Below are 56,440 nucleotides of genomic sequence, written 5' to 3'. Positions count from 1 at the left end.
AGGACGGCCGCGGTCGCCGACCATGCCAAGTGCGATGCCGAACAGAACCGAGAAGAACAGCACCTGCAGGATATCACCCTGTGCGAAGGCGCCGACGATCGTGTCCGGGATGATGTTCATCAGAAAGCCGGTGATCGTCGCGTCATGGGCCTTCGCCGTATAGGTCGCCACTGCCTTGGCGTCGAGCGTGGCCGGATCTATGTGCATGCCGGCGCCGGGCTGGACGACATTCGAGACGAGGAGGCCAACGGCGAGCGCAAGCGTCGAAAAGGCCAAAAAGTAGATCATCGCCTTGCCCGCGACACGCCCGACCTTCTGCAGGTCGGCCATGCCGGCGATACCGGTTGCCACCGTCAGGAAGATCACCGGCGCGATGATCATCTTCACCAGCTTGATGAAGGCATCGCCGAGCGGCTTCAGCGACGCGCCGACATCCGGGTAGAAATGACCGAGCAGGATGCCGGCGGCAATTGCCACGAGAACCTGAAAATAAAGGTGGCGGTAGAAAGGAAGTTTGTCGTGCGTTGGCACATCGGAGATCGTTGCGTTCATCATGTCCTCCATGGCGCCCCAACCAATTGGCCTCCCGGGGCGGCGGCGTTACTGTTGCTGCAGGTGTGCTGCTGGTTTTGCTGGAGCAACAGGCATGCCAGAGCGGCGGCTGATGCCTAACCCATTGATTTTCCATGTTCGGACTGAACGACGGAAGTGGTTCCTGAAATCCCGCCGTGCGGATTTCCGCCATTGGCCTTTGCTTTTTATGCGGATTTATGCACACATCCGGCGATGCTTGAGCAGCGCCGTCGAGAGAAATCGGTCAAGGATCCCGCCTTCGCGTGGACACCATGGCCTGTCTTTGCCTTCGCAGCGGCCGCGATCCTGATATCCGCTCTTTATGCCGCTGGTCTTTACGGTCGCAGTTCCGCAATCGGAGCGCTCCTCGACCAGGGCCGCGCCGATGCCAACCTCAAGGTTGCGCTGCTGCGTGCGGTGCTGGAAAGACCGCGAGCGCTTCCCCTGCTTCTGGCCGAGGATCAACAGGTGGTCGGGGCGCTGGCGTCGAGAAACACACAGACCGTCGGTGCCCTGGACCGGAAGTTGGAAGGGCTCGTGGCGGGCACCCATGCCTCCGTTCTCTACGTCACGGGCAGGGATGGCATTGCGGTCGCATCCAGCAACTGGCGCGAACCCTTGAGCTTCGTCGGCAACGACTATTCCTTCCGGGAATATTTCCAGCGGGCGATGGAGAACGGAACGGCAGAGCACTTCGCCTTGGGCAGCGTCAGCAAGCGTCCTGGACTGTACATCTCCCGGCGCGCCGAAAATCAGGCCGGCGCGCTCGGCGTCGTTGTGGTGAAGATGGAATTCGACCAGCTCGAAGGCGATTGGCACGACGCCAACCGTCCCGTCTATGTTACCGACGCCGATGGTGTCGTCTTGATCACCAGCATTCCGTCCTGGCGCTTCATGACCGCCGCGCCGCTGCCTGCGGAACGGCTTGGCGCCATCCGCCAAAGTCTGCAATTCGGCAACGCGCCATTGGCGCCTCTTCCGATCGTTCGGCAGGAGCCACTTTCGGAGGGGACATCGATCGTTTCGGCGGTTTTGCCCGGAACAAGCGCAGGAGAGTATCTTCGCCTTCTGACGCCGGTTCCTTCGACATCGTGGCGCCTTGAATATCTCGTGCCGACTGAACCTTCGGTCGCAGCTGCGGTCCGCGAAGCGCGGCTGCTTGCACTTGCGGTGCTCGTTCCGATCCTGACACTGATCGCATTCCTTTTGAGGCGGCGGCAGATGATCACCAATCGCATCGCCGCGGAGAAAAACCTGCGCGTGGAACTGGAGCGCCGTGTCGCGGAAAGGACCGTGGATTTGAGCCGCGCGAGGGACCTCCTGCAGGAAGAGATCGCCGACCATCGCAGTACCGAGTCGAAGCTGCAGGTCGTGCAGCAGGAGCTCGTGCAGGCAAATCGCCTTGCGATCCTTGGTCAGGTTGCGGCCGGGGTTGCCCATGAAATCAACCAGCCGGTCGCAACAATCCGCGCCTATGCCGACAATGCACGTGTCTTCCTGCAACGGAACCGGAAAGCTTCGGCGGAGGAAAATCTCGGCGAGATCGCCGCCCTGACCGAGCGGATCGGCATGATCACCGAGGAACTGAAGGCCTTCGGACGCAAGGGACGAACGCCGCCCGAAGCCGTCGATCTGCGGGGCGCTATCGAAGGCGCGGTGGTGCTTTTGAGGAGCCGCTTCGCTGGTCGGCTCGACATACTCCAGATCGATCTGCCACCACCCGGCCTTGCCGTCACCGGCAATCGCGTCCGCCTCGAACAGGTGCTGATCAATCTGTTCCAGAATGCCTTGGAAGCGCTGGAGGGCAGAACCGAGGCAAGTGTGAATGTCTCGGTGGAGACACTGGCGGATGAGATCGTGATCCGGGTCTCCGACAATGGTCCCGGTATTGATCCATCGGTTAGAAGTTCGCTCTTTTCGCCCTTCAACACGTCCAAGGAAAAGGGCCTCGGTCTCGGGCTGGTCATCTCGAAGGACATCGTTGCGGACTATGGCGGTCGCATCGAGGTGGAAAGCGGCGAAACCGGCACGACTTTCATTGTCTATCTGCGCAAGGCGGTATCATGAGCAATTCAACACCTGTCGTTCTGGTTGACGACGATGCCGACCTTCTCAAGGCTACCGCCCAGACGATCGAGCTTGCGGGCTTTGCGGTCTCCCGATTTTCGAGGGCGTCCGATGCGCTCGTCCGGATCGACGATGGTTTCGCTGGCGTCGTCGTTTCCGACATCCGCATGCCCGAGATCGACGGGCTGCAGCTCTTCGACCGCGTCCGCAAGCTCGATCCGGACCTTCCCGTCATCCTGATGACCGGTCATGGCGACATACCGATGGCCGTCAAGGCGATGCAGGATGGGGCTTACGACTTCATCACCAAACCTTTCGCCGCGGACCGCCTAGTGCAGGCCATTCGCCGGGCTGCCGAAAAACGGCGGCTGATACTGGAGAACAGGACACTCCGCGATGTGGCCGAACAGGCACGCGACGACCTGCCGCTCATCGGTCAGACCGCAGCCATGGAGCGGCTGCGCAGAACGCTTCGCCAGATTGCTGATACCGACGTCGACGTTCTGGTGACCGGAGAGACCGGCAGCGGCAAGGAGGTTGTTGCCAACCTGATCCATCGATGGAGCCGGCGCTCCAAGGGCAGTTTCGTCGCGCTCAATTGCGGCGCGCTTCCCGAAACCATCATCGAAAGCGAACTGTTCGGCCACGAGCCCGGCGCCTTTACCGGCGCGCAGAAAAAGCGTGTCGGCAGGATCGAATATTCGAGTGGCGGCACGCTCTTCCTCGATGAAATCGAAAGCATGCCGCCCGCCACGCAGATCCATATGCTGCGCGTCCTGGAGGCGCGTGAAGTGGCACCTCTCGGCACCAACGAGACACGGCCGATCGACCTGAGGGTCGTGGCGGCCGCCAAGGTCGATCTTGGCGATCCCTCGCAACGCGGCGCATTTCGCGAAGACCTCTATTACCGGCTCAACGTCGTCACCATCTCCATTCCGCCGCTGCGTGAACGGCGTGACGACATCCTCCTCCTCTTCGGATTCTTTTGCGAACGGGCCGCCAAGCGGTTCAATCGCCAAACGCCCGCCCTGTCATCTTCTGCCCGTCATCACCTCGAAACCCATCATTGGCCCGGCAACGTCCGCGAACTGTCCCACTTTGCAGAGCGTTTCGTCCTCGGGCTTGCAGGGGAGGAGGACGGGGCGTTGGTGCCGCCGGAGGCAGTCACCCTGACGCTACCCCAGCGTCTCAACCAGCATGAAGCGAAAATCCTCCGGGAGACGCTGGCCAGCAACGGAGGCGATGTCCGCCGTACGATCGAGGCGCTCGGAATTCCGCGAAAGACCTTTTACGACAAGCTCCAACGGCACGGGATCGAGCGCGCCTCCTTCGACCAGGGTGTCAAGCCGGCCAGATAGAGCTTCAAGGCCGCAAGCAGGTGATACCGAGGCAAAGACCACGTCAAAGTCAGCGTCCGGTTTCGGCATCTGCATGGTGGCAAGCGTGGCGCATCGCGACTTTGGCCGCTCGCCGCGATGGCCCGCTCCAAGGCCTTTCAGAGAGTTTTGAGGCGTAGGATCAACGTCCTTGAGCGGCGGACTGCGGTGAGGGCTGCGCCGAGCGCGATGATGCCGAGACCAATCGTCAGGACCTGATTGTAGCGGCCCCACAACGGCTCAAGCATGGATATCAATCCTGCTGCGGTGATCGTTGCCATCCGGTGCTGCTTGGCCATCGGGCCGGAGAAATCACTCGGATTGCCGGTGGCCCGGCCGAGTTCCCTGACATAAGCCGTCAATACGGCAAAAGCGCCGGCGGCCCAGCCGAGGCCGGGCATGCCGATCCCATATCCAACGCCCGCGAAGACCAGAAGATCGGCGATGCGGTCCGGGAATTCGTTCCAGAACGGTCCGTCAGGCTCTCCCTTTCCGCCTTCGACGGCGACCATGCCGTCGAACAGATTGCAAAGCAGCCGGCCCTGGCAGCAAAGCACGGCCACGAGCAGGCAGGCAATGCGCGACCAACCGACCGTCTGTCCCGCCATGTAGAAGGCGCCACCGGCAAGTGCTGCGGCGACCATGCTCGCCTGCGATATCTGGTTGGGGGTGATGCTTTTCGACGCCATCCATCGCGCGGTCGAGCCTGCCCAGCGGGTGTTGCGGCTTGCCAGCGGCCGCCTGTCGCCTGTTTCGGTCATGTCCCGGCACCTCGTCCTGCGGAGATCGAATAATTGTAGATCGCGGCGTAGCTCGTCGATACCAGAAGCGGAACCGCGACGGTCTTGAGGATTTCCGGTGTGCCGCTCGCCGCATGGATCGCGACGAGAACCACAGTCGAGCCGAGGCAGGCAATGAGCGGCGGCGCCCATAACCGGGTCAGGCCGTCAAAGCGCTTCGAAAGTCCGTCGACTACCGATTTCAGGAAGAGTGTCAGGCAGGCGGACATCACGCCCTGCACCAGACCGGAATAAAGCGGTCTTGGCATTGCATAGGCGCGATTGGCAAAGACGGCCCAGCCGCCCATGGCAAGAAACGCGAACAGCACATGCACCGTCCCGTTGCGTGCAAGCCGTTTCAGCGCATCCGGCATCACAGCGACCACCAGTAGCGCACGATATGGAAGAAGATCGGGGCCGAGAATACGACGGAATCCAGCCTGTCGATCAGACCGCCATGACCTTCGATGAGATTGCCCCAGTCCTTGATGCCGCGGTCCCTTTTGATCGCCGACATCACCAATCCGCCGAAGAAGCCCATCAGCGTGATGATGAAGGCGAGGAGCCCTGCCTGAACAGGTGTGAACGGGGTTATCCACCAGAGGGCAGCACCGATCAGAGTGGCGCTGATCACGCCGCCGACAAAGCCTTCGACGGTCTTGGATGGCGACAGTTTCGGTGCGATCTTGGTCCGCCCGAACAGCTTGCCCCAGACATATTGCAGCACGTCGCTCAGCTGGACGACGATCACCAGGAAGGCGATCAGCAGTACGTTGCGGCCGTCGTAGCCCGGTATGTTCAAGGTCAGCAGCGCCGGGACGTGCGAGGCGCAGAAGACGCAGATCATCAATGCCCACTGCACCTCCGCAATGCGGATCAGAAAACGCTCCGTATCGCCCCTGAGCACCGAGATGATCGGCATCAGCAGGAACGCATAGACCGGAATGAAGATCGAGAAGATGCCGTATTGTTCAGCCCAGAGCAGATAATACTGAACCGGCACCACGACGAAGAAGGCGGCTGCCAGTGCCCAGTGGTCGGCCCTGCGGGTGTTGATGAGGGTCACAAATTCCCGGAGCGCGGCAAAAGAGCAAAAACCGAATAGAACGAGAACCCCGATACGGCCCGCCACGAAAGCAATGCCGATCAGGATAACCATGATCCACCAGGCCTTGATCCGGGCGTTGAGGTTTTCGATCGCCGCGTTCGAACCGTTTGGCGAGAGGCGCTGCTGCAGCACGTAACCAATGGCCGATGCGAGAATAAGCACGCCGAAGATACCGGCCACCAGCGTCAAGAGATCGGAACTCGCGGCACTCATTCACCACTCCCTGCAGGTTTGGGGGACAGAGCTAGAAGAGCCGTCTGCATGCGTTCAAGGAAAGTGTCCTTGGCCTCATCCGGTGCCAAGCGCAGGGCGCTGCCGAAGGTGACGGTGCAGATCAGCGGTATCGGGACGATCTCTCCCTTTGGCATGACCCGGTTGAGATTGTTGATCCAGACCGGGACCAGATCTATGTCGGGGCGTGCCGCCGCCAGATGAAAAATGCCGCTCTTGAGCGGAAGGAGAGGGGCATCGGACTGGTTGCGCGTGCCTTCCGGAAAGAGGATCAGGGACGAACCAGCGTCGATCGCCGCGGCCATCTGGGTGACGGGATCCTCGGTCCTCTGGTCTCGCTCCCTGGCGATCAGAACCGCATTGAAAACGTCACGGCCGATAAAGCGGTTAAGCCGCGATTTCAGCCAGTATTCAGCACCGGCAACCGGACGAGCCTGACGACGCAGCCTTGGCGGCAACACCGTCCAGACCAGAACGAAGTCACCATGGCTGGAATGGTTGGCGAAATAAACGCAAGGGCGGGAGGGCAGGCCTTCCTCGGGCCAGATGGCGCGAACCGCCGTGACCGCACGGGCAAATACGACGATCGCCGCCGCTGCGGCCCTTGTTATAAAAGCCTTCATTCGTCCCCCGGTCGACGTGAGCGATAGCGCTGATCAAAACTCTAGCATTGTCACAGTGGGAAGAAAGGGACTTTGGAACATTCCAACGAAAAACAGCACCAATGCCGTCGCGCGCTTTCCCATTGAACCGCCTCGGTGATCCGGCCCCTGGAAATCCACCCGGATTTGTCATCAGCCGGCCCGGGGAAGCGCAGGCTCGGCGCCAACGTTCGGCGGGAAGAACGGCGCTAGATATGTGTCGTCTGCGCCGCGTTGATCGATGAGATGAAGCTCTTCGTGCGTTCCTGTCTCGGATCACCAAAGATCGCTTGCGCTCTGCCGGACTCGACCACTTTTCCGCTCTCGAGGAAAACCACGTGATTGGCAATCCGCGAGGCAAGGCGCAGATCGTGCGTCGCCATCACCATCGTCGTTCCTTCGGCCGCGAGCCGTCCGAGCACGTCGATGACCTCGGCGGAAAGTTCGGGATCGAGAGCCGAGGTCGGTTCGTCGCAGAGGAGAACCCGAGGCGAAGGTGCGAGCGCCCGGGCGATCGCCACCCTTTGCTGTTGCCCGCCGGAAAGCTCTGACGGCCAGGCATCGGTCTTATGCGCCATTCCCACCTTGGTGAGCAGTTCGCTGGCGCGGTTATGGGCCTTTTCGCGCGGCCATTTGAGAACCGTCGTCAGCCCTTCCATGACATTCTCGATCGCTGTGCGATGCGGAAAGAGCTGGAAGTTCTGGAAGACCATGCCGGTCTGGCGGCGGATTTTCTGGATCGACTTCCAGCCGATCTTCATGCCGGGCTCGAAATCGAGCTTTTCATCGCCGATGCGGACGGAGCCGGCGGTCGGGATCTCCAGGAGGTTGATGCAGCGCAGCAGCGTGCTCTTGCCGCCGCCCGAGGGTCCGATGAGCGCAGTGACGCTTCCTTCGGGGATGCCGAGGCTGATGTCCTTCAGGATGACCGCGTCGCCGAACCGCTTTTCGATGTTGGAAAGCTCGATCATCGGTTTGACTCCATCATGCCGCCATAACGGGCGAAACGCTTTTCAAGCCTGTTCTGCAAGGACGACAACACCGAGCTCAGAGCCAGATAGATCAAAGCCGCCTCGATATAGAGGATCAGCGGCTCATAGGTCGTCGCGACGATCCGCTGCGCTGCCTGGAAAAGCTCCGGCACGGTGATCGCCGCGGCAAGCGAGGTATCCTTGACCAGCGAGATGAAGGTATTCGAAAGCGGCGGCACGGCGACGCGCGCCGCCTGCGGCAGAATGGTGCGGCTCATCGCCTGGCGCCACGACATGCCGATCGAATAGGCCGCTTCCCACTGCCCCTTCGGGACCGACGAGATGACGGCGCGAATAATCTCGGAACTATAGGCGCCGATATTCAGGGTAAAGCCGATCAGCGCTGCCGGGAATGCATCGAGCAGGATGCCGATGCTCGGCAGGCCGTAGAAGATCACGAAAAGCTGCACAAGAAGCGGTGTGCCGCGGATCACCCAGACGTAAAACCGGGCGATCAGCGCAAGCGGTGCCGGGCCGAAGAGCCGCGTAACCGCCGTGATCAGGCCGAGGACGAGCCCGAACAGGAACGACAGCAATGTCAGCGGAACCGTAAAGCGGATGCCCGCCCATAGGAGGGTCGGAAGTGAATCCGACATCAATTGAAGCCAGTGCGGCACGATGTGATCCTCAAAAAAATGACGCGTCCGGCGCAGGCGCCGGACGCTGGATTCATGCATTCAGGAACGACCTGGCAGCCTATTTCGAGACGTCCTGCCCGAAATACTTGTCCGAGATCTTCTGATAGGTGCCGTCGGCCTTGATGTCCGCCAGGGCCTTGTTGATCGCGCTAAGCAGTTCCGGTTCGCCCTTGCGGATGATGATGCCGGAATAATCGGCATTGTCCTGCTGTGCTGCGATCTTCACCGGCGCGTCGGGTTTCTGCTTCTTGAAATCGAGGAAGGAGAGGCTGTCATTGATCGTCGCGTCGGCGCGGCGTGTCAGCACGAGCTGGATCGACTGGTCGAAACCATCCGTGCCCACAAGTTCGGCGCCCGACTGCTGGGCGATCTTGCCGAAATTGCTGGTCAGCGACTGGGCCGATTTCTTGCCCTTGAGATCGGCAAAGCCCTTGATGTCACTATTGTCCTGGCGAACGATCAGCACCGCCTTGGAAGCGATGTAAGGCTCGGAAAAGTCGTATTTCTGCTTGCGGGCTTCGGTGATGCCGACCTGGTTGATGACGGCATCGTAGCGCTTGGCATCGATGCCCGCGATGAGGCCGTCCCACTTGCCTTCGAGGAACTCGGCCTTGACGCCGATTTTCGCGGCAACGGCTTGCCCGATCTCCACGTCGAAACCGACGAGCTTGCCGCTTGCGTCATGGAAGGTGAATGGCGCGTAGGTCCCCTCCGTGCCGATCTTGAAGATACCGGAGGATTTGATGGCAGCGAGATTTTCGCCGGCGAAAGACGGCGTAAGGGCTGCCGCGTGAATAAGGGCCGCCGCGATAATGGTTTTCAGCCGGAACATTTAGGTCATCCTTTCAGCAGTGCTTGCTGGCGACTAGATGACAGAAAATAGGACGCGGCGATTGAAAGAAAACCGCAAATAAAGCCGGCAAATGCGAATATTTTGCTCACGTACGGAGCGCCCCTATCCCTTATCCCAACGATAGCGAAGGTTGGCAGCCAACCGGCAGCCACGGCTTCCGGCCTCGCACGTAGATACACGTTACGGCTGTGGATATAGGTCGCTCGGCCGCGTCGATGCCTGTGGCGCACTGAATTCAACGCAAAAAATTCCAAACACCCTGAACACCTTAGCGATGAACGTGCCGTTTTTCGCTCACACTCGCCTCCGACGCGATTGACATAAATCAATGACAGCCAGATTATATTCAACATGGATACGACATATTCAAATAGAATACAAGAGGAAAGCGGCGGTGTCCGCCCACTCTCCACGGTCCTGAAGACCATGGCGGTGCTCGACGTGCTGGCCTCCAGCGCTCGCGGCATGAAACTGCCGGAGATCGCGTCGGCCATGTCGTTGTCGCGACCAACCGCCTACCAGCGGCTGCTCACGCTGATCGAAGCCGGCTGGGTCGAGCAGGATCAGGAGATGCGCTATCGGCTCTCGATGCACGCCTGCCGGCTTGCCGCGGCCGCCATGGAGCAGGCCAATCTCGGAACGCGAATTCAGCCGGTCATCGAAATGCTGGTTCATCGGGTGAAGGAGACAGCTTCCTTGGCGGTGCTCGATCGCGGACTGCCTTGCATCGTCTCGCGCGTCGAATCCCAAAGCGTGCTGCGTGCGGAACAGAAGATCGGCACGACCATGTCGCTCGAGGGTTCCGCATCCGGCCGCATCCTGACCGCTTTCGCGGACGAACTGACACTGGCCCGCCTGACGGAAAGCGGCGAGCCGCTCGCTTCGGAGGAACTCCTGGGCGAGGCGCGCGCGAACGGTTACGCCTTGTCGAGCGGCTATACCCACAGCGGCGTCGTCGCCATCGCCGCGCCGATCTTCGATCTCCACGGCAAATGCACGTCGACGATCTCGCTGGTCATGCCGGAGATGCGCTTCGACCTCGAAAGCTTCCGCGAACCGCTTCTCGAAACCGCCCGCACCATCACGAAAATGCAGCAGGGAGAACGTTGACGGTCATGACCGCGACTTCCAAACAGGTGGCAACGCCCCGACCGCGCCCGAGCCATGAGGTGATGAAGACCTCACGGCTGGCGGCAATCCAGCCGAGCCGGCTCAGCGGCACCCGCGCCTTCATGAACAAGATGATTCGCGAGCGCTGGGACATCTCCAATGTCCTTTTCGACGTGGATGAAAACGCCGAAGGAACCGTCGTTTATTCCATCAAGGCGCCGGACCAGGAATTCTCCTTTATCGGCTTTTCCCGCCCGCCGAGCCGGACGGCTCGTACCGGCCGTATCATCGGCCAGGCCTGGGACATGATGGGCGCGTTGATCGAAGGGCCGGCGACCGAAGTCGAGATCGAAACGGCGCGGCGGGAAATCCCCAAGCTCTATACCGGCCGGGCGACCGCAGGAACGCTCATCTGGTGCCGCTCGAACCGGTCGATGCGGGTCTTCGACCAGACGCTCGAAGCGCTTGCCGAAGGCCGTCAGCCCTCCGTCGCCGATCTTTCCAAGGTCTGTTACCTGATGCGCAATACCGGCCTCGACGGCAACGGCACGTTCGGGACGCGCTCCTTTCCGTCGCTCGGTGCCCGTCATGCGCTCGGTGGTGTCCTGCAGGCGCAGTTGCTGACTGCCTATCTGATGCGGGAATTCTCCTGCGACCTCGTCGAGCATCTGGCGGCCAAGAAATCGGAGACCGCCGTGCGCCTCGACCCGCAGCTTCGCCGCTATATCGGCGTCGGCAACGGTTCGGCACTCGGCCTTATCTTCTTCGTCCACAAACATCCGCGCCTGATCGACGGGCTCCTGTCCGCACGCGAAACCGCGATCGCGATGGCCCGCGCGCTGCAGCTCGATGCGTCGGATCCCCGCATCGCCAGGCTGCTCGGACTTCTCCGCCAGGCAATCCTGTTCCGCAAACAGGACCGGATGGTCTACGAGACATTTGCCTCCAGCGCCGAAGTGGCAGCCGACCTCGAAAAGGTCGTGGCAGCACTCGAAGAATTCCGCCGCAGCGGAACGGTGTTTGGTCGTGCCACGGATTTCCCGCTTGACGTGCTTGCCGCTGAATTCGAAACAGACCTCATCCCCGAAGCCTTCGAAACGGTTTTGTCGTTGCTGATCGAACTGGTGCCGGAAGAAGCCGACCGGCTATTGGCAGCCATTGATGCTCCCGACGAATTCAGCATCTCGCCGGCCGAGACGGTCGAACAGCTGATGGCGCTTGTCGGGGATGAATATCGGTGGGCGCTCGACACCGCCATGGCCGGCCCAGAGGCTTACAAATATGTCTGGTACAAGTCGGAGACGGCGGAGGAGCCGCGCCGCGGCGCCCGCGAGGAAGTCCCCGATGCGCTTGACCTCGGCGTCGATGTCTGCGGCGGCATCCAATCCCTGTTTGCCGATCTCGGCAGGGCCCAAGGTTCGCTCAGCATCGCCCGTTTCCTGATGAAACATCCTGAACACCGCTACATGGTGGCGCGCATTCAGAGCCTGCGCGGGCGGGACTATCACACGCCCCGCGCCAACATCAATGCGGAGGCTTTTGTGCCGATCGATCTCGTGCGGCTGATGAATGTCGGCATCCACGGCATCGACAAGACCCGTGACTTCCTGAATCGCAACCTGCGCGGCGTGCTCTATCACGGCGCACCGACTCCCGACGATCTTCGCGCCGGCTATACCGGCACCTGGTATTACCCGGCGGAGCCTGTTCTATGATATCCTCGCATTCATCACCTTCCATGCGCGTCATGCCCCGCGAAATGCGGCTGATGTCGGAGCGGATCCTTTCGCTGAGCAGCCTGCCCAAAGGCTTCTTCCTGACAGTCGGCGACATTCCGATGTATTCGCAAAAGCTCGGCCTTGGCGGTTTCAAACTGCTCGAGCAGCGGTTCGAGAGCTTCAAGTCGGCGGCTCCCGCCCGTATCGCGATTGCTTCCGAAGCCGGCAACCGCATGACGCTCGATGCTTGCGGCGAACACGCATGGTTCGTGCTGCCGACGGCGATCGATCTTCTCGGTGAGCTGACAACCCGGTTCGGGTCGGTGGAGCTGGCCGTCACAGGGGCCACGGATGCCGAGGAACTTGCGCTTGCCGCGCGTTTCGGCGGTCGATCAGGGCTTTCGATCTCCGTATTCGGCAATGTCCTAACGGCGGTTGCGGCAGCGGTCACCGGCGACGTACGAAAAGACGATCCTCTTCTCTGGTCGCTTCTGGAAAACGGCGCCGAGATCGAGAGCGATATCTGGTGGCGCATCTATCACCTGGCAAAGCAGGCGCTTGCGACCGATAGCGTCGTCTCGCGCCGCCATGCCGGTCCGATGATCGTCAACGAGGACGGCACCGTCATCGGCCGCAAGGACAATGACGACGAGACGGACGTCTCCTTCCTGTCGTCCAGCATTTCCGAACGTATGAAAGAGGGCGCGAGATCATGATCATCGACGGTTTGCAATGTGGGCATTTCGATCGCGCCGCCTTTGAATCCCTGACGGCAGGGGATGTCGGCGGGGTCGTCAATACCTGCGGCTTCTGGGAGGGCACCGTTGAATCGATGGATTCCATCGGCCGCTGGCGCGACCTGGTGCGCGAAAACTCCGATCTCGCCGAGATCGCCCTTACCGCAGGCGACATCACGCGCATTTCCAGCGCGGGCAAGGTCGCGGTCATTATGGGTTTCCAGAATGCCAACCTTTTCGAAGGGCGGATCCGCTTCGTCGAGATGTTTGCCGAACTCGGCGTGCGCGTCGTGCAACTCACCTACAACAACCAGAACGAACTCGGTGGCTCCTGCTACGAGGCCGAGGATTCGGGCCTTGCCCGCTTCGGCAAGGAAGTGGTGCGCGAGATGAACGCCGCCGGCATTCTGGTCGACTGCAGCCATGTCGGCGACCGAACGACGCTCGATGCGATCAAGGTTTCCGAAAAGCCGATCGCCGTCACCCATGCCAACGCCCAGTCGCTGTTCTTCCACAAGCGCAACAAGTCGGACGACGTCATCCGGGCGCTGAAGGAGACCGGCGGGGTGATCGGCTGTGCTGCCTATCGCAACATCACCGGCGACGATTTCTGCGCTTCGATCGAAGCATGGTGCACGATGGTTGCCCGCACGGTGGATCTTGCCGGCATCGACTCCGTCGCCATCGGCACCGACAAGAGCCACAATTTCACCGCTCCCGATTATGCGTGGATGCGCAAGGGGCGCTGGACCCGTGGCGAGGACTATGGCGCCAGCGCCCCCGGCAAGCCGCTCAAGGCCGCGCCGCCGGAATGGTTCCAGAAGGTCGAGGACATCAGGGTAATCCCGGACGGCCTGCGCGCCGTGGGCTTCTCGAAAGAAGAGATCGCGAAGATCACCCACCAGAACTGGCTGCGGCTCTACGAAGCCACCTTCAGAAAATCATAAAGAGGAGAACTGCAATGACTGGAATGAAGACATTTCTCATGCCTGACCGCCGCCGTTTCCTGAAGACGGCCGGCGCTGCGGTCACCGCCTCGCTTGCCGCTCCCTATCTCGCTCGCGCGCAGGAAAAGATCCTCTACGTGAACACCTGGGGCGGTCCCTGGGAGGCTGCGGCAAAGGCGCATCTCATCGATCCCTTCACCGTAGAAACCGGCATTCAGGTCAAGACGGTTTCCCCGGTCTCGTTCGCCAAGCTCGCCCAGCAGGTGAAGACCGGCACCTACGAATTCGACGTCACCACGCTCGGCGGCGGCGAGCTGGTGCGCGCCAACCAGGCCGGCATCATCGAAAAACTGACGGAACCCTACAAAGGCGGCCTCTTCGAAAACGGCGTCGCTTCACATGCGTTCGCAACCGTCATGGCCTGGCGCAAGGATAAATATAAGGACACTCCGAAGACCTGGGCCGATTTCTGGAACGTCGAGAAATTCCCCGGCGGACGGTCGCTGCAGCGTTATGCGTCGCGCGTCATCCCGATCGCGCTTCTCGCCGACGGCGTCGCGGTCAAGGACCTCTATCCGCTCGATGTGGACCGGGCCTTCAAGTCGCTCGACAAGATCAAGCCGCATATCCGCGTCTGGTGGACTGCCGGCGCCCAGTCGACGCAGATCCTGCGTGACGGGGAGATCGACATGATCGGCATCTGGCACGGCCGTTATTTCGAGGCCGAGAAGGCTGGCGCTCCGGTTGCCATGACCTGGAACCAGGGCGAGATCGAACGGGCCTATTGGGTTGTCGCCAAAAAGACCCCCAACCTCGAGAACGCCAGGAAATTCGTCGAGTTCGCGACCAGTGCCAAGCCGCTCGCCGGCTTCTCCAAGGCTGCGGACTACGGCGCGCTGAACCCGGCCTCCAACCAGTTCGTGGATCCGGCGGATGCCAAGCGCATGCCGACCTCGCCGGACAACTACAAGCTGACCTTCGAGCAGGACATGGCGAATCTGGGCATAGACCCGGCGGAGCTCGCCGAACGTTTCGAGGAGTGGGTCGCGAGCTGATCCGCTCTCTTGGATCAACTTGACCCGCTGGCCGGCATCGCGCGGGAACGACCGCGCGATGCCGCAACGACCCTGCCTGCCATAAAAAGGGAACGGCAATGGGCATCAGCCTTTCAAAACTGACGGAAAAGACGAATATCTGGCCCTGGCTGCTGCTGGCGCCGCTCGGTACCTACATGCTCATCTTCTTCGCCGTGCCGCTTGCCGAAGTGGCGATCATGAGCTTCACCGAACCGAAGGTCTCGCTTGCGAACTACCAGAAGGTCGTCACCGGTGCGCTTTACCAGCGCGTCTTCCTGAACACGTTCATGACGGCCGCCTTCGTCACGCTCTGCTGCCTTCTGGTCGGCTATCCGCTGGCCTATCTGATGGCACATTCCAAGTCGCGCACGGCAATGCTGATCCTGCTGCTCGTTACCATGAGCTTCTGGACGAGCTTCCTCGTCCGCACCTATTCGTGGATGGTTCTGCTCGGCAATAACGGTCCGCTGATCGCCTTCCTGCAGATGATCGGCGTCGATAAACCGCCGCAGCTTCTCTTCACGCGTTTTTCCTCGACGCTCGCCATGGTGCATATCCTGGCGCCCTACATGATCATGAACATCTATTCGGTGATGAAGAAGATCGACCCGGCGCTGATCCGCTCGGCGGAAAGCCTCGGCGCCAAAGGCTGGTCGCTGTTTAGGCATGTCTACCTGCCGCTGACGGCACCGGGTATCGCCAATGGTTCCGTCCTGGTCTTCGTCATCTGCCTCGGTTTCTACGTGACGCCGGTTCTGCTCGGCAGCCCGCGCGAGCAGATGGTCGCCGGTCTGATCGGCCACCAGATCGAGGAGTTTCTCGCCTTCGGTTTGGGCTCCGCCATGGCGATGATCCTGCTCGTGGTAACACTCATCATCCTCACCATCTATCATCGCCGCTTCGGCCTCGACAAACTCTGGGGGTGACCGAACATGAACACGTTCATGCGCTGGGCCGGTTTCATCGTCGTGCTCTTCATTGCCGCACCGCTCGTCATCGTCGTGCCGATGTCGTTTTCGAACGCGAGCTCGCTGCAGTTCCCGCCGCCGGGTTACTGGCTCGGGTATTACCGGGCTTACTTCACCAGCATGGATTGGCTGATACCGACCTGGAACAGCATCCTGATCGCGACCGCCACGACCATCCTTACCATGGCCCTGGTCGTGCCCGCGACCTTCGCCCTGGTGCGCCACAAGTTTCGCGGCAAGGGGTTTGCCGACCTGATGATGCTGATGCCGATGGCTGTGCCCCATATCGTCATGGCGGTCGGCTACTATTCCTATTTCGGCGATCTCGGGCTGGTGCACAGCCATCTCGGCGTCATCCTGGCGCATACCTGCCTGTCGGTCCCGATCGCCTTCCTCGTCCTTTCGGCCAACCTCAAGGGTTTCGACCGAAACCTTGAACGGGCCGCGCAGAGCCTCGGCGCCAGTCCGACGAAGACCTTCCTGCACGTCACCCTGCCGATCCTGCGGCCGGGGCTGGTCATCAGCTCGCTCTTCGCCTTCATCCAATCCTTCGACGAGACGGTAGTGGCGATCTTCATTTCGGGCCGCGACGCGGAGACCCTGCCGCGCAAGATGTTCGACAGCATCCGCCAGGAGGCCGATCCGGTGATCGCCGTCATCTCGACGCTGCTGTTCTTCGTCGTGCTGCTCGGCATAGCGGCTCCCTATTTCGCCAGCGCGCTGCGCAGCCGCGCTCCCAAGCCGAGCCGGTCGGCCGGCGCACATTGATCCTCGCAAGGACTTCCCCAAGGACTTCCCATGACGAACTATCTGCAACTCTCCAACATCACCAAGACCTACGGGCATTTCACGGCGCTCGACGATGTGAGCCTGTCGGTCGACAAGGGGGAGTTCGTGACCTTCCTGGGGCCGAGCGGTTCGGGCAAGACGACGACCCTGATGATCATTGCCGGTTTCGAAAAGGCGAGCGGCGGCACGGTGCAAGTCGGTGGCCGGTCGATCTCGGAGCTTGCGCCGCACGAGCGCAATATCGGCATCGTGTTCCAGAACTACGCCTTGTTTCCGCACAAGACAGCCGTCGAAAACGTGTATTTTCCGTTGCAGATGCGTGGCGTCAGCCGTTCGCAGGGCTTGAGGCAGGCAGAGGATATGCTGTCTCTCGTCGGCCTCAAGGGGTTTGGCCATCGTCATCCGAAGGAATTGTCCGGCGGCCAGCAGCAGCGGGTTGCGCTTGCTCGCGCCCTGGTTTTCGAGCCTTCGCTGCTCCTGCTCGACGAGCCGCTTGGCGCGCTCGACAAGAACCTGCGTGAGCAGATGCAGATCGAGATCAAGCGTATCCAGCGCAGCCTTGGCGTGACGACGATTTTCGTGACCCATGACCAGTCGGAGGCCATGTCGATGTCCGATCGCATCGTGGTGTTCGAGAAGGGACGTATCGAGCAGGTCGCAGCACCCCTGGATATCTACCATCGCCCGCAGACCTCCTTCGTCGCTGCCTTCATCGGCGAGAGCAACCTGATCCCGGCAATCATTAACAGCGGGACCGGCAGAACGGCCGAAAACCCGACGCTTGGAGCCGTCCAATACGCTGGCGACGATGCTCTTGCCGACGGCCAGAAGGTGACGCTGCTGATCCGCCCGGAGCATATCAAGCTGTCACGCAGCCCGATCGAGGGCCGCAAGAACGCCCGCATGATCGTCGAGACGATCGTCAACTACGGCGACAACGCACTCGTGATCGGACGGGCAGGGGATATCCCCATGCGCGTCAGGGTGCTCGGCGCCGATGTAGTGATCATCAAGGAAGGCGAGGAATGCTGTATCAGCTGGGCGCCTGACGCGGTCTTCGTGATCACCAAATAGGGTTGCACTCGAAGCGCCTCGTAAATTTGGCGACACCTTAGGTCAGAAAACCCTACAGCAGCTCGTATTTTTTCAGGATCACTTTTATTTTCTCGTCCTGAGCTTCGTCTGGAAGCAGGGCCGGCTGCCTGCTCGCGCCGACCGATTTATCTTGCAGGTAAAGCGAACGCTTGACCATGGCGGGCGCAAAGCCCAGCGCATAAAGCTCGGTGCGAAAAGCGGTATAGATCGCCTGCTGACGCTCCGCTTCCGCGATGTCGCCGGAGTTGAAGGCCGCAAGGATGCCGGCGAGCACGTGCGGCAGGGCATTTCCGAGGCCTGATATGCAGCCGGTAGCACCATTCTGGAGCGACCACAGGACGAGGTGGTCAGGACCGGAATAGACCTCGAAGCCCGGGTTCTCTTTCGAGACCTCAAGGTAGGCTGCCAGAGTTTCCTGGGCGCCGCCGGAATCCTTGATGCCGGCGATATTGCCGTGCCCGGCAAGCTTTGCGGCCGTTGCCGGCTCGATATGGTTCTGGGTCCGGGCCGGGATGTCATAGAGATAGACCGGCGTCTTGACCGTATCCGCGACCGTCGAGAAATGGCGGATCAACCCGTCCTGCGTGCAGGCGATGAAGAAGGGGGTGATGACGGCGATGCCGTCGACGCCGATCCGGTCGAACTCTTTGGCGAGCTGCACCGTTTCGAAGGTGGCGGGCATGCCTGCATTGACGATGACCTTGGCGCGCCCCGCCACCTCGTCGACCACGTGTTCGGTCAGACGGATCTTCTCTTCGTGGGTGAGAGCCGTGAAATCACCATTGGTGCCGGCACACATGATGTTGTTACCCGCCGCCACCTGCCGGCGCACCTGGGCGCGGGTCGCCTCGAAATTGATCGTCTCGTCCTCGTTGAAGCAGGTCACGAGTGCGACAAAGGCATTTCTGGTCATTCAATCAACTCCGCTTATCCGCCGCTCGGCGGTGTGTCATGCACGTTTGAGACGGGCTGCCCGGTGTTCGGCCTGAACATCCGGGTCCGGATCGAGGCTCGCCGCCAGGAGCGCTTTTGTATAGGCTTCACGGGGCGTCTCGAAGATTTCCCGGACCGTTCCCAATTCCACCACTTCGCCCTTCTGCATGACCATGACGTAATCCGCGAAGTCGCGAACGACGGGCAGGTCGTGGGCGATGAAGATGAAGGAGATGCCCATGTCCCGGCGCAGCTTGTCGAGAAGCGCGATGACCTGGGCCTGCACCGACACGTCGAGCGCCGATACCGCCTCGTCGCAGACGATCAGCTGCGGTTCGAGCGCAAGCGCCCGGGCAATTGCAATCCTCTGCCGTTGTCCGCCTGAGAATTGGTGCGGATAACGGCTCATGTGTTCGGTCGAAAGGCCCACCTGCACCAGCAGTTCCGCGACCCGTTCCCGCCATTGGCGTTTCGGCAGAATGTCGGGATGGATGGCCCATGCTTCCGATACGAGCTGGAACACCGTCATGCGCGGATTGAGCGACTGGGTGGGATCCTGGAAAACCATCTGGAGGTCGCGCCGGAGCTTGTAGAGTTCCGATGGCGAAAGCTGAAAAAGATCGCGCCCCTTCCAGTGCGCCGTACCTGCGTCCGGCTCGTCCAGCCTCAAGAGAACGCGGGCGAGCGTCGATTTGCCCGAGCCGCTTTCGCCGACGATCGCCATGGTCTCGCCGGCTCTCAGATCGAACGAGACGCCCTTCAGCGCATCGAAAGAGCCGTAGCGTTTGCGGATGTCCCGGACGCTGAGCAGCGGTTCGCCCGAAAGCTGCGCGGTGTGCATCTCGCCCTTTCCGGGGGCCGCGCCGATCAGTTTTTTGGTATAAGGATGCGTCGGGTTCTTGTAGACGTCGCGCACCGTGCCGGTCTCGACCAGCTCGCCTTTTTCCATGACGACCACCCGATCGGCGATTTCGGCTACCACGCCGAGATCGTGGGTGATGATCAGCACGCCCATGCCGGTTTCCCGCTGCAGCTCCTTCAAGAGCGCCAGCACCTCGGCCTGGACCGTCACGTCGAGCGCGGTGGTCGGCTCATCGGCGATCAGCAGATCGGGGCGCAGCGCAAGCGCCATCGCAATCATCACGCGCTGACGCTGGCCGCCGGAAAATTCGTGCGGATATTTGCCCATGGCGCCTTCCGGATCGGGAATGCCGACCCGCGTCAACAGGCGCACCGCTTCGCTCCTGGCCTGTTCGGCCGGCATGCCATGGGTCGTCATCGCCTCGCGGATCTGCCATCCGACCGTATAGACCGGGTTCAGATGGCTGAGTGGATCCTGAAAGATCATCGCGATCCGCCGGCCGTTTGCCTCGCGGCGGGCCTGGGGTAGCATGGTCAGCAGGTCCTTGCCGTCAAGCAGGATCTGCCCGGTACTGATCCGCCCGGGCGGCATGTCGATGAGGTTCATGATTGCCGCCGACGAAACCGACTTGCCGGATCCGCTCTCGCCGAGGATCGCCAGCGTCTCGCCGCGGTCGAGATGGTAGGAGATGTCTCGCACGGCATGCACGACGCCGGCGGCCGTGTGGAACTCGACCGAGAGGTTGCGGACTTCCAGCAGGTGCTCAGCCATTCTTTCGGCCTTTCATTTCCAGGCGCCAGCGCTGGACGGGGTCGAGCGCGATGCGCAGCCAGTTCGACAAAAGGTTGAGTGACAAGGTCGTCATGATGATCGCCAGACCGGGCCAGAACGAGAGCCACCAGGCATTGGTCAGATACTGGCGCCCCTGGGAAATCATCAGCCCCCAGGTGATCGCCGGCGGCTGGATGCCGATGCCGAGGAAGGACAACGCGCTTTCGGCAAGCATCACATAGGCGAAGTCCAGCGTCGCCAGTGTCGTGAGCGTCGGGAAAACCACGGGCAGGATGTGACGGAACAGGATGCGGTTCTGCGAAGCGCCCATCACCCGCGCCGCCTGCACGAACATCCGCTCGCGGATCTCCAGCACCTCGGCGCGGGTGGTGCGCAGGTAAACGGGGATGCGGGTGATCGACAGGACGGCGACCAGGTTCAGGATCGAGGACCCCAGGAGATAAAGGACGATCACCGCGATCAACAGCGAGGGGAAGGACATGATCACGTCCGCCAGGCGCATGATCACCTGCCCGACGCGCGGTGAGGAAAAGCCGGCGATGAGGCCGAGCAGCGTGCCAGTGATCGACGACAGGATCACCGCGCCGGCGGCGACCATGATCGTATTCTGTGTCGCGACGATGATGCGGGCGAGCAGCGGCCGGCCGAGAGCGTCGGCCCCCATCCACCATACCCATTCACGGCTCCAGTCGAACGGCGCGAGGTTGCGGCCGCGCAGGTTCTGCTTGGTGGCGAGCTCGCCGAGCCAGGATGGCCCGATCAGGGCAAGCACGATGATGGCGAGCAGGAAGATTACCGCGCAGAGCGCGAATTTGTCGGCCCAGAGCATCCGCGCCATGCGGACCGGGAAGGGGGGCTCGTGGGTGATCGTCGTATCGGAGGTGGAAACACTCATCGTTGCGCTCCTCAATGACGGATGCGCGGATCGAGAAGCGCATAGGCAAGGTCGATCAGCAGGTTCATGAGGAAGATCGCCAGTGCGGTCACCAGGATCGCGGCAAGGACGACGTTGAAATCCCGCTGCAGGATCGAGTCGATCATCAGCTTGCCGACACCGGGAAAACCGAAGATCGTCTCGACCACCACGGCGCCGTTCAGGAGGCTCGCCGCCTGGTCCCCGATGACGGTGATGACCGGCAGCATGGCGTTGCGCAGGGCGTGGACGAAGATGATCGGGCCGGCCTTGACGCCTTTTGCGCGCGCCGTCTTCACATAGGCGGAGGATAGCGCGCCGATCATCGAGCCGCGCACCACCTGGACGATGATGCCGAAGGGACGCACGAACAGCACGGCGATCGGCAGGATCCAGTGCAGGATCGAACCGGTGCCGGAGGTCGGCAGCCATGCGAGGTTAACGGAGAAGACGACGATCGCGACGATGGCCAGCCAGAAATCCGGGACCGACGCGCCAACGAGTGAGATGATCGAGGAGAGCCGGTCGAAGAAGCCACCGGAACGAAAGGCGGCGAGCGAGCCGACGACGATGGCGGCCGCCGTGACGAGCGACATGGTGATCACGGCAAGCCAGAACGTCCACACGAAGGCTTCCGTCACCACGCCCAGCGCCGGCCGCGCCTTGCGGAGCGATTCACCGAGATCCCCGGTTACCACGTCGCCGACATAACGTCCGAACTGCACCATCAGCGGATCGTTCAACCCGTGAAGCTCGCGGAACTGCTGCTTCATTTCGGCCGAAGCCTCGACGGGCAGGAAGAGAGCGGCCGGATCGCCGGTCAGGCGGGACAGGAAGAACACCAGCACGAGCAGCCCGACCAGTGAAATCAAGCTCGCCACGGAGCGCTTACGAATGAAACTGAGCATGTCGCCCTCGACTATTATGGCGGCGGATGGGTACCCGCCGCCTTTGGGTCGTGATTGGAAATCCGGCAGCCGGTTTCCGCTGACTATTTGATGCCGATTTCCGACAATTGCAGCATCGAATTTGTAGCGATGGTCGGTTTGAAGTCGATGCGCGGCGAAACGCGCGAGAAGCCGACCATGTGGAAGAGAAGGCCGTCTGCAACCACGTCGTCATGCAGGTAGGCGATCAACTGCGACCAGAGCTTCGCACGTTCGTCACCGACTGCCGCGGAGGCGCGCTTGATCAGGTCGTCGACCTTGGGGTCGGAAAAGCCCGACTGCGTACCCTGCGAGGCATATTTGAAGAACATGGTGAAGGACGGATCACCCTTGGAGTTGTCGTGCATGGCGGCGACGATGATCGGGCCACGACCTTCCTTGAAGGGCTTGGAATAGTAGCTCTCGTGCTCGGCCACTTCCACGAACTTCAGGTCGACCTTGAAGCCGACTTCCTGGAGTTGCGACTGAACCGCTTCCATGATTTCGGTGACGTTCGGGAAGTTTGCCGTGCGGGCGATCAGCGTGATTGGCGTATCGACCTTCACGCCGGCTGCCTTGGCCTCCGCGAGAAGCTTCTTGGCGCCTGCCGGATCATAGGGGAACACCTTGACGTCCGGGTTCCAGCCCTGGGTGGTCGGCGGAACCAGCGCCGTGGCGAGCACGGCACCATCCGGCACCAGCGTGCCGATGAAAGCCTGACGATCGATGGCCAGATTGAGCGCCCTGCGAACCCGCACGTCGTTCAGCGGCTGAATGTTGTGGTCGAGACGCAGATAGACCGTCTCGCTGTCGAGATAGGAGAAGTCGGTCTTCGGATCGGTTGCATCCAGCTGCGAGATCGACGGAGAAAGATCCGCCTCACCAGCCTTCACCATCGCCGCACGCACGGACGGATCGGAGCGGAACAGATAGGTCGCCTCGGTCACCTGCGGCTTGGCGCCCCAGTAGTCGCTGCGGGCGGCCAGCACGATCTGCTGACCCGGCGTCCAGTTCTTCAGCGCATAGGGGCCGGTTCCGACCGGCTCGCGAATGAATGCCAGCGGGGTTTCTTCCGGAACGATCGTCACCAGCGACATCAGCAAAGGCAGGATCGGCTGGGCCGGGTCGGCCTTGAAATCGATCGTGTAGGGATCGACGATATTGGCGCTGATCTTCATGCCGCCGAAATAGCGGCGGGATTCGCAGGCGTTCTTGTCGCTCATCACGCGGTCGAAGCTGTGCTTCACGTCCTTGGCGTCGAACGTCGTCCCGTTGGAGAACTTGACGCCCTGGCGGAGATGGAACCGCCAGCTGCCGTCCTGGGTCTGCTCCCATTTTTCAGCTAGGCGCGGCATGACGCCCTTCTTGCCGCGTACATCGAGTTCGGTCAGGGTTTCGCTGACATTCTCCATGATGATACGACCGATATTGGAACGGGTCGCCATGCACGGCTCCAGCAGATCGGCTTCTTCGGGCAGCACGATCTTGATAGGACCGGACCCCGCGTAAGCCGGCGCAAGCGCAGATCCAAGGATCAGCGCGGTCATCAGCATCTTCTTCATGTGGTTCACCTCCCAAGTGAATATAAATTGATCAGACACCGTTCCGATCGACCTGCCGTGGCCCGGTGGATGAACGGCTGATTTGGTGATTGGCGAGCCGACCCGTGAAGGAAGGCCGATGGCGATTTGGAGGCTCTGTCGTGGAATGTTCGGATCTTGGATCAGAAAATTTCTGCCGACGGCAGGGCCACCTATTTCGCTGCACCGCGATCGCCTACTCCTCCTGTGCTATTCTCCTCCAAACCATGTTCCGTCCCGCGCACTTTGTCAAATTGTTTTGCGATGTAATTTTTTACGAAAAATTCTTTCGTAAAAATATCATTATTTCCCATATAGTTATGTTGTTGTCGATACTCGAAAACCGTGGCCTGTGGGCATTATAAAACTTGACAACTTTGTGTTTCTGGCAATTCTCAGTGCCGAGAGGAGAGCTTTATGAGCCCTGATGAAATAGCGGCAGCAATGACCGGCAAGGTAGGGATGACCGCCGGCAGGCACGAAGCCTTCCTGCCTTCCCCCATGGTGCAGAACCATGCAAGCTTCCTGCATCTCCTGGCCGACGGCGCGTTGATCTGCGCCTGGTTCGGGGGCTCGCTGGAAGGCAAGTCCGACATATCCATTTTCGCGTCCGTCCTGGTGCCGGGCTCGGACCTCTGGGGTTCGCCGCAGAGGTTGAGCTTCGATGACGAGCATTCCGAGCAGAACCCGGTTCTGTTTGCCGCGCCCGACGGCCGGCTCTGGCTTTTCCACACGTCGCAGCCTTCCGGCAACCAGGACGAATGCCGTATCCGCATGGCCGAGATCAGGCGTGATCAAAGCGACCCGACAAGGCTGACAGCGGAGGCGGGCGGTTATCTCGACCTGCCGAAAGGATGTTTTATCCGGGCTCCACTGACGGTGCGGGATGACGGCGCATGGCTTCTGCCGATCTTCCGCTGCGTTCAGCGGCCGGGCCAGAAGTGGAATGGAAGCCATGACACGGCGGCAATCGGGATATCGACAGATGCCGGGAAAACTTGGCGCCTCGAAGAATTGCCGCGTTCGACCGGCTGCGTCCACATGAGTCCCGTCGCCTTGCCGGCAGGCGGTCATGCGGCATTTTTTCGCCGGAGGCAGGCGGATTTCGTCTACCGGAGCGAAAGCGCCGATGGCGGCCGATCCTGGTCGGTGCCCGAGGCAACGGATGTGCCGAACAACAATTCCTCGATCGCGGTTATTCGGCTGAGCGATGGCCGGCTGGCGATGATCTGCAATCCGGTGAGCGCTGCTCAGTCGAACGATCGCCGCGCTTCGCTTTACGATGAACTCGGCGAGAGTGACGAAAGACCCGATGCCGATCCCACGGGCGGTTGCGTGCCCGTCTGGGGCGTGCCGCGCGCGCCGGTCTGTGTCTGTATTTCGAATGATGGTGGTCTAAGCTTCCCAGTCCGCATTCTGATTGAAGATGGACCAGGCACCTGCCTGTCCAACGATTCCACCGATGGCCGCAACAAGGAAATGTCCTATCCGTGGCTGCTGGAAGCGCCGGACGGGACCCTGCATATCGCCTATACCTCTCACAGGCGGGCAATCAAATACGTGAGCCTGGCTTCGGGCTGGGCAGACGCGACTGACGGGAGAATTTGATGAGCAATATCATTGGTATCACCATGGGAGACCCCTGTGGCGTCGGTCCGGAAGTAACAGTCAAGGCGCTGGCCGAGATGTCCGACGCCGATCGCTCCGCAACACGGGTCTATGGCAATCTGCTGACGCTGGAGGCGGCCCGCGATGCGGTCGGGGTCGCGCTCGACCTCACGCCTTACGTCGTCGATCTTCCGGTGGAAGGAGCGCCTCTGCCCTGGGGGCAGTTGTCGGCGATCGCCGGCGACGCGGCGTTCCGCTTCATCGAGCGCGCCGTACGCGATGCCGAGGCCGGCTCGATCGGCTGCATCGTCACGGCGCCGATCAACAAGGAAGCGCTCAACCTTGCGGGTCATCGCTACGATGGCCATACGGGCATGCTGCGCAGCCTCACCGGTTCGGCAGCGGCATACATGCTGCTGGCGTCCGACCGTCTGAAGGTGATCCATGTCTCCACGCATGTCTCCCTGCAGGAGGCTATCCGGCGCGCCACGACGGAACGGGTTCTGGCGACGATCCGCGCCGGTGACGCGCATCTGAAGCGCATCGGTTATGAACGTCCGCGCATTGCGGTTGCCGGCATCAATCCCCATTGCGGCGAAAACGGCCTCTTCGGTACGGAGGACGACGATCAGATCGCCCCGGCCGTGGCGGCCGCCCGCGCCGAAGGCATCGAGGTTCACGGTCCGATTTCCGCCGATACGGTTTTCCACCGGGCCTATTCCGGCGGCTTCGATCTGGTCGTCGCGCAGTATCACGATCAGGGCCATATCCCGATCAAGCTCGTTGCCTTCGACACGGCCGTCAACGTCTCTGTCGATCTGCCGATAGACCGCACCTCTGTCGATCACGGTACCGCGTTCGATATCGCCGGCAAGGGGATCGCCAATCACGGCAACATGAATTCGGCCATCGCCTACGCGCGCAAGCTCGTGGCGGGGCCCCGGTAAGGAAAGCGTCATGGCCATTGCACCCATCACACTCCACCAGCCGCTGCGCCTCGCCGTCGGGGCCGGCGCGATCAGCCAGGTTGGCGTCTGGGCTGGCGACGTCGCCTCGACCCTGGTCATTGCGACGCCGATCACGGCTGGTTTTGCCGACCGTCTGCAGTTACCCGGCCGATTTTCCGTATTCGACGCCATTCCGGGCGAGCCGGATACCTTGACGCTGGATGCCGCGCTGGCGGCTGCCCGCAAGGCTCGTCCGCAACTGATCGTCGGGCTTGGCGGTGGATCGGTGCTGGACGTCGCCAAGCTTGTCGCGGTGCTGTGGGATTCCGAGCAGAACCTCGAAGACGTTGCCGGTCCCAATCGCGTCGCCGGTCGCCGCACGCGGCTTGCGCAGGTCGCGACCACGGCGGGTACCGGCTCGGAGGCGGGCATCCGTTCGCTCATCACCGATCCGGTCAAGCGGACCAAGATCGCGGTCGAAAGCCCGCACATGATCGCGGATTTCGCGGTGCTCGATCCTGAGCTGACCTATTCGGTGCCTCCGGCCGTGACCGCCGCGACGGGTGTCGATGCCATGGCGCATTGCGTCGAAGCCTTTACCAACCGCCGCGCCCATCCGATGATCGACGGCTTTGCCCGCATGGGATTCGGGCTTGTCGGCCGGTATCTGGCGCGGGCGGTGAAGGACGGGCAGGATACGGAGGCGCGCGAAGGGTTGATGCTCGCTTCCTATTACGGCGGCATTTGCCTCGGTCCGGTCAATACGGCGGCCGGCCACGCAATCGCCTATCCACTGGGGACGCGGCTCAACCTGCCGCACGGTCTGGCGAATGCTATCGTTTTCCCGCATGTACTGGCTTTCAACCAGTCTGTCGCTAACGCGAAGACCGCGGAGGTGGCGGCGGCACTCGGCCTTGGCGACAACCTCACTTCGGATGAACTGCGCTCTTCGGCCCACGATTTCTGCGGAGGGCTTGGCATCCAGATGTCGCTGGCGGCTCATGGCGCCAGGCAGGAGGAGCTTTCCCTCTACGCTTCGGAGGCGCATGCGATCCGTCGGCTGATGGATAACAACCCGGCCGAAATGAGTGTCGGCGACGTGCTGGGGATCTACGAGGCGGCATTTTGAAGCGATAACCATCCGGCAGTACGCAGCCGGATGGTCGTTATTTCCGGATGACGCATTCGGGTCTCATTGGTGCGACGATTGAAACAGCCGCGCGCGTGAACCCTTCAAGTGGTCCAGCATCAACTGCCGCGCCGCTTCCTGGTCTCCGCGTGTGATTGCATCGGCAATCGCCTCGTGCTCGCCGAACACTTTCGCCAGCCCGGTTGCCTCTCTTTTCACGGAGGCTCCGTGGAATTTCATCCCCACGGCAATGTGATCCTTCAGGGCCTCCATCGCCGTCGAGAAGTAGCTGTTCTGAGCCGCTCGCGCGATAGCCAGATGGAACTGGTAGTCGGCGTCTTCGCGATGGGCCTGGCGGTTCGTGGCATCGCGCAGCAATTCCAGGGCCCGCTTTATGGCCGCCAGGCTTTCCTTGTCGTGACGCACTGCCGCTGCTGCTGCTGCTGCAGGTTCAAGCGTCATGCGAAACTCGTAACAGTTGAGGAGATCGGCAACGTTTTCCAGCTGGCCGAATCCGAGCGGCTCACGCAGGCCGAGCGCACGCACGAAGCTGCCGGCACCGCGTCTCGAATAGATCAGTCCCTGCTCGCGCAGCCGCCTCAGCGCTTCCCGGATGATCGGCCGCGACACTTCGAATTCGTTGGCTAGTTCATGTTCGGTCGGCAACCGTTCGTCCGGCTTGTACGCCCCCGACTTGATCGCGCGCAACATCCGCTCAAAGACGATATCGGGAAGGCCCTTGCGGGCAGTGCCGCTCTCAAGCCCCATCGTTCAACCCTTCTCGCCCATGGCTATTCTTGCTATCTCGCGCAATGTGCCCGGCGTGCCGAATCCGCCGGATTTGGCGATGATGCATTGGCCATCGATATAAGCCAAGCCAAGGCCCGGCAGACATTCGCCGAGAAGCTGGAATCTCGAGACATTCATTGCCTTCAAGACGGCTTCGGCAGTCGCGCCGCCCGACAGAAGCAGAGTGGCGGCCGGCGCCGTCATGTCCGGGACTATGCCCGCCGCCATCCTGTCCGATACCAGAAGCGGCGGATCGTCCCTTCCATCCGGCGTGGCCTGAACCAGCGTCACGGTATGCTGGGATGGAACAACCCTTTCCAGACGTCCGTTCGGCGCGGCAATATAGTCAAGCACGACCGCCTGGCGTAGTTCTTCGACCTGCGCCAGCGTGATCGGATCTCGCGAGCCGATGACGAAAAGGGCAGGGCCGGGTTCAGGGAGGGCCGGTTCGGCGACCTGACGGCCGGTCATGTGACAGGCCAGCGCCTCGGCGAGACCCCTGGCGCCGACAAGAAGATCTGCCCCGGCCTCGCGGCCAGTTGCCAGAGCCGCGGACATGTCTTCCTGCGAAAGCGTGTCGGGAATGATGACGCGTTCGGCATGAACGCCAAGCGCATCGGCGACCTTCAACGGCTTGTTCAGGCCAAAACCTTCGACATGTCCTGTTCGCACATTCCGTCCGAAATCAGGTATCGCAGGCGCGACGAGCGCCAGATGAAAAGGCGTGGCGTCGAGCTCGGCGGCGATATTGCCCTTGAGGCGGGAATCGATCTTCTTGAACAGAACGATGTCCGACGGCAGGCACGACAGGGCCGCAGCAGTCGACTGCCGCGCAGCCTCCGCCTCGACTTCCCGAGATCCGAGGTTGACTGAAAGAACCGTGGGCCTCAGTTGCAGGGCCGATTCGATAGCCTCGACGCTCAACGCGATTTCAGTATGCAAACCCCTGCCGGCAAACGGCGCCGCGCAATCAAGCGCGCCAGTCAGGTCGTCGGCAAGAATAACCAGCATAATGGACCACATAATCTGTTGTTATCTTTTTGAGCGAAATTTGCTCATATTGTCAATTGTATAACTACAGTATTTGACAAATTTGGCCGTGACTCGCGTGCCGGATGGATTGGCCAGGCCGTATTTTTTGCGGGGCCTTCACGTGCTGCAATTAGAGCAATTTCAGACGGCAGTGCATCGCGCGGTGGCTGAGCGGGCGACGGCCGCCTGAGCGACCCTCCGGGCTCCGCGACTATCCGTCCTGTTCAGACCGGCAGCCAGCCCGCGGCGAGGGGGTGATCTGTGGAAAGCGGCAGGCGTACGACTTGGCCTTCCCTTGCCGATGCATAGATTGCCGTAACAAGCTCGATCGAGTGATAACTTTCCTGAAGCGACGGCAGATAGAGGTCAGGTTCGCCGGTGAGACGTGCATGGATATCCGCGAAGAGTCCCGGAAATCGCGGAAGGATGTCGGGTATATCGCGAGTTGCCGCATCGACCTCGGGCTGCCGCGAGGGGTCGGTGGCTTCGAACTTCCAAGGTCCTGCCCCTATCTGATAGGGTTCCGTGCCCGACGTGACCGTGACATGCTCGAAACACATCCTCAGCCGCGAACTGTTTCCGGCCGCACCCAAGGTGACTGAGGACGTGATCAGCGCCCCCGCTGCCGTGCGCATCGAAAGCACGGCGCAATCTTCGGTCTCGATGGGATTGACGCGGGTATCGAGGAAGGCGGCAACCTCCACGACATCTCCCGCGAGATGAGTCGTCAGATTATGGATATGGCACGCATGACTGACGAGCACGCCGCCGAGCTCGCCTTTCCAGGTGCCCCGCCAGCGCTCTGCGTAATAATCGGATCCGCGTTGCCAGTGTGTCTCCAGGGCCACCACGTAAGGCCGGCCCAGGAGCCCTCTGACCTTCAATTCGTGTGCTGCCCGGTAGCCGGCGCCATAACGATACTGGAATACGGGAAAGACTTGCCACCCCGTTCGTGCGGAAAGCTCAGCGATCCGGCGCACCTCAGTTATTGAACCGGCAAGGGGCTTTTCGCAGACCACATGCTTTCCTGCCCCCAGTGCGGCTAGCGTCATCGGCGCGTGCAGCTGTGGCGGCAGGCAGATGTCGACCAGATCCACGCAGGGGTCGGCGAAGACCTCGCTGATGTCGGCAACGACCCGGCTGCCCGGAGCCTGCTGCGCCGCATCCTCGGCGCGAGGCAGGTTGAGGTCACAGACGTAACGGACGTCGAAAAGATCGGCCAATTGCGCATAAGCGGCGATATGGGCCTTGCCTATGCCCGCGCCGATGACGGCGACACGGATGCGCTTCGTCATCGGTCTTTTTTCTCTTCGGCGCGGAGTTGCGCCTGCAGTCCCAACCGGGTCGCGAGAAACGCATGGGACTGGGCCATGGCCGCCTCGGTGCGCCTTTCCACATCGGCAACCAGGCGGGCGAAGAAGGGCTTTCCGGCGCCTTTCGCCTCGAAACGCTGGACGCCCGACTTGTCGACCAGAAAAACGTGGTCCTGACCGTCGCGGCCGGCAATATCGATGTATTTGCGCAGCTCGATATACCCTTCCGTCCCGAGAATGGTCATCCTGCCGTCGCCCCAGACTGGAAGACCGTCGGGCGTCAGCCAATCGACCCGGGCATAACCCCGGCCGCCATTGCCCTCCAGAAGCACTTCGCCGAAATCCTGAAATCCGGGCCGATCCGGATTTGCGACATTGGTCACATGGGCGGAAACAACGCGTGCCTCGGTCGATCCGGTATAATGCAGGAACTGGTCGAACTGATGGGCACAGATATCGGCAAGAATCCCGCCGCAGCGGGTCCTGTCCCAGAACCAATCCGGCCTGAGATGTGCATTCAAGCGATGCGGTCCGAGACCGACCGTCTGGACGACCTTGCCGATCCGGCCTTCGGCGACCAGCTGATCCGCCAAGGTGGCGCTCTCGACGGAGACGCGTTCGGAAAAGGATACGACCCAGCGCCGCCCGGTGTCCGAGACGGCGCGCTGGATGTCTGCCAGCTGTTCCAGGTTGGTGCAGCCGGGTTTGTCGACCAGAACATCCTTGCCATGCCCCATCGCTGCCACTGCGATATCGGCGCGGTCGCTGTTGATCGCGGCCGACAGGACAAGGCCAATGCTCTCGTCATTGAGGATGGCCTGCATCGGCCGGGCCGGCAGATCCGGATAGGTTTCCTGGAACGTCTTGCGGACCGCCTCCGGCGTCTCCTCACCGGTCGTCCATGCAACGAGCGTGGCGCCGGCGTCCAGCATGCCGTTGATCATGCCGTAGATATGTCCGTGGTCTATGCCGATGACGCCGATGCGAAGGTTAAAAGCCATGGGAACTACCTGTTCAGGTGGATGCCGCGAGCGCGAAGCATGGATTGGATATTGACGAGCGAACCCGTCTCGATGGAAGCGTTGGCGGCGATGCCGGTGAGGATGGACCAGGCGCCGGCAACATGATCGGAGGCGCGGCCATGTGGGTCAGGCTGCATGCTCTCCGGATCGAAGATATAACCCAGCATGACCGGATCCGCGCCGCCGTGATCCCCCGTTGCCTTCGGAACGGCAAGCCGGCGCGGAGGCTCGCCGGCCAGGTGAAGTTCCGTGGTGATCGCATCTTCATCCGCATGGGCGCGTTTGCCGCCGAACACCCCATGGACCTCGACATGGCGATGGGTGATGTCGCCTTTGGTGCCCTGGAACTTGATCTCCAGCCCTTCCCAGGGTGAATAGGCAGTCAGGGTGTAATTCGCGGTGACGCCCGAGGCGTAGCGGATATGGGCCTGCATCGTATCTTCGATGCCGATCTCTTCGTCGAATACGCAAAGGTCTCGGAAATAGCCGTCTTCGTGTTCAGCCTCGACATAGAGATTGCGCAGGTTTTCGTCGGCTGCAAGGTCGAGCCGGAAATCGCACTTGTGGGCCACGGGACAGTCGCTGCAGCGTGGCCCACGGCCCGCGAGACCAAGTTCCACCGCCGTTTCCGGTCGATAAAAGACCCGACGGCCGGAGGCCAGCACTTCCGTCGGCGCGGTCCCCAGCCACCAATTGAGAAGATCGAAATGGTGGGTTGATTTATGGACCAGGAGCCCGCCGGAATTCTCCTTCTGGCGATGCCAGCGGCGAAAATAATCGGCGCCGTGAACCCGATCGAGGTGCCAGCGGAAATCGACAGCCGTCACCGTCCCGATCGCTCCGGACGAAATCAGTTCCTTGATTTGGGTGCGTGCCGGCGAATAGCGGTAGTTGAAGGTCACGGTGACCTTCCGGCCGGTGCGCGCCTGGGCATCGACGATCTGCTTGAGACGGCTGAGATCGATCGTCAGCGGCTTTTCGCAAATGACGTCGCATCCGGCCTCGAAGGCACGAACGATATAATCGGCATGCAGGAAATCCGGCGTCGCGACGACAATCGTATCCGGCTTCTGCTCCGCAATCAGGCGGTCGAAATCGGCGGCGAGGTAGGTGGCGACGCCGTTCGTCCCGGGCTTTGAAGCCGCTCGCGCCGCTTCGCTGAGGCGATGCGCGTTGCTGTCGCAAAGGGCAACGATCTCATGTTTGTCGGCATAATCTTCAACAACGGAATTGCGGAACATCTGATGGCGTGAACCGCATCCAACAATGGCGATCTTCACTGTGCTTGGCTTTCTTTCTGGGTGGGTTCGATGCGTTTGCCTGCGCCATCGAAATAGTGGAGGTCGGAGAGGTCGAACCCGATGGTGACCGGATCGCCCATTCGGTAGGGCGTCCGCCCATTGTCGCTGGCCAGCAGGACCTGGCCTGAAGACAGGGTGATATGCAGCAAGGTCTCGCTGCCAAGGTATTCTACCAGCCGGATCGTGCCTTCGCCCGTGACATCGCCATTGCCGATGCGCAGAGACGAAGGCCGCACGCACAAAGTCAGCGCATGATCGGCGGTCGGAAGCTCGGCAATCGCAAAATCAGGCATGCCGGCCACCGACACCACGGTCCTGCCCGCTTCGCGCGTCGCTTTCGCCTGCAGCATATTGATCTTCGGAGAGCCGATGAAGCCCGCGACAAAGAGATTTTGCGGCCGGGTATAGAGTTCCTGGGGCGTGCCGAGCTGCTCGATCTTGCCGCCCCGCAGGACCACGATCCGGCTTGCCATAGTCATCGCTTCCACCTGGTCATGGGTGACATAGATCATGGTGGTGCCGAGCCGGGCGTAGAGCGAGGCCAGTTCCGCCCTCATCTGCACGCGCAGTTCCGCGTCCAGATTGGAAAGCGGCTCGTCGAACAGGAAAAGCTGCGGCTCGCGCACGATCGACCTGCCGATGGCCACTCGCTGCTTCTGGCCGCCGGAAAGCTGTCGCGGCTTGCGGTCCATGAGCTGCTCGATTTGCAGGATGCGCGCGGCCTCTGCCACCCGCCTTTCCACCTCGGTGCGCGAAACCTTGAAGTTTTGAAGACCGAAAGCAAGGTTCTTGCGAACGCTCATATGAGGATAAAGAGCGTAGCTTTGAAAGACCATGGAAAGCTCGCGCTTCGAGGCGGGCAGATCGTTGACGACCTTTCCGCCGATCGAGATGGTTCCTTCGCTGATGTCTTCGAGGCCCGCGATCATCCGCAGAAGCGTCGACTTTCCGCAACCCGATGGACCGACGAGAACAAGAAACTCCCCGTCGTGGATGTCCAGATTCAGCCCCTGGATGATGGATAGCGCCCCGTAGCGCTTGCCGACGTTTCGAAGCGTCAATCCTGCCATGCGTCTTGTTCCCTATTTCATTCCGGAGGTGGCGATGCCGCGCACGATGAGTTTCTGGAACAGGACGAAGAAGATGACGACCGGGACCAGTGAAAGAACCGACATCGCGAACATCTGGCCGTAGGCGGACTGGCCCTCCTGATCGAGGAAGAGGCGAAGCGCCAGGGGCACGGTGTAGCTCTTGATGTCGTTGAGGTAGATGAGCGGGGCGAGGAAATCCTCCCAAACCCAGATCAGCGAAAAGATCGCGGCCGTGCCCATGGCCGGCAGCGAAAGCGGCAATATGATTGCCCAATAGATCTTGAAGGGCGAGCAGCCGTCGATCATCGCCGCTTCATCCAGTTCGCGCGGCAATTGCCGAAAGAACTGCACCATCAGAAAGATGAAAAAGGCATCGGAAGCGAGGAAACGCGGCACCACCAGGGGAAGATAGGTGTCGACCCAGCCGAGATTCAGGAACTGAACATATTGAGGGATGAGAACCACGTGATAGGGGATCATCAGCGTCATCATCATCAGCGCGAAGAAGAAGCTGCGCCCGGTGAAACTCAATCGCGCAAAGGCATAGGCCGCGAACGAGCAGGAAACTAGGTTTCCGATCACCGACAGGCCCGTGACGATCGCCGAATTCACATAAAAGACGGTGAAGGAGATCGGCAGGGCGTACCAGCCCTTGGTATAGTTCTCGAACCGAAACTCGGAAGGCCAGAGCGTCAGGCTGCCGAAGATCTCGTTTTCCGGCTTGAAGGAGGAAGCGAGCAGCCAGAACAGCGGATAGAGCATGACGCACGACACGATGATCAGGAAGATATGCTTCAGGATCCGGCCGTTGCGGTTTTGTCTGTCGCGCTTCAGCCGCAGCTCGTGAGCTACGCGCGCGGCCTCGTCCATCTGGATGGCGAGCTCCAGATCAGTCGCGCTCGTTTTCATAGTGCACCCAATATTTGGAAGTGAAGAAAGCGATCGCGGTGAAGGTCGCTATGATGACCAACAGGAACCAGGCAAGCGCCGATGCATAACCCATGCGGAAGAATTTGAAGGCTTCGTTGAACAGGTAGACCGTATAAAACAGCAGGCTGTCCGCCGGAGCGCCGGTGCCGTTGGAGATGATGAAGGCGCTAGAAAAGGTCTTGAAGGAATCGATCGTCTGCAGCACCAGATTGAAGAAGATCACCGGGGCAAGAAGCGGCAAGGTAATGCGGGTGAATTGCCGCCAGCCGGGCGTCCCGTCGATTTCCGCCGCCTCATAAAGATCGCGCGGTATGCCGCGCAGGCCCGCCAGAAAGATCAGCATCGGCGAGCCGAACTGCCACATGGCGAGCACCACCAGCGTATAAAGCGAGGTATCCGGATCGGTGATCCATGAGGCTCCCTGAATTCCCACCATCGCCAGGACCTGATTGACGACGCCGTCGGCAGCGAAAAGCTGGCGCCACAGGATGGCGATGGCAATGGACGCGCCCAGCAGGGACGGCAGATAGAAGATGGCTCGGTAAAGGCCGATCGTGCGCAGGCCCTTGTCGAGCAGCATGGCGACACCGAGAGCCATGATCAGGCGGGCAGGCACAGCCAGTGCAACATAGGTAAACGTCACTTCCAGCGCTTTCCAGAAGCGCCGGTCCCGCGTGAACATGTATTCGTAATTGCCCCAGCCGATCCATCTGGGCGCGCTCACCATGTCATAGCGGGTGAAGGAAAGATAAAGCGACGCAAGGATAGGCCCCAGGGCGAGCAGGAAAAATCCGATCAGCCATGGAAGAAGAAACACATAGGCCGGTGCATTGCGGGCAAAAAAACGTTTCATCGAAACGACCTTGTTGTCGGAAGAGAGGCCCCGGCGGCAGGCGCCGCCGGGGCCTTGATATTCCCGCGCCGATTACTGGGCGCGCTCGATGATTGCCTGGGCATCCTCGATGAAGGTGCTGGCGGCTTTCGCAACTTCCACCTTGCCAAGAACGACATCGGTGCCGATACGCATGAAGGCGTCTCGTACCTCTCCCGCTCCCTTCGGGGCGGGCACCGGCAGCGGGCCGACCTTGCTCTGAATCGCCGTGAAATAGTCGACGGAGAGCTTCTCGACTTCCGTGAGCTTCGGGGCCAGCGCTGCGCGGATTTTCGGCGAACAAGGAATGCCGCGTTCGAGGCCGAGAATGCCGGTAATGTCGGGATCGTTGACCCAGGCATTCATATAGGCAATTGCCGCCCCCGTATCCTTGGCGTCCCGGCTGAGGGACAGGAACATCGAGGGCTTGATGAACTGGCCAGGCTTGCCGCCCGCCTTGTGGGGCACCATGGCGGCGCCGATCTTGTCTTTCGCCACAGCCTGAATGCCGACCAGCTGGTTGGACCAGTAGTGGGACATGGCGGTGTCGCCGACGGCAATGCCCGACTCGGCAATCGGCGGATCGAGAATGACGGTCTTGTTCTTGTCGCGAACAACCCCGGCCTTGCGCAGATCGGCCCACATCTGCCACCAGCTGGTGACGTCGCCGGCTGTCGCCGTGACCTTGCCGTCGGGGCTGTAGAATTCCCGACCGTTCTGGCGAACCCAGGATTCAAAGGTCTCGATCATCAGGGACAGATCGTCCGACCCCCTCATCTTGCCGCCGGACTTGGCGGTAATCTTTTCGCATGCCTTGGCAAAGTCATCCCAGGTCCAGTTGATCAGGTCTGCATCGATGCCCGCTTCCTGGAAGGCGCGCTTGTTGTGGACCATGACCTGGCTGTTCGAGCCGATGTTGAGGGCGTAAAGCTTTCCATCGACCTTGCCGCCATCAAGAGGCCCCTTGTCGAAGTCGGCGATCATCAGGCTCTTGCCGACGAATTCGTCGAGGGGCTTCAGCGCTCCGCGATTGACGTATTCGAACAGGAACCGGTAGTCCATCTGCACGAGGTCGGCCATGTTCCGGCCGGCGGTCTGGGTCGCCATTTTGGTCCAGTAGTCGCCCCAACCGATCGTTTCGCCGGAAACTGCGATGCCGGCGTTTTTCTTCTGGAATGTGTCGATGACGGCAAAGGTGCGCTTGTCGCGCTCCGGATTGCCCCACCAATAGTGCCGGATTGAGCGATCGGCAGCAAACGCCGGCATGGCCGGAAGTGCGGAAGCGGCTGCAGCCGCTCCCATGGTGCCCAACAATGCTCGTCTCGTCAGTTTGGTCATTTCGTCCTCCTCCTTCTAACCCGAAGCGCCTCATGGGCGCCGGATGCGGTTGTTCATGGCTTGTTGCATGCCGGCTCCTCCTGCCGGACACGCCCATTCTTCCTCGGCGCAGCTTGCTAGATGAAGCTGCGCAAAAGCTCGGTCAGGCAGAGCATCGCCATCGCCTGGCCGTAAGGCATGGATGTCAGCTTGATCTGCCGGTAGAAATCGAGATCGCCGCCCATCGCCGTGCCGAAAGAGACCTGCTGGAGCTCTCCCTCGGGGCTGATGTTATCGATCACGCCTTTCATGGCCTGCTCGGCGGTTTCCAGATACTCGATGCCCAGATACCGCTTGCGTACGCCCTTCATCAGACCATAGGCAAAGCCGGCGGTCGCCGAGGCTTCCAGGTAGCTCGACCTATCATCGATCAGCGTGTGCCACAGGCCCGATGGGTGCTGATGGAGTTTCAGCGCCGCTGCCTGCCGGCCGAGCAGGGACACGAGATGGCGGCGGAGGGGATCGTTTTCGGCAAGGTCCAGGAGCTCGATGAATTCCGGAATGGCAATGGTGATCCAGCTATTGCCGCGTGCCCATCTGGCGCGGGCAAAATTGTGATTGCCGTCGAACGTCCAGCCGTGGAACCAGAGGCCGGTCTGCGTGTCGCAGAGATATTGGGCGTGGACCAGGAACTGGTATTTTGCCTCTTCCACGAACTCCGGCCGTTTGAGCACGAGGCCGATCTTGGCAAGCGGCAGCACGCTCATCATCAGCGTGTCGTCCCACATCTGCTGGTCATTGACGCTGTTATAGACGATATGCTGCAGCCCGCCTTCGCGGGTCCGTGGCATCTCGTGCATCACCCATTCTGCCCATGTTTCCAGGTAGGGCCGCCACCGAGGATCCCCCGTGAGTTCATAGAGATGGGCAAGCGTCAGGAACGGGGCGACCGTGTTGATGTTCTTTGTGGGGGTACCTTCAGCCAGCCGGGCTTCGAACCAGTCGACGATGATGCCCATCACCTTCTGATTGCCGGTCAGCTGCCAATATTTGAGAAGGCCGAAAAGCGCGACGCCATGGGTCCATTCCCAGCCCGCCCAGCCTTTGGTATCGATAACCCGGCCGTCATCGAGGCGCAGGAGGAATTCACCGGTGCGATCCTCGATATGGATAAGGTTGTCGATCAGCCGATCGATGAGACCGCACACGTCACCGCGCTGAATCAGGTGTTGCTTTTGCCGCAGCAGCGGATGCATGCCGCCGTCCTCCCAAAAAATATTCGGAACGTTATTCCGGATTTTAGGAAATCACACTCCTTGCGGCTTTTCAACTGTGTTTTTTTGTGCATTCTTCGGCTAAGGCGCGGTTTACCCACGCCCATCCTTTATCTTGACACAGGTTTCTGAAAATTCCAGAATGAGATTTCGAAAAAAATAGAACATGCTATGTCAGAGCTGAGCCCAAAAACCGAAAATGTCGCCGCCGTTCTCAAGGTCTTCGCCGTGATGGAGGCGTTGGTCGAGGGAAAGAAGGTGAGCCTCGCCGATCTCGCTCAACGCGCCATGACGTCGAAGACCACGGCGCATCGGCTGCTGCAGACCATGGTTGAACTCGGCTATGTGGAGCAGGATGCGGAGACGGAAAAATACGGACTGACGCTGAAACTTTTCAGCCTCGGCGCGCGCTCACTGACCGAGCAGACGGATCTCCTGCGTGTGGCGGACCAGGCGATGGGAAAGCTTTCCAGGGTGACCGGCGAGTCCGTCAATCTGGGTATTCTCGATGATCGCGACCAGAAAGTCGTCTACATTCACAAATACGATTCCGCCTACAGTCTCTCGATGAAATCGACGCTTGGGCTGCGTAATCCGCTGCACAGCACCTCGCTGGGCAAGGCGCTTCTTGCATGGCGCGACGACGACGAGATCCGGGAGCGGATCAACAAGATGGAACTGACGAAGCTCGCGCCGCGCACCATCACCGATCCGCAGGAACTGTTTGCCCAGTTGCAGATGGCCCGCAGTCGCGGGTTTGCCGAAGAGGTGGAAGAGAGCGAGGCGGGCGTGCGATGCATGGCGGCGCCGATCTTCAATTTCCTCGGAAAACCGATCGCCGCGCTGTCGATTTCCTTTCCGATGTTCCGCTTCGATGAAAGCCGGAAATCCGAATATGTCGACCTCCTGCGCACGGCAGGGCTCACCGCTTCCGCCGGGCTCGGCTATCAGCCCGCAAAGAACTAATGCCTAGCGGCCTCAACGCTGATCGGCATTGCGGAAGCGAGGCGGCTCAAAGAGCCGCCAGGATGCCGCCATCGACATAGAGCACCTGGCCGTTGACAAAATCCGATGCCGGAGAGGCCAGAAAGATCGCTGCACCGGAAAGTTCCTCCGGCTGGCCCCAGCGCGCGGCGGGCGTGCGGTTCTTCACGAAGGCGTCGAATACCGGATCGTCCATCAGCGCGCGGTTCATCTCGGTTGCAAAATAGCCAGGGCCGATGCCATTGACCTGAATGTTGTGGCGGGCCAGCTCCGTCGCCATGCCGCGGGTCAGCATTTTCAGCGCGCCCTTCATTGTGGTGTAGGGCACGACGGTTTTGCGGCCGACCTCGCTCATCAGCGAGCAGATGTTGATGATCTTGCCGCCACCGCGCTCGATCATCCCAGGCAGCACCGCCTGCGAGGGAAGCACCGCGCCCATCACGTGGGTGTCGAACATCCGCCGCCAGGTTTCGGCACTGTGCTCGAGGAACGGTGCGCGGATCTGAATGCCGGCATTGTTGACGAGGATATCGACCCCGTCGAGGCCGGCGAACGCGGCCTTTGTCTCGTCGGCGTTGGTTACGTCGCAGACCAGTCCGGAGGCCTCGTACCCCTCCGCCTTCAACTGGTTCACTGCTGCGGAAAGTGTCGCCTCATCGCGCCCGTTCAGCGTGATCCGGGCTCCGGCGGACGCGAGTCCGCGTGCCATGGCAAGGCCGAGGCCCCGGCTCGAACCGGTGAGGACGGCATGGCGCCTACTCAGATCGAAAAGTGGATGTCGGACGTTCATCGAAATTTCTCCCGCATGGCCTGAATACCGGGAAGGGCATCCATAAGATAATCGTGACGAGGATCAAGGCGCTGGATCAGATCGCGGCGATGCCAGCTGACCAGGGGCGCGAAGATCCATCCCCTATGACCGGGTGAGGTGAAGGCCGGATGATATCCTTTGTCAAGGCGGAGGGTGCCGCCCTGGCGGGCAGCGTGCTTTGCGGTGCGGACCTTTACTATCTGGCCGGAGCCTTTATATACCTGACGTCTATTATCATATTATGAGGCGCCGCCTGAGCAAGCTGGTCGAGACGCCTCGGCGGCGGGTATGATGTTTCCAATTGCAGATGGTGAAGGGTTCCGACGTTGAGTTTTTGGCATTCCATGGCTTGGCATACGGAGGGGATAAGGGTTGTCGCGCCGGCCAAGTGGCGTCGTTTCGACGGGTTGGTCAGTGTCTTCTGGGAAGCGGAAAGCCAGTCGGGCGCCACGGGCTATTATTTGGCGGACGATCCGCGCATCATGATTTTCTTCAACGACGTATCGTCTCGAATTCGCGTGTCGAACCGAGACGGATCGCAGCACTCACGTCCGATGACCCGCGCCGTTTATGTTCCCGCCGGCGTTCCCATGTGGACCAGCAGCGAAACCAAGCACCGCTTTTCCCACCTCAACCTGCATATGCACAGGGATCGGTTGCTCCGGTTCCTGTCGCCCTCGGTTGGGGCCTCCGCCGCCTTGGCCGCGGTGCGCCGGCCGGTGGAGCTTCAGGATGTCGGTGCCATCGAGACGCTGGCGGGTTTGCTGGTCGACGAGATATCCAGTCCGTCAAAGCACGCGGTCTATGGCGAAAGCCTCGTGGGCAGCATCGTCGCCGGTCTTCTCGACATACCCGACCATGAAACCGAAAAAGCCAATGGCAGGCTGACCCAGGCACAGATGAACAAGCTGGTGTCACGCATCGACGGCTTGAGCGACTGCCGCCTGACGGTTGCCGAAATGGCTGCAACCGTCGGCCTGTCGGAAAGCTGGTTTGCCAATGTATTCAAACAGACCACCGGTAAAACGCCGCTGCAATGGCAACTCGCCAGGCGCATCGACCTGGCGAAAAGGCTGCTCGTCGAAAGCGACCTGGCCGTCGCGGAGATAGCGGCCCAGCTGGGCTTCACCGACCAGGCCCATCTGACGAAGGCGTTCAGGCAGATTGCCGGCGATACGCCCGCCGCCTGGCGCCGGATGCGACAAGCCCACTAGGCCAGGAAATTGTCATGTCCGGTGTGGTTTCCGGGCTGACGGGTCGCTACCAGGTCTGGCGCAGCGTTGCATAGATTGCGCGGCCGGGATTGTACCAATCGGCGCCGAAACCACCATTGGCCACGTGCTTTTCGTCGAACAGATTGCTGACGTTGAGCTGGAATGCTGTGTTTTCCTGGATCTTGTAGGTGAATGCCGCATCGAAGACGACGTTCGGGTCCGACTTCACCGTGTTGGCGTTGTTGACGAAATACGAACTCATGTAGCGCGCGCCGAGCCCAAACGTCATGTCGCCGCGTGGCCCATTCCCCTCCAGCGTGTAGTTGACCCAGGCTGAAGCCGTGTGTTCCGGCACCATGGCAAGACGGTTGCCTTCATTGGCGCCCGCGTTTTTGACGATCTCGGTATCAATATAGGAATAGGCGGCGGTCAGGCTGAGGTTGTCCGTCACCTCGGCCTTGGCTTCGAAGTCCACCCCGCGGGACTTGACCTTGCCAACCGGCGTTGCCACCGGCGGGGCGCCGATGTTGAGTGTGATGTTTTCCTTGGTCAAATCGTAGACCGCGATGCTGAACAACGCCGGAATCTCGGATGGCCGATATTTTACGCCAACCTCCCACTGTTCGCCACGCTCAGGCTCCAGGCCAATCGTGGCCGGGACCGCCGACTCGGCATAGCTTATATAGGTGGCGATCTCGTCAGTTACCTTGTAGCTGAGCGCCGCCCGTTTCGTAAACTCGCTGACATCGGCCCGGGTGAGGGGGTTGGTTGGAGCAACAGCAAGGTTGTTCGTCTGTTCGAGATCAAGCCAGTCGTTTCGCAGTCCCACTGTCGCGGTCAGTTTTTCCCAAAAGGTTAGCTCTTGTTGAAAATAGATCGCCTTGGTCTTCTGGTCGTTGACTAGGCTCTGATAGAGTGGGACCGATGCCGGTCGCCCGGTGTAGACCGGATTTGTATAATCGATGTCCGGTGCATCGCCGTAGTAGTTGTTGGTTGTGCCCTGATAGTTGTTATATTCGACGCCAAACAGGCTGCGACTGTCCACATTCTCAAAGCTGGCGTCATATTGCAGGTGGGCGTCGATAACGAAGTTTTCGGACGTCGAGTCGTTTGCGAAGAAGTCTCGGTCCACGATTGTCGTGCCAGCCGCCGGCGCTGCCGCTACGTAAGCATAGCCGAAATTACTCCTGGTGTTGCTGTATCGCGCGCTCGAGTTGAACGTCAGGCCAGAGCCGAAGTCATGGTCGAACATGACGCTGAGCGTATTGCGGTTCACATCGCGATAATTGTAGTCCGGTTCGCCAAGGAACAGGCTTCGGTCGAAGTTCGAGCCCACAGGGTGCCCGCCGCTGCCGGGTATTCCCTGGCGGTCCAGATGATCATAAACGACGGACAGGCTGGTGTCGCCACTCGGGCGCCAGGTCAGTCCGCCCATAATGAAGTTTTCGTCGTCCTGAGAATAGTCGTATTCTTCCTCGGCTCGTTTGAATTTGCCGGTCAGGCGATAGGACAACGTGTCGTCCTCGGTAATGTTGTCACCGAAGTCGAAGCCCGTTTCGGCGTGGTCGAAGGAGCCGCCGGTGACGTAGGCCTCGCCGAAACGCTCGCTCTTCGGCCGTTTGGTGACAAAATTCACCGAACCGCCGGGGTCGGAGACGCCAAAGCCGGTTGAATTGGCGCCTTTGAGGACTTCGACGCGCTCAAAGGCGTAGGCTTCTTCCCGAAGTCCCCCGAACGGCCGGCCGATGAGTAGGCCATCACGGTACATGTAGGCGTCGAAGCCGCGGATCTTGAAATAGTCGAAACGGTCGTCGGAGCCATAGAAGTCGGCTGTGACACCTGCCGTGTATTGCAGAACCTCTTCGACGCTGCTTGCACCGCGCTCTTGGATTTCCTTGGATGTGATGACGGAGACGGAGGCGGGCGTATCCAGAATATCGGTCACCATCTTGCCGCCCCCGGTCGTCTTCGTCGCGACGATCGACTTCGAATCGTTATCGGTATCGAGGCCGGCGCCGCTGCCCTGGATGACGATCGGTGCGAGTGTCGTATCGGCGTTTAAATTTTCCTGGCCAAGCACGACGGTCGGCGTGAAGGCGACAAGCGCCGTGCAAGCCAGAAGGGCCGCATTCCGGTAGCGGATAAGGGCCGGTCTCGAGCGAGCGCTTGTTCTTTCGTTGTCCATATTCACGTTCCAGAAGTTGATTCGGCGAGAGATCGCCGAGACTGATGCCAGGTCTGGGGGAACCATTCCGAACGACATCCTCGCAACCCGCCCGCGAGGGATTTCCCCCCGATCATGCGGCCGCAATGGCTTAGTCTGATATGCCCCGGGAACGGCTATTAACTTGAGCATGTTTGTCCAGTATTGTAAATTCTCCGTGCTTTGTAGGATCCCACGGAAATCTCAGTGCTCTTGTCGGTGCAGGTCTTGAGGGTGGTTGACGGGGCTCCCTTAACCTGAAAGTGGAAGTCCACTTAAAGTCTGCGGAGTTTGACGATGCTGCGGTTATTGCTTTCGGCCGTGAAAATGGCGGCGATATGCATTTGGATTGTTGAGTTCGGCATTGCCGGGCCAGGCGCCCGGGCGGACGAAGGAGAGACCTATCCCGTCACCATCAAGCATGCGTTCGGCACGACGATCATTCCCCAAAAGCCTGCGCGGGTAGCGACCGTCGCCTGGGCGAACCATGAAGTACCGCTGGCGCTCGGTGTCGTGCCCGTCGGCTTCGCCAGGGCCAATTTCGGCGACGACGACGGCGACGGCGTGTTGCCCTGGGTCGCCGAAAGGCTGGCATCGCTCCATGCCGCGAACCCCGTGCTCTTCGACGAAGGGGACGGCATCGATTTCGAGGCGGTCGCCGCTACCAGGCCCGACGTGATCCTGGCCTCCTATTCCGGCTTGAGCCAGTCGGATTACGACACGCTGAGCCAGATCGCCCCGGTCGTCGCCTATCCCGAGGCGCCCTGGTCGACCGACTGGCGTGACATGATCCGCTTGAACAGCGCCGGGATGGGCATGGCCCCGCAAGGCGACGCGTTGATCGCCAGGATCGAAGCGGACATCGCCAAGGTGGTTGGCGGGTATCCTGAACTCCGGGGTAAATCCGCGATGTTCATTACCCATCTCGATGCGACTGACCTGAGCACCGTCAACTTCTATACGACGAACGATACCCGGGTGAGGTTCTTCGAGGATCTTGGTCTGAAGTCTCCCAGAAGTGTCGTCGAGGCTTCGAAGTCCGGGAAATTCGCAGGCTCTGTCAGTGCCGAGCGCATCGATGTCTTCGACGACGTCGATATCGTCGTCACCTATGGAAACCAGAAACTGCTCGATGCGCTGGCGGCCAACCCCCTGATGTCCAGAATGCCGGCCGTGGACAAGGGCGCCGTCGTCATGCTGGGCCGCAACCCGGTCGGCACCGCGGCAAATCCGACACCGCTTTCGATCTCATGGGTCTTGAAGGACTATGTGGATCTGCTTGCGGAAGCGGCCAGAAAGTCCAAATGACGACCGGCAGCATACGATCGTTCTCTCGGCCGCTCGTCTTTCGACGCTCGAACCGGACCCGCGGCCTCTGGCTGGCCGGATTGGTCGTGGCCGTTTCCGCCCTCTGTGCGCTCTCGGTCACGGTCGGCACCCGCGAAGTGGCCTGGAGCGATGTCGTGGCGGCGCTCGCAGGGCAGGTCGACAGCATCGGCCAGGCGGCGGTGAGCGTGCGTATCCCGAGGACGGTACTTGCCGTACTTGCCGGAGCCGCGCTCGGGCTTGCCGGGGCGATCATGCAGGGCGTGACCCGCAATCCTCTCGCCGATCCGGGCATTCTCGGCGTCAATATGGGTGCGTCGCTGGCCGTCGTTACCGGCGTCGCCCTGTTCGAATTGTCCTCTGCACACGCCTATATCTGGGCTGCGATCCTCGGAGCGGGGTGTTCGGCAGTTTTCGTTTATACGATAGGATCGCTCGGGCGTGGCGGGGCAACCCCGTTGAAGCTGGCGCTGGCCGGAGCCGCAACGTCGGTTGCCTTCTCCTCAATGGTGATCGCCGTGGTGCTGCCGCGCGCCGATATCGCGGGCGGTATCCGCTCCTGGCAGATCGGCGGGGTGAGCGGAGCGACCTTTGAGCGCATTGGCCCGGTGCTGCCGTTTTTGGCCGTCGGTTTCGTGGTCAGCCTTCTGTCGGCGCGAAAGCTGAACTCGCTGGCTTTGGGCGACGATGTCGCGGCAGGGCTCGGAGAACGTGTCGCGGTGGCCCGCGCCGTCGCCGCATTCGGCGCCATCTTGCTGTGCGGGGCGACAACGGCGGTTTGCGGGCCAATCGGCTTTCTTGGATTGGTCGTGCCGCATGTCTGCCGTCTGCTGGTCGGGATCGATCACCGGTGGTTGCTGCCGTTTTCCGCGCTTGGCGGCGCTTGCCTGCTGCTGGCGGCGGATGTCGCCGGCCGTATCGTCACCAGGCCCGCCGAGATCGAGGTCGGAATCATCACGGCCCTCGTCGGGGCGCCGTTCTTCATCTGGATCGTCAGGCGGCAGCGGGTTCGAGAACTGTGACAGTGCTTTCCCCAACCATTGATCTCATCGTGGAGAATCGCCGCAGCCGGGCGCGCCGGCACGGTCTCGTGACCGTCATTCTGCTGGCTATCGTGGTCACCCTCTTTGCGGTGACCTTGTCGCTCGGCCAGTCCTTCACGCCGCCCGGTGACGTCATGCGCGTCCTGCTCGGGGAGGATGTCGCAGGTGCTGCCTTTACGGTCGGCAAGCTGCGGCTGCCGCGCTCGGCCCTTTCCGTACTCGCCGGACTGGCCTTCGGGCTCGGCGGCGTCACGTTCCAGCTCATGCTGCGCAATCCCCTTGCCAGCCCGGACATCATCGGGATCACGTCGGGCGCAAGTGCTGCGGCCGTGTTCGCCATCGTCGCCCTGTCCTTGAGCGGGCCGATCGTCTCGGTCCTGGCGGTTGGTGCAGGCCTCGGCGTGGCGCTCATGGTCTACGCCCTGTCATTCCGCAATGGAGTGGCCGGGACGCGGCTCATCCTCGTCGGCATCGGTATCTCGGCCATGCTGGAAAGCGTCGTCGCCTATATCCTTTCCAGCGCCCCTGCCTGGAACCTGCAGGAGGCCATGCGCTGGCTGACCGGCAGCGTCAACGGCGCGCAGCTCGGTCAGGCGCTTCCGCTTCTTCTGGCGCTGGCGACGTTCGGGGGGCTGCTGCTCGGCCGGGCACGCGACCTGGAGGCACTTCGCCTGGGCGACGACATGGCTGCGGCCCTGGGGGTCAAGGTGGCAAGAACCCGCATGCTGGTGATCGTTGCGGCCGTCGGCATGATTGCGTCTGCAACGGCGGTAACGGGGCCGATTGCCTTCGTGGCTTTCCTGTCAGGACCGATCGCCTCCCGGATCGTCGGACGCAACGGGTCGTTGCTGATACCGGCGGCGTTGATCGGAGCGATACTTGTGCTGGGCGGCGATTATGTCGGTCAATTCCTTTTGCCGGGCCGTTATCCGGTGGGCGTGGTGACCGGAGCACTGGGCGCACCCTATCTGATCTACCAGATCGTACGCGCCAACCGGATGGGAGGCTCGCTATGACCGTTCGCTCCACTCACTCTCTTGCCGCCAACGGGCTTTCGGCCGGATATAACCATGCCGAGATCTTGCACGCGCTCGATCTTGCCATTCCGCCCGGTAGGATTACCGCAATCGTCGGCGCCAATGCCTGCGGCAAGTCCACGCTGTTGCGCACCATGTCGCGGCTCATCTCGCCCAGCCAGGGGCATGTTTTGCTGGACGGCAAATCGATCCACCGTATCCCGTCCCGGGAATTGGCTCGAACATTGGGTCTACTTCCTCAGTCGCCGATCGCGCCGGAGGGAATTACCGTCGCAGACCTGGTCAGCCGCGGGCGGCATCCGCATCAAAGCTTGTTTTCCCGCTGGACGCGCAAGGACGACGAAGCCGTCGAGAGCGCGCTCGCGGCGACCAAGACCGTCGAGCTTGCCGAACGGCCGGTGGACGAGCTTTCGGGCGGGCAGCGCCAGCGTGTCTGGATCGCCATGGCTCTGGCGCAACAGACGGATGTTCTGCTGCTGGACGAACCGACGACGTTTCTCGACATCAATCACCAGGTCGAGGTTCTCGATCTGCTGACCGATCTCAACCACGCACGGGGAACCACCGTCGTCATGGTCCTCCACGACCTCAATCTCGCGGCGCGCTACGCGGACTACCTCGTCGCGATAGCCGAGGGGCGCGTGCATGTCGCAGGCAGTCCCGAGGACGTGCTGACGGAAGAGAACGTGCGGCAGGTCTTCGGGCTCGAGAGCCGCGTCATCACCGACCCGACATCGGGCCGGCCGATCATGTTGCCGATCGGTCGTCATCGGATGGCGGAGGAGCAAGATCTAAAGGAGAATCGGTCATGAATGCAGTTCAGTCGCTCAAATTGTCCGGCGTCGCACTGCCAAGGGATGCCGAACGCATGCTCGACGAAATCTGCGAGCACTTCATCGAGCATGCCGACGTGCAGCGGAGCAAGGACCACGCCCTGCTGAAGAGCAAGAACAGTACGACGAGCATTCGGCTGGCAGACAGCAAGCTCCTGATCGAAGTTACATGCGAGTCGCAAGCGGCGTTGCAGCTGAATCAGACGATGATTGCGGAGCACCTGTTCTATTTTGCAGGAGAGGATCCTCTTGAATTGACGTGGTCGGAGCATTCGTCCCTCGCGGTGCTGCCGAATATCCACGAGGTGACTGTCGTTTCGGCGGAGGATGTGACCCCTCACATGCGGCGCGTGAAGTTTGCCTGCGCCGACGTCGCGCCGTTCGTCGGCGGCGATATGCATGTTCGCCTTCTGGTTCCCCCGAAGGGCAGGCCGCCGGTATGGCCGGGAATCCGCCAAGACGGCCGCGTCGCCTGGCCCGAGGGAGAAGACGAGATTCTGGTGCGCATATACACGATCCGCGCCGTCGATACCGAACGCCGGGAATTGTGGATCGACTTCCTGCAACATCCATCGTCCCCTGCCGCGACTCCTGGAGCCGACTTTGCCCGCGACGTGCAGCCCGGAGAAAAAGTAGCGCTGCTCGGACCGGGAGGCGGCAGTCTGCCGGCAGCACAGTCCATTCTTCTGGTCGGCGACGAAAGCGCTCTTCCCGCCATCGCCCGGATCGCGGCCGAAGTGGCGCCGGGCACCCGGATGCAAGCAATCATCGAAGTGCTTGATGACGCGGAGGAACAGCCGCTTCCGTCAGCGGGTTCGTTGGACGTCCGCTGGCTGCATCGGCGGAGCTATCCGGCAGGAGCGAAAGGCATTCTTGCCGAGGAAGCCAAGAAAGCGGCCGCTTCCATCGAGGACGATACCTTCGTCTGGGTCGCCTGCGAAAAGGAGGACGTGCGTTCCATCCGCGCCTTCCTGAAAAGCCGCAGGCCAGACAAAAAGAAAATGTATGTAGCCTGGTACTGGGAACAATAGTCCGCCTGACCCTTGGTGCGCCGGGCGGCGGCGAGCCTCGTTTCGCATTCGTCGTGCGAAGAGGCTCTTGTCGTCTCATCAGAACGGCCTGCAACTCTCGACCGTAGCCTGAGGGGCAATGTCCCTGTCACCCTCGGGTTCTCACCCGGCGCCAAATTTATCGCTCTTCTCGCAGAACTAGAAAAGGTGGCACAACCGGGAATAACAAATCCTTTAATCATTTATCCTAGGATTGGGGTTGGAGGGGTGGATGAAGGATTTTCTGGAAAGCAAGGCTGGCAGACAGCTGGCGGAGGTGGCGGCAGCCGCGATGCTGTTGCTCGTCGGTTGCATAGCCTATGACGATCTGCTGTTGAGGCTGGTTCAGTCGATCAGTGCGGGAAAAACCCACCTCATCATCATCGTACTGATCGTCGCGGGGCTCGCGAGCTTTGCCTATTCGGTGCTGCGCATTCTCGACATGCGCAATGAAATGATGAGCCGTCGGAAGGCCTTCGATGCGGCTGACCATATCGCAACGCACGATCATCTGACGAAACTTCCCAACCGCTATGCCTTCGACAGGTTCGTCCTGTCGCACCCGGATGAAAGGCAGCAGGAAACGGACGAGGATAACGGGCCGCAGACCGCAACGGTGTTTTCGATAGATCTCGACGGTTTCAAGAAGGTCAATGACCTTCTTGGCCACCAGGGAGGCGATATCCTGTTGAAGGAGGTGTCGCGGCGCATCTGCGCATTGGCTCAATACGAATGCGTCTTCCGTTTCGGCGGCGACGAGTTCGTCGCCGTGGCTCGCAACCTCTCGCCGGAAAAGGAGGAGCTCTTCGCGCAGCTGCTCATCCATTCGGTCTCCCGGCCGGTCCGGATCGGTACCCTGTTGACGGAGGTCGGCGCGAGCGTCGGCTATGCGCGCCTGCCGGACCACGGTAGCTCGCTCGAGGAAGTCTGCCACCGGTCGGACGTCGCGCTGTATGAGGCGAAGAGCCGGGGTCACAATCAATATTGTTTGTTCCAGCCTGAAATGCAGGAGAAGGTCTCCGAGCGGGCCAAGCTCGAGGGCGACCTTCGCCGTGCCATCGACGAGGGCAAGATCGACCCGTTCTACCAGCCGCTGATCAATCTCAGAACGGGTGAAATCTGCGGTTTTGAAGCGCTTGCCAGGTGGAACAAGGACGGCGTGTTCGTTTCACCGCAACAGTTCATTGCCGTGGCCGAAGAGACCGGCCTCATTACCACGCTCTTCGAGCAGCTTCTATCGAAAGCCTGCCGCGATGCGCAGCTTTGGCCGGGAACATTGTCGCTCTCCTTCAACGTCTCGCCTGTCCAGATGGAAGATAGGCTACTCGTAAGCCGTGTTCTCCACATCCTGCAGCAGACCGGCCTACAGTCGTCCAGGCTGGAAATCGAGATTACCGAAAATGCTCTGATCGACGACCCGGACCTTGCCGCCGCAACGATCGATCAATTCCACGCCGCAGGCATCCAGGTGGCGCTCGACGACTTCGGAACCGGCTATTCAAGTCTGGCGCAGCTGGCGCGCTTCAAGTTCGACAAGATCAAGATTGACAAAAGTTTTGTGTCGAGCTTCACCCATAACGACAAGAACGCCAAAATCATCGACGCCGTACTTGGCCTAAGCCGCAGTCTCAACCTCAAGACCACCGTCGAGGGGATCGAGGAGAACGCCCAGCTCGCCTACTTCCTCGGCCAGGGCTGCGATATCGGCCAAGGCTATATCTTCGGCAAGGCTATGCCGCAATCGGAGGTGATCGGTTTCGTCAACGACCGCAAGCGGGCACTGAGCGCCTGAGCGAAGCCTGCCCGTGAAGAGACCAACGAAAGGCCCTGGCCGAGAAGCATTGGCGGTGTCGCCATCTTCAGGGCCAGGGGATTTAATGTGGCGCGGGAGCTATACGGCTGCCCGTGCCTCCGGCTCAAGCTGTGACCGAAGCACGAAGCCGTTCTGCGGGCGCTTGAGGCCGAGGTTCTCCCGCAGGGTCGTTCCTTCATATTCATGCCGGAAAAGGCCGCGCTTGCGCAGGATCGGCACGACCTGATCGACGAAGTCCGTCAATCCGGCGGGCAGGATCGGCGGCATGATGTTGAAGGCGTCGGCAGCGCCGTTCTCGAACCATTGCTGCATCGCGTCGGCAATCTGCTCCGGCGTGCCGATCACCGTGCGATGGCCGCGGGCGGTCGCAACGGCCAGATAGAACTGGCGCAGCGTCAGGTTGTTTCGCGATACCAGATCGGTGACCAGCTTGAGGCGGCTCTTGTTGAGTTCCGTATCCTGCGGCAGAGGCGGAGCAGGATCGTCCAGCGAATAACCGGAAAGGTCGACGCTCTTGTAGTGGCGGGCGAGGATGTTCCAAGCGATGGAGGGATGAACGAGCGACTGGATATAGTCGTAGTTCTCCTGTGCTTGCCTTTCGGTGCCCCCGAGAACGGGAAATATGCCGGGACTGATCAAGAGGTCGTCCTGGCTGCGTCCATAGCGGGCAAGCCGTCCCTTGACGTCGGAATAAAATTCCTGGGCGTCCTCGAGCGTCTGGTTGGCGGTGAAGATCATCTCGGCGGTTCGGGCGGCCAACTCTCGGCCGGGTTCCGATGCGCCGGCCTGGACGATGACCGGATAGCCCTGCACGGGACGTCCGACATTGAGCGGACCGGTGACCGAGAAGAACTGGCCCTTGTGGTCGACGAGATGCACCTTGTCCGGGTCGAGATAGACGCCGCTTTCCTTGTCGCGGATAAAGGCATCGTCCTCGTAGCTATCCCACAGCCCTTTCACCAGGTCGACGAATTCCTCGGCGCGTGCGTAGCGGTCGGCATGGGCGGGATGGCCCGGGATGGAGAAGTTCTTGGAAACGTCCGCGCCCGTCGTCACCACATTCCAGGCCGCCCGTCCCTTGGAGATATAGTCGAGCGAGGCGAATTTGCGCGCCAGAAGATAGGGGTCTTCATAGGTGGTGGATGCCGTGGCGACGAAGCCGATATGGCTGGTGGCCTGCGACAGAGCGGCCCACAGGGTCACGGGTTCGAAATGGGCGCCCTGCGAGGAACGGCGAAGCGCCTCCGGGTCCTTGGCGCGCTCCCAGCCGGCGGGACTGTCGGCCACGAAGACCAGATCGAACTTGCCCCGTTCCGCCGTCTGCGCCAGCTCGCGGTAGTGATCTATGTTCAGGCCCGCGTCGGCCTGCGAGGCCGGATGGCGCCAGGCTGCCACATGATGGCCCGTCGCCATGATGAATGCTCCTAGCCGCATTTGTCTCTTCTGTTTACTCATTGACGTGTCCCCCGTTCGAGGCGTTGAGATTGAACTGACCCTTGCTGGCCATGATGACAACTTCCGTTGGATTTCAGGCGGCTCGCCGTCCGGGAGTTTCAACCCCGAGGCGGCTTAAAAGCTGGGTGCGGATTTTTGCAAAGCGCGGATCGCCATGATCGCGCGGCGTCGGCAGATCGATCCGCAGGTCCTCGATCAGATGACCCTCGTCGAGAACCAGTATCCGGTCGGCGAGCGAGATTGCCTCGTCGACATCGTGGGTGACGAGCAGCACGGCAGGCCGATGCCTTGCGCACAATTCCCGCAGCAGGTCGTGCATCTTCAGCCGCGTCAGTGCGTCGAGGGCGCCGAACGGCTCGTCGGCCAGAAGCAGGGACGGCTGGCGGACCAGCGAGCGTGCAAGGGCGACCCTCTGCTGCTCGCCGCCCGAGAGCTGGTTTGGCCAAGCCGCTTCGCGCCCCTCGAGGCCCACCTCGGCCAATGCCTTTCTGCCGGCCTCCTGCCCGGCAGCCCCCGGCAGACCGAGCGTGACGTTCTGGATCACCGTGCGCCAGGGCAGAAGACGGGCATCCTGGAAAACCACCGAGAGATTGTCCGGTGTTTCCAGCGTGCCGGTTCCCTGGACGTCGTGATCGAGGCCGGCAAGCGCCTTGAGGAAAGTGCTTTTCCCGGAACCGCTCCTGCCGAGCAGGGCAACGAACTCCCCTTCGGCGATATCGAGATCGACGCGATCCAGGATCGTCTTGGTGGCGAACCGGCGCATGAGGTTGCGGACATGCACGGTTCTGGATGCGGACTTCAGTTGGCTAGAGTGCGGCGCCATGAGAGGACCCTCCGTTCGAGCAGGCGGACGAGACCGTCCGAGACGAGGCCGAGCATCACGTAGACGACCAGGCCGACGAGAATGACATCGGTTTGCCCATAGTTGCGGGCGAGTTCGATCATGTAGCCGAGCCCGCTAGTGGCGTTGATCTGCTCGACCACGACAAGGGAAACCCAGCAGAGGGTGACGGCAAACCGCAGGCCCAGGAGAAAGCCGGGCAATGCGCCGGGCAGCACCACCTGGAAGATGAAATCCTTCTGGCTCATGCGCAGGGTCTCGGCCAGTTCGACATAACGGCTGTCGATGCTGCGCAGGGCATTATGGGTGTGGATGTAGATGGGTATGATCACGGCAAGGGCGATCGTCGTCACCTTCATGCCCTCGCCGATGCCGAACCACAGGATCAGCAGGGGGATCAGAGCCAGCGTCGGGATGGCGCGCTTGATCTGGACAGGGCCGTCGATCAGCGCCTCGCCGATCCGCGAAAGGCCGGCGGTGACGGCAAGGATCGTGCCGATGACGAGGCCGATGCTGAGCCCAAGCAGGGCGCGTGTGGCCGACGTCACGAAATTGTCCTGCAGCCGCCCCTGTTCGATCAGCCTTCCAAAGGCCTCGATGACCGTCCAGGGGGCGGACAGGATCCGGGGGTCGATCCACCCGAACGCCGAGCCTGCCACCCAGAGCAGCACCAGCAATGCCGGCCCGATCTGCAGTCCGAAGGGTATTGCCGGTCCCGGTCCCAGTCTCCGGCGGTTCCGGGACGTGACGGGTCTTGCCACGGCCGGAACGATATATGCACTTTCACGGCTGGACGCCCGGGATGATTTCGCCTCATCCGCATCCCAAATGGTTGCCATGCTTCAGATCTCCTCTTGGATGATGCAGCGGGGTTACTGGCTCTTCGCCAAGGCGGCGGAGGCGGTCTTTTCGAACCGGTTGTCGAAGATCTTTTCGACGTCGAAGGGCTTGTAGCCGAGCTCCGCCGCCAGCAGGTTGATCGTCTCCTGGTGGCGCTTTTTGACCTCGCTCCAGTCTCCGGAAACAACCTGCTCCCCGGTCAGCTTGACGAGATATTCGCCGTCATCCTGGCTCAGACCCTGCTGGCCGACGTAATATGTCTTGATCCAGGTTTCCGGGTTCTTGTTCACCCACTCGGTCGCACGTGCCCAAAGCCCGACATATTCGGCGAGAGCCGCCGCCTTTGCCGGATCGTCCAGCACCCATTGCGGCGCATAGAGATGGCCCGGATCATCGCGCAGTCCGTGTTCGACAAGCGTCGCACCATCACCGCCGTACTGGGCGATGTAGCGCCTTATATAGACGCCCCCGAGCGGCGCGACATCGACCTGTTTGCTGGCCAGCGCCTTCGGATAGACGTCGCCGGTGCTCGGCAATTCCACCAAGGTGACGTCGCTTTTCTTGAGGCCCGCGGCATGGAGTGCGCGAAGGACGAGTGCTCCCTGGGCCTGGCCGGGGCTGAAGGCGATGCGTTTGCCGCGGAAATCGGCCAGCGTCTTGATGCCGGCGCCTGGCGCCACTCCGAAACGGTAGATGGGATTGGCAATCGGGTCGCGGCGTTCGCGATAGGCGATGTTGCGAACCGGCAGGTTGTTCCAGTTGGCGAAGATAGAGGGAATTTCTGCAACCGACCCGACGTCGAGTGCCTTGGCGCGGAACGCTTCCGAGGTTTGCGGGCCGCCGCTGATATTTGCCCATTTGACTTCAAACGACAGCTCCTTGATCAAGCCTGAGACTTCCAGCGCCTTTTGCGTCACCGGATCCCCGACCGTCAGCACCGTCCCGGGTGGCACCTTCGGAAGAAGAGGCGCGTTCGTCTGGGCCGCGACCACCCCGCCCATGGTGCCGAAGGCGAGCAGGCCGAACAGCACGGTTCTCACTGTTTTCACCAATGTCATCGTTGATTTTCCCCTTGTCGTTGCAGGACACGAAAGTCGATGCACGGAAGGGTGAGATATTTTCTACAAAAGAAATAGACTATTTAATTTAAGAATGCGCCGGATAGTGAAATATCGTCCCAACATGTCGATCATCGACATGAGAACCGACGAGTTTGATGAGGCATCCCGGTTTCTTGCTCTAGAGCTACAGCGCCTGTCGATGGATAACTGCAGCTCATCATTGGCATTGGAGAGACCGGCTCGCCGCTCTTAGAAAGATGCCTTGTCCAGCGACTGGATTTCTCGCAGGCGCCAGGCGCGCGGTGTTTCCCCCGTCTGCTTCACGAAGAAACGCGAGAAGTAGGCAGGATCGGCAAAGCCGAGGCGATGGCCGACCTCCTGCACGGAGGCGAGCGAGAAAACGAGCTCGCGCTTGGACTCTTCAATCAGTTTGGCGGTGAGCAGGTCGTGCGCCGTGCACCCCGCCATCGACCGGACAATGCGGTTGAGATGCGTCAGCGAGATGCCAAGTTCGCCCGCATAGAAGGATATCGGCCTGTGCGAGCGGAAATGCTGCTGAATGAGGCCGTTCAGCATGTCCATCCGCCGTTCGCCTTCGTTCGCGGGGAGCTGGTTGAGGTTGTCGGCGTGGGAGATCCGCGCGGTCAGCCTCAGGGAGAGCTTTACATAGGAAGCCAGAAGTTCGTTGCGTCCGTTGTTGCGGTGATCAAACTCCTCGCCAATTCGTTTCAGCGTTTGCACCACGTAGGCAGCATCCGCATTTAGCGGGTCGAGCGGGGTGAGATGCGGTGTCGCGAGCCATTCGCCGAAGCGGCTGCGCTCCCCCGGCTGGTGGCCGAGATGGGAGCTCAGGATGGTAATGACCAGGCCTTCGATATCGCGGGAGAACCGGAAGCCGTGAGTGAGGCCGGGAGGGACGGCGACTATCGCCGGTGGCCGGATGGGATGCGTTTCGCTGCCGAAGGTCGCGTCCCCTGACCCTGCTTCGATGTACAGGATCTGAAAGAATGCCTCATGCCGATGAAGGCGGATTTCCCACTGGTGGCGGCTGCTTCTCGACCTGATGGTTTCGCAATGTAGCCAGAAATCATGCCGCTTGCCCGGATCCTCTCCGTATAGCTGGTAGATCGGTATGTGCCTGTTCATCGGATATCTCCGGCCGCGATGTTCGGTTTGTCCAATTTTTTGGCTCGAATGTCCATTGCCGCCAAGGGGGAAGCCGAGCACAATTCGCCAAAACGAAAAAATACTCGGGAGGAGATGCATGAGAACGCAGGTCGCCATTATCGGCTCCGGGCCGTCGGGCCTCTTGCTTGGCCAGCTTCTGACGAGAGCCGGTATCGACAACATCATCCTTGATCGCGTCGGCAAGGATTACATCCTCGGGCGGGTCCGTGCCGGCGTGCTGGAGGAAGGCACGGTCGGGTTGATCGACCAGGCGGGGGCCGGCGCGCGGCTGCACGCCGAAGGCCTGCCGCACGAGGGTTTTTCGCTCGCCTTCGATGGCCGCGACCACCGGATCGATCTCCACGGGCTGACCGGCGGCAAGCGCGTCATGGTCTA

The 56,440-nt window shown here is 61.1% G+C and carries 52 protein-coding genes and 1 pseudogene (2 of these 53 only partly in view); 22 read left to right on the top strand and 31 right to left on the bottom strand.

Annotation, left to right across the window (positions count from 1 at the left end):
* Window positions 1-564, bottom strand: the start of a protein-coding gene (locus C5J22_RS01140) for a dicarboxylate/amino acid:cation symporter (RefSeq protein WP_371412521.1). Its footprint begins 783 nt before the window's first position; 564 of the gene's 1,347 nt are visible here — the first part of the coding sequence; the start codon lies at window positions 562-564; its stop codon lies beyond the left edge, outside the window.
* A gap of 222 nt (window positions 565-786) precedes the next feature.
* Between C5J22_RS01140 and C5J22_RS01135 the strand changes: the two genes are divergently transcribed.
* Both C5J22_RS01135 and C5J22_RS01130 read left to right on the top strand, forming a co-directional pair.
* Window positions 787-2,640 (top strand): ATP-binding protein, encoded by a 1,854-nt coding sequence (locus C5J22_RS01135; RefSeq protein WP_105437168.1) that lies wholly within the window; start codon window positions 787-789, stop codon window positions 2,638-2,640.
* Window positions 2,637-3,998 (top strand): sigma-54 dependent transcriptional regulator, encoded by a 1,362-nt coding sequence (locus C5J22_RS01130; RefSeq protein WP_105436787.1) that lies wholly within the window; start codon window positions 2,637-2,639, stop codon window positions 3,996-3,998. The genes C5J22_RS01135 and C5J22_RS01130 overlap by 4 nt, the downstream gene beginning before the upstream one ends.
* Before the next feature lie 137 nt (window positions 3,999-4,135).
* Here C5J22_RS01130 and C5J22_RS01125 read toward each other — a convergent pair whose 3' ends face one another.
* From C5J22_RS01125 to C5J22_RS01095, 7 genes are all read right to left on the bottom strand, one after another.
* Window positions 4,136-4,777, bottom strand: coding sequence for a CDP-alcohol phosphatidyltransferase family protein (locus C5J22_RS01125; protein ID WP_105436786.1), 642 nt, complete (start codon window positions 4,775-4,777; stop codon window positions 4,136-4,138).
* Window positions 4,774-5,169, bottom strand: coding sequence for a hypothetical protein (locus C5J22_RS01120; RefSeq protein WP_105436785.1), 396 nt, complete (start codon window positions 5,167-5,169; stop codon window positions 4,774-4,776). Before C5J22_RS01120 ends, C5J22_RS01125 begins: the two co-directional genes overlap by 4 nt.
* A complete protein-coding gene (locus C5J22_RS01115) occupies window positions 5,169-6,116 on the bottom strand; it encodes a phosphatidate cytidylyltransferase (RefSeq protein ID WP_046632174.1) in 948 nt (315 codons plus the stop codon). The genes C5J22_RS01120 and C5J22_RS01115 overlap by 1 nt, the downstream gene beginning before the upstream one ends.
* Window positions 6,113-6,757 carry a lysophospholipid acyltransferase family protein gene (locus tag C5J22_RS01110; RefSeq protein ID WP_105436784.1) on the bottom strand — a complete coding sequence of 215 codons (645 nt, stop codon included), beginning with the start codon at window positions 6,755-6,757 and terminating at the stop codon, window positions 6,113-6,115. The genes C5J22_RS01115 and C5J22_RS01110 overlap by 4 nt, the downstream gene beginning before the upstream one ends.
* A gap of 227 nt (window positions 6,758-6,984) precedes the next feature.
* Window positions 6,985-7,746: an amino acid ABC transporter ATP-binding protein gene (locus tag C5J22_RS01105; RefSeq protein ID WP_105436783.1), complete on the bottom strand. Its 762-nt coding sequence runs from the start codon at window positions 7,744-7,746 to the stop codon at window positions 6,985-6,987.
* Entirely contained in the window at window positions 7,743-8,423 is a 681-nt protein-coding gene (locus tag C5J22_RS01100) for an amino acid ABC transporter permease (protein ID WP_105437167.1), read from the bottom strand. Before C5J22_RS01100 ends, C5J22_RS01105 begins: the two co-directional genes overlap by 4 nt.
* Window positions 8,424-8,502: 79 nt before the next feature.
* Entirely contained in the window at window positions 8,503-9,276 is a 774-nt protein-coding gene (locus tag C5J22_RS01095) for an amino acid ABC transporter substrate-binding protein (RefSeq protein WP_105436782.1), read from the bottom strand.
* Between the two features lie 372 nt (window positions 9,277-9,648).
* On the opposite strand from C5J22_RS01095, the gene C5J22_RS01090 reads away from it, so the two are divergent.
* From C5J22_RS01090 to C5J22_RS01055, 8 genes are all read left to right on the top strand, one after another.
* Complete coding sequence (locus C5J22_RS01090; RefSeq protein ID WP_245440250.1) at window positions 9,649-10,407, top strand: IclR family transcriptional regulator; 759 nt, start codon at window positions 9,649-9,651, stop codon at window positions 10,405-10,407.
* Between the two features lie 5 nt (window positions 10,408-10,412).
* Entirely contained in the window at window positions 10,413-12,122 is a 1,710-nt protein-coding gene (locus C5J22_RS01085; RefSeq protein ID WP_245440249.1) for a hypothetical protein, read from the top strand.
* On the top strand, window positions 12,119-12,841 hold the full coding sequence (locus tag C5J22_RS01080; protein ID WP_105436780.1) for a hypothetical protein: 723 nt from the start codon (window positions 12,119-12,121) through the stop codon (window positions 12,839-12,841). The genes C5J22_RS01085 and C5J22_RS01080 overlap by 4 nt, the downstream gene beginning before the upstream one ends.
* Complete coding sequence (locus C5J22_RS01075; protein WP_105436779.1) at window positions 12,838-13,809, top strand: dipeptidase; 972 nt, start codon at window positions 12,838-12,840, stop codon at window positions 13,807-13,809. Before C5J22_RS01080 ends, C5J22_RS01075 begins: the two co-directional genes overlap by 4 nt.
* Before the next feature lie 14 nt (window positions 13,810-13,823).
* Window positions 13,824-14,864, top strand: coding sequence for an ABC transporter substrate-binding protein (locus C5J22_RS01070; RefSeq protein ID WP_105436778.1), 1,041 nt, complete (start codon window positions 13,824-13,826; stop codon window positions 14,862-14,864).
* A 98-nt stretch (window positions 14,865-14,962) separates the two neighbouring features.
* Entirely contained in the window at window positions 14,963-15,811 is an 849-nt protein-coding gene (locus C5J22_RS01065; RefSeq protein WP_105436777.1) for an ABC transporter permease, read from the top strand.
* A gap of 6 nt (window positions 15,812-15,817) precedes the next feature.
* On the top strand, window positions 15,818-16,621 hold the full coding sequence (locus tag C5J22_RS01060; RefSeq protein ID WP_105436776.1) for an ABC transporter permease: 804 nt from the start codon (window positions 15,818-15,820) through the stop codon (window positions 16,619-16,621).
* Between the two features lie 30 nt (window positions 16,622-16,651).
* A complete protein-coding gene (locus C5J22_RS01055; protein ID WP_105436775.1) occupies window positions 16,652-17,716 on the top strand; it encodes an ABC transporter ATP-binding protein in 1,065 nt (354 codons plus the stop codon).
* 52 nt (window positions 17,717-17,768) lie between these two features.
* Here C5J22_RS01055 and C5J22_RS01050 read toward each other — a convergent pair whose 3' ends face one another.
* The 5 genes from C5J22_RS01050 to C5J22_RS01030 all read right to left on the bottom strand — a co-directional run bounded on the left by C5J22_RS01050 (window position 17,769) and on the right by C5J22_RS01030 (window position 23,725).
* Window positions 17,769-18,650 (bottom strand): dihydrodipicolinate synthase family protein, encoded by an 882-nt coding sequence (locus C5J22_RS01050; protein ID WP_105436774.1) that lies wholly within the window; start codon window positions 18,648-18,650, stop codon window positions 17,769-17,771.
* A 36-nt stretch (window positions 18,651-18,686) separates the two neighbouring features.
* A complete protein-coding gene (locus tag C5J22_RS01045) occupies window positions 18,687-20,303 on the bottom strand; it encodes an ABC transporter ATP-binding protein (RefSeq protein WP_105436773.1) in 1,617 nt (538 codons plus the stop codon).
* Complete coding sequence (locus tag C5J22_RS01040; RefSeq protein WP_105436772.1) at window positions 20,296-21,219, bottom strand: ABC transporter permease; 924 nt, start codon at window positions 21,217-21,219, stop codon at window positions 20,296-20,298. Before C5J22_RS01040 ends, C5J22_RS01045 begins: the two co-directional genes overlap by 8 nt.
* An 11-nt stretch (window positions 21,220-21,230) precedes the next feature.
* Window positions 21,231-22,145: an ABC transporter permease gene (locus C5J22_RS01035; protein ID WP_105436771.1), complete on the bottom strand. Its 915-nt coding sequence runs from the start codon at window positions 22,143-22,145 to the stop codon at window positions 21,231-21,233.
* An 83-nt stretch (window positions 22,146-22,228) separates the two neighbouring features.
* On the bottom strand, window positions 22,229-23,725 hold the full coding sequence (locus C5J22_RS01030; protein ID WP_105436770.1) for an ABC transporter substrate-binding protein: 1,497 nt from the start codon (window positions 23,723-23,725) through the stop codon (window positions 22,229-22,231).
* Window positions 23,726-24,160: 435 nt separating this feature from the next.
* Between C5J22_RS01030 and C5J22_RS01025 the strand changes: the two genes are divergently transcribed.
* The 3 genes from C5J22_RS01025 to C5J22_RS01015 are packed head-to-tail and all read left to right on the top strand — an operon-like array spanning window position 24,161 to window position 27,427.
* Window positions 24,161-25,351 carry an exo-alpha-sialidase gene (locus tag C5J22_RS01025; protein WP_105436769.1) on the top strand — a complete coding sequence of 397 codons (1,191 nt, stop codon included), beginning with the start codon at window positions 24,161-24,163 and terminating at the stop codon, window positions 25,349-25,351.
* Window positions 25,351-26,298 (top strand): 4-hydroxythreonine-4-phosphate dehydrogenase PdxA, encoded by a 948-nt coding sequence (gene pdxA / locus C5J22_RS01020; protein WP_105436768.1) that lies wholly within the window; start codon window positions 25,351-25,353, stop codon window positions 26,296-26,298. The genes C5J22_RS01025 and pdxA overlap by 1 nt, the downstream gene beginning before the upstream one ends.
* 10 nt (window positions 26,299-26,308) lie before the next feature.
* Entirely contained in the window at window positions 26,309-27,427 is a 1,119-nt protein-coding gene (locus tag C5J22_RS01015; protein ID WP_105436767.1) for an iron-containing alcohol dehydrogenase, read from the top strand.
* Between the two features lie 63 nt (window positions 27,428-27,490).
* Here the strand turns inward: C5J22_RS01015 and C5J22_RS01010 are convergent, their stop codons facing one another.
* From C5J22_RS01010 to C5J22_RS00965, 10 genes are all read right to left on the bottom strand, one after another.
* Entirely contained in the window at window positions 27,491-28,195 is a 705-nt protein-coding gene (locus C5J22_RS01010) for a FadR/GntR family transcriptional regulator (RefSeq protein ID WP_105436766.1), read from the bottom strand.
* Window positions 28,196-28,198: 3 nt separating this feature from the next.
* On the bottom strand, window positions 28,199-29,227 hold the full coding sequence (locus tag C5J22_RS01005) for a four-carbon acid sugar kinase family protein (RefSeq protein WP_105436765.1): 1,029 nt from the start codon (window positions 29,225-29,227) through the stop codon (window positions 28,199-28,201).
* A 245-nt stretch (window positions 29,228-29,472) separates the two neighbouring features.
* Window positions 29,473-30,543, bottom strand: coding sequence for a Gfo/Idh/MocA family protein (locus C5J22_RS01000; RefSeq protein ID WP_105436764.1), 1,071 nt, complete (start codon window positions 30,541-30,543; stop codon window positions 29,473-29,475).
* Window positions 30,540-31,562, bottom strand: a complete 1,023-nt coding sequence (locus C5J22_RS00995) for a Gfo/Idh/MocA family protein (protein ID WP_105436763.1) — start codon at window positions 31,560-31,562, stop codon at window positions 30,540-30,542. The genes C5J22_RS01000 and C5J22_RS00995 overlap by 4 nt, the downstream gene beginning before the upstream one ends.
* A gap of 5 nt (window positions 31,563-31,567) precedes the next feature.
* Window positions 31,568-32,863 carry a Gfo/Idh/MocA family protein gene (locus C5J22_RS00990; RefSeq protein ID WP_105436762.1) on the bottom strand — a complete coding sequence of 432 codons (1,296 nt, stop codon included), beginning with the start codon at window positions 32,861-32,863 and terminating at the stop codon, window positions 31,568-31,570.
* On the bottom strand, window positions 32,860-33,954 hold the full coding sequence (locus C5J22_RS00985; protein ID WP_105436761.1) for an ABC transporter ATP-binding protein: 1,095 nt from the start codon (window positions 33,952-33,954) through the stop codon (window positions 32,860-32,862). Before C5J22_RS00985 ends, C5J22_RS00990 begins: the two co-directional genes overlap by 4 nt.
* 12 nt (window positions 33,955-33,966) lie before the next feature.
* The gene (locus C5J22_RS00980) at window positions 33,967-34,845 is read right to left on the bottom strand and encodes a carbohydrate ABC transporter permease (RefSeq protein ID WP_370649418.1); all 879 of its coding nucleotides are present in this window, start codon (window positions 34,843-34,845) and stop codon (window positions 33,967-33,969) included.
* 19 nt (window positions 34,846-34,864) lie between these two features.
* A complete protein-coding gene (locus C5J22_RS00975) occupies window positions 34,865-35,758 on the bottom strand; it encodes a carbohydrate ABC transporter permease (RefSeq protein WP_037084987.1) in 894 nt (297 codons plus the stop codon).
* Window positions 35,759-35,830: 72 nt separating this feature from the next.
* Window positions 35,831-37,114, bottom strand: a complete 1,284-nt coding sequence (locus C5J22_RS00970; protein WP_105436760.1) for an ABC transporter substrate-binding protein — start codon at window positions 37,112-37,114, stop codon at window positions 35,831-35,833.
* A 116-nt stretch (window positions 37,115-37,230) separates the two neighbouring features.
* Window positions 37,231-38,349 carry a glycoside hydrolase family 105 protein gene (locus tag C5J22_RS00965; RefSeq protein ID WP_105436759.1) on the bottom strand — a complete coding sequence of 373 codons (1,119 nt, stop codon included), beginning with the start codon at window positions 38,347-38,349 and terminating at the stop codon, window positions 37,231-37,233.
* Between the two features lie 189 nt (window positions 38,350-38,538).
* On the opposite strand from C5J22_RS00965, the gene kdgR reads away from it, so the two are divergent.
* Entirely contained in the window at window positions 38,539-39,333 is a 795-nt protein-coding gene (kdgR, locus tag C5J22_RS00960; protein ID WP_105436758.1) for a DNA-binding transcriptional regulator KdgR, read from the top strand.
* A 46-nt stretch (window positions 39,334-39,379) separates the two neighbouring features.
* On the opposite strand, the gene C5J22_RS00955 is transcribed toward kdgR, so the two are convergent.
* Both C5J22_RS00955 and C5J22_RS32010 read right to left on the bottom strand, forming a co-directional pair.
* Complete coding sequence (locus C5J22_RS00955) at window positions 39,380-40,141, bottom strand: SDR family oxidoreductase (RefSeq protein WP_105436757.1); 762 nt, start codon at window positions 40,139-40,141, stop codon at window positions 39,380-39,382.
* Window positions 40,138-40,329 (bottom strand): annotated as a pseudogene (locus C5J22_RS32010) (inositol utilization protein); the annotation flags it as partial. The gene C5J22_RS00955 and the pseudogene C5J22_RS32010, both read right to left, overlap by 4 nt.
* 159 nt (window positions 40,330-40,488) lie before the next feature.
* Between C5J22_RS32010 and C5J22_RS00945 the strand changes: the two are divergent.
* Window positions 40,489-41,376 carry an AraC family transcriptional regulator gene (locus tag C5J22_RS00945; RefSeq protein ID WP_205837138.1) on the top strand — a complete coding sequence of 296 codons (888 nt, stop codon included), beginning with the start codon at window positions 40,489-40,491 and terminating at the stop codon, window positions 41,374-41,376.
* Window positions 41,377-41,422: 46 nt separating this feature from the next.
* Here C5J22_RS00945 and C5J22_RS00940 read toward each other — a convergent pair whose 3' ends face one another.
* Window positions 41,423-43,561, bottom strand: a complete 2,139-nt coding sequence (locus tag C5J22_RS00940) for a TonB-dependent siderophore receptor (RefSeq protein WP_105436755.1) — start codon at window positions 43,559-43,561, stop codon at window positions 41,423-41,425.
* A 315-nt stretch (window positions 43,562-43,876) separates the two neighbouring features.
* On the opposite strand from C5J22_RS00940, the gene C5J22_RS00935 reads away from it, so the two are divergent.
* From C5J22_RS00935 to C5J22_RS00910, 6 genes are all read left to right on the top strand, one after another.
* Window positions 43,877-44,887 carry an iron-siderophore ABC transporter substrate-binding protein gene (locus C5J22_RS00935; protein WP_205837137.1) on the top strand — a complete coding sequence of 337 codons (1,011 nt, stop codon included), beginning with the start codon at window positions 43,877-43,879 and terminating at the stop codon, window positions 44,885-44,887.
* Entirely contained in the window at window positions 44,884-45,927 is a 1,044-nt protein-coding gene (locus C5J22_RS00930) for an iron ABC transporter permease (RefSeq protein ID WP_172746466.1), read from the top strand. The genes C5J22_RS00935 and C5J22_RS00930 overlap by 4 nt, the downstream gene beginning before the upstream one ends.
* Window positions 45,924-46,964 carry an iron chelate uptake ABC transporter family permease subunit gene (locus C5J22_RS00925; protein ID WP_105436753.1) on the top strand — a complete coding sequence of 347 codons (1,041 nt, stop codon included), beginning with the start codon at window positions 45,924-45,926 and terminating at the stop codon, window positions 46,962-46,964. The genes C5J22_RS00930 and C5J22_RS00925 overlap by 4 nt, the downstream gene beginning before the upstream one ends.
* A complete protein-coding gene (locus C5J22_RS00920) occupies window positions 46,961-47,797 on the top strand; it encodes an ABC transporter ATP-binding protein (RefSeq protein WP_105436752.1) in 837 nt (278 codons plus the stop codon). Before C5J22_RS00925 ends, C5J22_RS00920 begins: the two co-directional genes overlap by 4 nt.
* Entirely contained in the window at window positions 47,794-48,849 is a 1,056-nt protein-coding gene (locus C5J22_RS00915; RefSeq protein WP_105436751.1) for a DUF2218 domain-containing protein, read from the top strand. Before C5J22_RS00920 ends, C5J22_RS00915 begins: the two co-directional genes overlap by 4 nt.
* Window positions 48,850-49,099: 250 nt before the next feature.
* On the top strand, window positions 49,100-50,659 hold the full coding sequence (locus C5J22_RS00910) for a bifunctional diguanylate cyclase/phosphodiesterase (RefSeq protein WP_105436750.1): 1,560 nt from the start codon (window positions 49,100-49,102) through the stop codon (window positions 50,657-50,659).
* A gap of 99 nt (window positions 50,660-50,758) precedes the next feature.
* Here the strand turns inward: C5J22_RS00910 and C5J22_RS00905 are convergent, their stop codons facing one another.
* The 5 genes from C5J22_RS00905 to C5J22_RS00885 form a co-directional block, all read right to left on the bottom strand.
* The gene (locus tag C5J22_RS00905) at window positions 50,759-52,135 is read right to left on the bottom strand and encodes an LLM class flavin-dependent oxidoreductase (RefSeq protein ID WP_105436749.1); all 1,377 of its coding nucleotides are present in this window, start codon (window positions 52,133-52,135) and stop codon (window positions 50,759-50,761) included.
* Between the two features lie 73 nt (window positions 52,136-52,208).
* Entirely contained in the window at window positions 52,209-52,958 is a 750-nt protein-coding gene (locus C5J22_RS00900) for an ABC transporter ATP-binding protein (RefSeq protein WP_105436748.1), read from the bottom strand.
* The gene (locus tag C5J22_RS00895; protein ID WP_105436747.1) at window positions 52,934-53,815 is read right to left on the bottom strand and encodes an ABC transporter permease; all 882 of its coding nucleotides are present in this window, start codon (window positions 53,813-53,815) and stop codon (window positions 52,934-52,936) included. Before C5J22_RS00895 ends, C5J22_RS00900 begins: the two co-directional genes overlap by 25 nt.
* A gap of 33 nt (window positions 53,816-53,848) precedes the next feature.
* Window positions 53,849-54,874, bottom strand: a complete 1,026-nt coding sequence (locus C5J22_RS00890; protein WP_105436746.1) for an ABC transporter substrate-binding protein — start codon at window positions 54,872-54,874, stop codon at window positions 53,849-53,851.
* A 252-nt stretch (window positions 54,875-55,126) separates the two neighbouring features.
* The gene (locus C5J22_RS00885) at window positions 55,127-56,023 is read right to left on the bottom strand and encodes a helix-turn-helix domain-containing protein (RefSeq protein WP_105436745.1); all 897 of its coding nucleotides are present in this window, start codon (window positions 56,021-56,023) and stop codon (window positions 55,127-55,129) included.
* Window positions 56,024-56,141: 118 nt separating this feature from the next.
* On the opposite strand from C5J22_RS00885, the gene pobA reads away from it, so the two are divergent.
* Window positions 56,142-56,440 carry the beginning of a 4-hydroxybenzoate 3-monooxygenase gene (gene pobA / locus C5J22_RS00880; RefSeq protein ID WP_105436744.1) on the top strand. The gene runs 874 nt beyond the window's last position, so 299 of the gene's 1,173 nt are visible here — the first part of the coding sequence; it begins with the start codon at window positions 56,142-56,144; the stop codon falls past the right edge of the window.

The organism is Neorhizobium sp. T25_13 (assembly GCF_002968675.1).
Lineage (GTDB): Bacteria > Pseudomonadota > Alphaproteobacteria > Rhizobiales > Rhizobiaceae > Neorhizobium > Neorhizobium tomejilense.
This window is presented reverse-complemented; position numbering and strand designations above follow the sequence as displayed.

What these genes read in the sequence shown, in the direction of transcription:
- C5J22_RS01135 (WP_105437168.1), top strand. Translation starts at nt 787, where the DNA reads ATGCTTGAGCAGCGCCGTCGAGAGAAATCGGTCAAGGATCCCGCCTTC.
- C5J22_RS01130 (WP_105436787.1), top strand. Translation starts at nt 2,637, where the DNA reads ATGAGCAATTCAACACCTGTCGTTCTGGTTGACGACGATGCCGACCTT.
- C5J22_RS01125 (WP_105436786.1), bottom strand. Translation starts at nt 4,777, where the DNA reads ATGACCGAAACAGGCGACAGGCGGCCGCTGGCAAGCCGCAACACCCGC.
- C5J22_RS01120 (WP_105436785.1), bottom strand. Translation starts at nt 5,169, where the DNA reads ATGCCGGATGCGCTGAAACGGCTTGCACGCAACGGGACGGTGCATGTG.
- C5J22_RS01115 (WP_046632174.1), bottom strand. Translation starts at nt 6,116, where the DNA reads ATGAGTGCCGCGAGTTCCGATCTCTTGACGCTGGTGGCCGGTATCTTC.
- C5J22_RS01110 (WP_105436784.1), bottom strand. Translation starts at nt 6,757, where the DNA reads ATGAAGGCTTTTATAACAAGGGCCGCAGCGGCGGCGATCGTCGTATTT.
- C5J22_RS01105 (WP_105436783.1), bottom strand. Translation starts at nt 7,746, where the DNA reads ATGATCGAGCTTTCCAACATCGAAAAGCGGTTCGGCGACGCGGTCATC.
- C5J22_RS01095 (WP_105436782.1), bottom strand. Translation starts at nt 9,276, where the DNA reads ATGTTCCGGCTGAAAACCATTATCGCGGCGGCCCTTATTCACGCGGCA.
- C5J22_RS01090 (WP_245440250.1), top strand. Translation starts at nt 9,649, where the DNA reads ATGGATACGACATATTCAAATAGAATACAAGAGGAAAGCGGCGGTGTC.
- C5J22_RS01085 (WP_245440249.1), top strand. Translation starts at nt 10,413, where the DNA reads ATGACCGCGACTTCCAAACAGGTGGCAACGCCCCGACCGCGCCCGAGC.
- C5J22_RS01080 (WP_105436780.1), top strand. Translation starts at nt 12,119, where the DNA reads ATGATATCCTCGCATTCATCACCTTCCATGCGCGTCATGCCCCGCGAA.
- C5J22_RS01075 (WP_105436779.1), top strand. Translation starts at nt 12,838, where the DNA reads ATGATCATCGACGGTTTGCAATGTGGGCATTTCGATCGCGCCGCCTTT.
- C5J22_RS01070 (WP_105436778.1), top strand. Translation starts at nt 13,824, where the DNA reads ATGACTGGAATGAAGACATTTCTCATGCCTGACCGCCGCCGTTTCCTG.
- C5J22_RS01065 (WP_105436777.1), top strand. Translation starts at nt 14,963, where the DNA reads ATGGGCATCAGCCTTTCAAAACTGACGGAAAAGACGAATATCTGGCCC.
- C5J22_RS01060 (WP_105436776.1), top strand. Translation starts at nt 15,818, where the DNA reads ATGAACACGTTCATGCGCTGGGCCGGTTTCATCGTCGTGCTCTTCATT.
- C5J22_RS01055 (WP_105436775.1), top strand. Translation starts at nt 16,652, where the DNA reads ATGACGAACTATCTGCAACTCTCCAACATCACCAAGACCTACGGGCAT.
- C5J22_RS01050 (WP_105436774.1), bottom strand. Translation starts at nt 18,650, where the DNA reads ATGACCAGAAATGCCTTTGTCGCACTCGTGACCTGCTTCAACGAGGAC.
- C5J22_RS01045 (WP_105436773.1), bottom strand. Translation starts at nt 20,303, where the DNA reads ATGGCTGAGCACCTGCTGGAAGTCCGCAACCTCTCGGTCGAGTTCCAC.
- C5J22_RS01040 (WP_105436772.1), bottom strand. Translation starts at nt 21,219, where the DNA reads ATGAGTGTTTCCACCTCCGATACGACGATCACCCACGAGCCCCCCTTC.
- C5J22_RS01035 (WP_105436771.1), bottom strand. Translation starts at nt 22,145, where the DNA reads ATGCTCAGTTTCATTCGTAAGCGCTCCGTGGCGAGCTTGATTTCACTG.
- C5J22_RS01030 (WP_105436770.1), bottom strand. Translation starts at nt 23,725, where the DNA reads ATGAAGAAGATGCTGATGACCGCGCTGATCCTTGGATCTGCGCTTGCG.
- C5J22_RS01025 (WP_105436769.1), top strand. Translation starts at nt 24,161, where the DNA reads ATGAGCCCTGATGAAATAGCGGCAGCAATGACCGGCAAGGTAGGGATG.
- pdxA (WP_105436768.1), top strand. Translation starts at nt 25,351, where the DNA reads ATGAGCAATATCATTGGTATCACCATGGGAGACCCCTGTGGCGTCGGT.
- C5J22_RS01015 (WP_105436767.1), top strand. Translation starts at nt 26,309, where the DNA reads ATGGCCATTGCACCCATCACACTCCACCAGCCGCTGCGCCTCGCCGTC.
- C5J22_RS01010 (WP_105436766.1), bottom strand. Translation starts at nt 28,195, where the DNA reads ATGGGGCTTGAGAGCGGCACTGCCCGCAAGGGCCTTCCCGATATCGTC.
- C5J22_RS01005 (WP_105436765.1), bottom strand. Translation starts at nt 29,227, where the DNA reads ATGCTGGTTATTCTTGCCGACGACCTGACTGGCGCGCTTGATTGCGCG.
- C5J22_RS01000 (WP_105436764.1), bottom strand. Translation starts at nt 30,543, where the DNA reads ATGACGAAGCGCATCCGTGTCGCCGTCATCGGCGCGGGCATAGGCAAG.
- C5J22_RS00995 (WP_105436763.1), bottom strand. Translation starts at nt 31,562, where the DNA reads ATGGCTTTTAACCTTCGCATCGGCGTCATCGGCATAGACCACGGACAT.
- C5J22_RS00985 (WP_105436761.1), bottom strand. Translation starts at nt 33,954, where the DNA reads ATGGCAGGATTGACGCTTCGAAACGTCGGCAAGCGCTACGGGGCGCTA.
- C5J22_RS00980 (WP_370649418.1), bottom strand. Translation starts at nt 34,845, where the DNA reads ATGGACGAGGCCGCGCGCGTAGCTCACGAGCTGCGGCTGAAGCGCGAC.
- C5J22_RS00975 (WP_037084987.1), bottom strand. Translation starts at nt 35,758, where the DNA reads ATGAAACGTTTTTTTGCCCGCAATGCACCGGCCTATGTGTTTCTTCTT.
- C5J22_RS00970 (WP_105436760.1), bottom strand. Translation starts at nt 37,114, where the DNA reads ATGACCAAACTGACGAGACGAGCATTGTTGGGCACCATGGGAGCGGCT.
- C5J22_RS00965 (WP_105436759.1), bottom strand. Translation starts at nt 38,349, where the DNA reads ATGCATCCGCTGCTGCGGCAAAAGCAACACCTGATTCAGCGCGGTGAC.
- kdgR (WP_105436758.1), top strand. Translation starts at nt 38,539, where the DNA reads ATGTCAGAGCTGAGCCCAAAAACCGAAAATGTCGCCGCCGTTCTCAAG.
- C5J22_RS00955 (WP_105436757.1), bottom strand. Translation starts at nt 40,141, where the DNA reads ATGAACGTCCGACATCCACTTTTCGATCTGAGTAGGCGCCATGCCGTC.
- C5J22_RS00940 (WP_105436755.1), bottom strand. Translation starts at nt 43,561, where the DNA reads ATGGACAACGAAAGAACAAGCGCTCGCTCGAGACCGGCCCTTATCCGC.
- C5J22_RS00935 (WP_205837137.1), top strand. Translation starts at nt 43,877, where the DNA reads ATGCTGCGGTTATTGCTTTCGGCCGTGAAAATGGCGGCGATATGCATT.
- C5J22_RS00930 (WP_172746466.1), top strand. Translation starts at nt 44,884, where the DNA reads ATGACGACCGGCAGCATACGATCGTTCTCTCGGCCGCTCGTCTTTCGA.
- C5J22_RS00920 (WP_105436752.1), top strand. Translation starts at nt 46,961, where the DNA reads ATGACCGTTCGCTCCACTCACTCTCTTGCCGCCAACGGGCTTTCGGCC.
- C5J22_RS00915 (WP_105436751.1), top strand. Translation starts at nt 47,794, where the DNA reads ATGAATGCAGTTCAGTCGCTCAAATTGTCCGGCGTCGCACTGCCAAGG.
- C5J22_RS00910 (WP_105436750.1), top strand. Translation starts at nt 49,100, where the DNA reads ATGAAGGATTTTCTGGAAAGCAAGGCTGGCAGACAGCTGGCGGAGGTG.
- C5J22_RS00905 (WP_105436749.1), bottom strand. Translation starts at nt 52,135, where the DNA reads ATGAGTAAACAGAAGAGACAAATGCGGCTAGGAGCATTCATCATGGCG.
- C5J22_RS00900 (WP_105436748.1), bottom strand. Translation starts at nt 52,958, where the DNA reads ATGGCGCCGCACTCTAGCCAACTGAAGTCCGCATCCAGAACCGTGCAT.
- C5J22_RS00895 (WP_105436747.1), bottom strand. Translation starts at nt 53,815, where the DNA reads ATGGCAACCATTTGGGATGCGGATGAGGCGAAATCATCCCGGGCGTCC.
- C5J22_RS00890 (WP_105436746.1), bottom strand. Translation starts at nt 54,874, where the DNA reads ATGACATTGGTGAAAACAGTGAGAACCGTGCTGTTCGGCCTGCTCGCC.
- C5J22_RS00885 (WP_105436745.1), bottom strand. Translation starts at nt 56,023, where the DNA reads ATGAACAGGCACATACCGATCTACCAGCTATACGGAGAGGATCCGGGC.